The sequence below is a fragment of the uncultured Paracoccus sp. genome, assembly GCF_945915435.1.
Taxonomy (GTDB): domain Bacteria; phylum Pseudomonadota; class Alphaproteobacteria; order Rhodobacterales; family Rhodobacteraceae; genus Paracoccus.
The window spans coordinates 1-54,011 of the sequence record NZ_CAMEFG010000025.1 but is presented as its reverse complement, the minus strand read 5'-3'; the positions used below and the strand labels follow the sequence as shown (position 1 = coordinate 54,011).

Annotated in this window: 50 protein-coding genes and 1 tRNA gene; 12 read left to right on the top strand and 39 right to left on the bottom strand. The window is 66.0% G+C overall.

From position 1 onward, the window contains the following. Nucleotides 1–1,996, top strand: a 1,996-nt coding sequence (locus tag Q0O97_RS10115) for an FAD-dependent oxidoreductase (RefSeq protein ID WP_294928295.1), incomplete at its 5' end; no start/stop codon positions are given. A gap of 93 nt (nucleotides 1,997–2,089) precedes the next feature. Beyond that, a complete protein-coding gene (gene uvrB / locus Q0O97_RS10110) occupies nucleotides 2,090–4,276 on the top strand; it encodes an excinuclease ABC subunit UvrB (protein WP_294928292.1) in 2,187 nt (728 codons plus the stop codon). A 144-nt stretch (nucleotides 4,277–4,420) separates the two neighbouring features. Here uvrB and Q0O97_RS10105 read toward each other — a convergent pair whose 3' ends face one another. From Q0O97_RS10105 to Q0O97_RS10085, 5 genes are all read right to left on the bottom strand, one after another. After that, nucleotides 4,421–4,711 (bottom strand): I78 family peptidase inhibitor, encoded by a 291-nt coding sequence (locus Q0O97_RS10105; protein ID WP_294928289.1) that lies wholly within the window; start codon nucleotides 4,709–4,711, stop codon nucleotides 4,421–4,423. Between the two features lie 77 nt (nucleotides 4,712–4,788). Beyond that, entirely contained in the window at nucleotides 4,789–5,424 is a 636-nt protein-coding gene (parA, locus tag Q0O97_RS10100; protein WP_294928286.1) for a ParA family partition ATPase, read from the bottom strand. A 74-nt stretch (nucleotides 5,425–5,498) separates the two neighbouring features. Then, nucleotides 5,499–5,930 carry a nuclear transport factor 2 family protein gene (locus Q0O97_RS10095; protein ID WP_294928283.1) on the bottom strand — a complete coding sequence of 144 codons (432 nt, stop codon included), beginning with the start codon at nucleotides 5,928–5,930 and terminating at the stop codon, nucleotides 5,499–5,501. After that, entirely contained in the window at nucleotides 5,930–6,361 is a 432-nt protein-coding gene (locus tag Q0O97_RS10090; protein ID WP_294928281.1) for a hypothetical protein, read from the bottom strand. Before Q0O97_RS10090 ends, Q0O97_RS10095 begins: the two co-directional genes overlap by 1 nt. Further along, nucleotides 6,354–6,965 carry a DUF5671 domain-containing protein gene (locus Q0O97_RS10085; protein WP_294928279.1) on the bottom strand — a complete coding sequence of 204 codons (612 nt, stop codon included), beginning with the start codon at nucleotides 6,963–6,965 and terminating at the stop codon, nucleotides 6,354–6,356. The genes Q0O97_RS10090 and Q0O97_RS10085 overlap by 8 nt, the downstream gene beginning before the upstream one ends. 193 nt (nucleotides 6,966–7,158) lie before the next feature. Here Q0O97_RS10085 and Q0O97_RS10080 point away from each other — a divergent pair. Next, nucleotides 7,159–7,233: transfer RNA gene (locus Q0O97_RS10080), tRNA-Gly, on the top strand. A 53-nt stretch (nucleotides 7,234–7,286) separates the two neighbouring features. Here the strand turns inward: Q0O97_RS10080 and Q0O97_RS10075 are convergent. The 3 genes from Q0O97_RS10075 to glmU all read right to left on the bottom strand — a co-directional run bounded on the left by Q0O97_RS10075 (nucleotide 7,287) and on the right by glmU (nucleotide 11,211). Then, nucleotides 7,287–7,970, bottom strand: coding sequence for a gamma-glutamylcyclotransferase (locus tag Q0O97_RS10075; protein ID WP_294928277.1), 684 nt, complete (start codon nucleotides 7,968–7,970; stop codon nucleotides 7,287–7,289). 76 nt (nucleotides 7,971–8,046) lie between these two features. Next, nucleotides 8,047–9,867, bottom strand: a complete 1,821-nt coding sequence (glmS, locus tag Q0O97_RS10070) for a glutamine--fructose-6-phosphate transaminase (isomerizing) (protein ID WP_294928274.1) — start codon at nucleotides 9,865–9,867, stop codon at nucleotides 8,047–8,049. Further along, on the bottom strand, nucleotides 9,868–11,211 hold the full coding sequence (gene glmU / locus Q0O97_RS10065; RefSeq protein WP_294928271.1) for a bifunctional UDP-N-acetylglucosamine diphosphorylase/glucosamine-1-phosphate N-acetyltransferase GlmU: 1,344 nt from the start codon (nucleotides 11,209–11,211) through the stop codon (nucleotides 9,868–9,870). A gap of 112 nt (nucleotides 11,212–11,323) precedes the next feature. Between glmU and Q0O97_RS10060 the strand changes: the two genes are divergently transcribed. Next, nucleotides 11,324–12,007 (top strand): HAD hydrolase-like protein, encoded by a 684-nt coding sequence (locus tag Q0O97_RS10060; RefSeq protein WP_294928268.1) that lies wholly within the window; start codon nucleotides 11,324–11,326, stop codon nucleotides 12,005–12,007. Between the two features lie 203 nt (nucleotides 12,008–12,210). Here the strand turns inward: Q0O97_RS10060 and bfr are convergent, their stop codons facing one another. Together bfr and Q0O97_RS10050 are read right to left on the bottom strand one after the other, a co-directional pair. Continuing rightward, complete coding sequence (gene bfr, locus Q0O97_RS10055; protein ID WP_294928265.1) at nucleotides 12,211–12,696, bottom strand: bacterioferritin; 486 nt, start codon at nucleotides 12,694–12,696, stop codon at nucleotides 12,211–12,213. Beyond that, the gene (locus Q0O97_RS10050; RefSeq protein WP_294928262.1) at nucleotides 12,644–12,934 is read right to left on the bottom strand and encodes a (2Fe-2S)-binding protein; all 291 of its coding nucleotides are present in this window, start codon (nucleotides 12,932–12,934) and stop codon (nucleotides 12,644–12,646) included. Before Q0O97_RS10050 ends, bfr begins: the two co-directional genes overlap by 53 nt. 119 nt (nucleotides 12,935–13,053) lie before the next feature. Between Q0O97_RS10050 and queA the strand changes: the two genes are divergently transcribed. Genes queA through lpdA form a run of 4 tightly spaced genes read left to right on the top strand, consistent with a single transcriptional unit; the run spans nucleotide 13,054 to nucleotide 17,429 of the window. Beyond that, on the top strand, nucleotides 13,054–14,103 hold the full coding sequence (gene queA / locus Q0O97_RS10045) for a tRNA preQ1(34) S-adenosylmethionine ribosyltransferase-isomerase QueA (RefSeq protein ID WP_294928259.1): 1,050 nt from the start codon (nucleotides 13,054–13,056) through the stop codon (nucleotides 14,101–14,103). Nucleotides 14,104–14,112: 9 nt separating this feature from the next. After that, nucleotides 14,113–15,369: an MFS transporter gene (locus tag Q0O97_RS10040; protein WP_294928255.1), complete on the top strand. Its 1,257-nt coding sequence runs from the start codon at nucleotides 14,113–14,115 to the stop codon at nucleotides 15,367–15,369. Nucleotides 15,370–15,422: 53 nt separating this feature from the next. Further along, nucleotides 15,423–15,992: a DUF924 family protein gene (locus Q0O97_RS10035; RefSeq protein ID WP_294928252.1), complete on the top strand. Its 570-nt coding sequence runs from the start codon at nucleotides 15,423–15,425 to the stop codon at nucleotides 15,990–15,992. 45 nt (nucleotides 15,993–16,037) lie between these two features. After that, nucleotides 16,038–17,429, top strand: a complete 1,392-nt coding sequence (gene lpdA / locus Q0O97_RS10030) for a dihydrolipoyl dehydrogenase (protein WP_294928249.1) — start codon at nucleotides 16,038–16,040, stop codon at nucleotides 17,427–17,429. Nucleotides 17,430–17,529: 100 nt separating this feature from the next. Here the strand turns inward: lpdA and Q0O97_RS10025 are convergent, their stop codons facing one another. The 11 genes from Q0O97_RS10025 to guaB form a co-directional block, all read right to left on the bottom strand. After that, complete coding sequence (locus Q0O97_RS10025) at nucleotides 17,530–18,696, bottom strand: M20 aminoacylase family protein (protein WP_294928246.1); 1,167 nt, start codon at nucleotides 18,694–18,696, stop codon at nucleotides 17,530–17,532. Nucleotides 18,697–18,766: 70 nt separating this feature from the next. After that, nucleotides 18,767–20,113, bottom strand: coding sequence for an FAD-binding oxidoreductase (locus Q0O97_RS10020; RefSeq protein ID WP_294928243.1), 1,347 nt, complete (start codon nucleotides 20,111–20,113; stop codon nucleotides 18,767–18,769). A 99-nt stretch (nucleotides 20,114–20,212) separates the two neighbouring features. Further along, nucleotides 20,213–20,881, bottom strand: coding sequence for a thiamine diphosphokinase (locus Q0O97_RS10015; RefSeq protein WP_294928240.1), 669 nt, complete (start codon nucleotides 20,879–20,881; stop codon nucleotides 20,213–20,215). Next, the gene (locus Q0O97_RS10010) at nucleotides 20,878–21,090 is read right to left on the bottom strand and encodes a DUF2842 domain-containing protein (RefSeq protein ID WP_294928237.1); all 213 of its coding nucleotides are present in this window, start codon (nucleotides 21,088–21,090) and stop codon (nucleotides 20,878–20,880) included. The genes Q0O97_RS10015 and Q0O97_RS10010 overlap by 4 nt, the downstream gene beginning before the upstream one ends. Beyond that, nucleotides 21,090–22,382 carry an adenylosuccinate synthase gene (locus Q0O97_RS10005; protein ID WP_294928234.1) on the bottom strand — a complete coding sequence of 431 codons (1,293 nt, stop codon included), beginning with the start codon at nucleotides 22,380–22,382 and terminating at the stop codon, nucleotides 21,090–21,092. The genes Q0O97_RS10010 and Q0O97_RS10005 overlap by 1 nt, the downstream gene beginning before the upstream one ends. A gap of 223 nt (nucleotides 22,383–22,605) precedes the next feature. After that, the gene (gene alaS / locus Q0O97_RS10000) at nucleotides 22,606–25,260 is read right to left on the bottom strand and encodes an alanine--tRNA ligase (protein ID WP_294928231.1); all 2,655 of its coding nucleotides are present in this window, start codon (nucleotides 25,258–25,260) and stop codon (nucleotides 22,606–22,608) included. A gap of 134 nt (nucleotides 25,261–25,394) precedes the next feature. Further along, a complete protein-coding gene (gene recA / locus Q0O97_RS09995) occupies nucleotides 25,395–26,465 on the bottom strand; it encodes a recombinase RecA (protein WP_294928228.1) in 1,071 nt (356 codons plus the stop codon). A gap of 126 nt (nucleotides 26,466–26,591) precedes the next feature. Further along, nucleotides 26,592–28,637 carry an ATP-binding protein gene (locus Q0O97_RS09990; protein WP_294928225.1) on the bottom strand — a complete coding sequence of 682 codons (2,046 nt, stop codon included), beginning with the start codon at nucleotides 28,635–28,637 and terminating at the stop codon, nucleotides 26,592–26,594. 84 nt (nucleotides 28,638–28,721) lie between these two features. Continuing rightward, nucleotides 28,722–29,873: an RsmB/NOP family class I SAM-dependent RNA methyltransferase gene (locus Q0O97_RS09985; protein ID WP_294928223.1), complete on the bottom strand. Its 1,152-nt coding sequence runs from the start codon at nucleotides 29,871–29,873 to the stop codon at nucleotides 28,722–28,724. A gap of 70 nt (nucleotides 29,874–29,943) precedes the next feature. Beyond that, the gene (locus Q0O97_RS09980) at nucleotides 29,944–30,738 is read right to left on the bottom strand and encodes a hypothetical protein (RefSeq protein ID WP_294928221.1); all 795 of its coding nucleotides are present in this window, start codon (nucleotides 30,736–30,738) and stop codon (nucleotides 29,944–29,946) included. Between the two features lie 70 nt (nucleotides 30,739–30,808). Continuing rightward, entirely contained in the window at nucleotides 30,809–32,257 is a 1,449-nt protein-coding gene (gene guaB / locus Q0O97_RS09975; protein WP_294928218.1) for an IMP dehydrogenase, read from the bottom strand. Between the two features lie 253 nt (nucleotides 32,258–32,510). Here guaB and Q0O97_RS09970 point away from each other — a divergent pair, with 253 nt between their 5' ends. Beyond that, on the top strand, nucleotides 32,511–33,683 hold the full coding sequence (locus Q0O97_RS09970) for an outer membrane protein transport protein (protein WP_294928215.1): 1,173 nt from the start codon (nucleotides 32,511–32,513) through the stop codon (nucleotides 33,681–33,683). An 88-nt stretch (nucleotides 33,684–33,771) separates the two neighbouring features. Here the strand turns inward: Q0O97_RS09970 and murD are convergent, their stop codons facing one another. The 9 genes from murD to Q0O97_RS09925 form a co-directional block, all read right to left on the bottom strand. After that, on the bottom strand, nucleotides 33,772–35,187 hold the full coding sequence (gene murD, locus Q0O97_RS09965) for a UDP-N-acetylmuramoyl-L-alanine--D-glutamate ligase (RefSeq protein WP_294928212.1): 1,416 nt from the start codon (nucleotides 35,185–35,187) through the stop codon (nucleotides 33,772–33,774). A gap of 73 nt (nucleotides 35,188–35,260) precedes the next feature. Then, nucleotides 35,261–36,343 (bottom strand): phospho-N-acetylmuramoyl-pentapeptide-transferase, encoded by a 1,083-nt coding sequence (gene mraY / locus Q0O97_RS09960; protein ID WP_294928209.1) that lies wholly within the window; start codon nucleotides 36,341–36,343, stop codon nucleotides 35,261–35,263. A gap of 2 nt (nucleotides 36,344–36,345) precedes the next feature. Next, nucleotides 36,346–37,731 carry a UDP-N-acetylmuramoyl-tripeptide--D-alanyl-D-alanine ligase gene (gene murF, locus Q0O97_RS09955; protein WP_294928206.1) on the bottom strand — a complete coding sequence of 462 codons (1,386 nt, stop codon included), beginning with the start codon at nucleotides 37,729–37,731 and terminating at the stop codon, nucleotides 36,346–36,348. After that, nucleotides 37,728–39,212 carry a UDP-N-acetylmuramoyl-L-alanyl-D-glutamate--2,6-diaminopimelate ligase gene (locus Q0O97_RS09950; protein ID WP_294928202.1) on the bottom strand — a complete coding sequence of 495 codons (1,485 nt, stop codon included), beginning with the start codon at nucleotides 39,210–39,212 and terminating at the stop codon, nucleotides 37,728–37,730. The genes murF and Q0O97_RS09950 overlap by 4 nt, the downstream gene beginning before the upstream one ends. Before the next feature lie 15 nt (nucleotides 39,213–39,227). Next, nucleotides 39,228–41,033, bottom strand: a complete 1,806-nt coding sequence (locus Q0O97_RS09945) for a penicillin-binding protein 2 (RefSeq protein ID WP_294928199.1) — start codon at nucleotides 41,031–41,033, stop codon at nucleotides 39,228–39,230. Next, on the bottom strand, nucleotides 41,030–41,368 hold the full coding sequence (locus Q0O97_RS09940) for a cell division protein FtsL (protein WP_294928301.1): 339 nt from the start codon (nucleotides 41,366–41,368) through the stop codon (nucleotides 41,030–41,032). The genes Q0O97_RS09945 and Q0O97_RS09940 overlap by 4 nt, the downstream gene beginning before the upstream one ends. Then, nucleotides 41,368–42,339, bottom strand: coding sequence for a 16S rRNA (cytosine(1402)-N(4))-methyltransferase RsmH (rsmH, locus tag Q0O97_RS09935; RefSeq protein WP_294928196.1), 972 nt, complete (start codon nucleotides 42,337–42,339; stop codon nucleotides 41,368–41,370). Before rsmH ends, Q0O97_RS09940 begins: the two co-directional genes overlap by 1 nt. Next, on the bottom strand, nucleotides 42,339–42,845 hold the full coding sequence (gene mraZ / locus Q0O97_RS09930; RefSeq protein ID WP_294928193.1) for a division/cell wall cluster transcriptional repressor MraZ: 507 nt from the start codon (nucleotides 42,843–42,845) through the stop codon (nucleotides 42,339–42,341). The genes rsmH and mraZ overlap by 1 nt, the downstream gene beginning before the upstream one ends. A gap of 684 nt (nucleotides 42,846–43,529) precedes the next feature. Then, a complete protein-coding gene (locus Q0O97_RS09925; RefSeq protein ID WP_294928190.1) occupies nucleotides 43,530–44,636 on the bottom strand; it encodes an Mrp/NBP35 family ATP-binding protein in 1,107 nt (368 codons plus the stop codon). Between the two features lie 205 nt (nucleotides 44,637–44,841). Here Q0O97_RS09925 and Q0O97_RS09920 point away from each other — a divergent pair, with 205 nt between their 5' ends. Further along, nucleotides 44,842–45,192, top strand: a complete 351-nt coding sequence (locus Q0O97_RS09920) for a DUF1127 domain-containing protein (protein WP_294928187.1) — start codon at nucleotides 44,842–44,844, stop codon at nucleotides 45,190–45,192. A 374-nt stretch (nucleotides 45,193–45,566) separates the two neighbouring features. Then, entirely contained in the window at nucleotides 45,567–46,337 is a 771-nt protein-coding gene (rlmJ, locus tag Q0O97_RS09915) for a 23S rRNA (adenine(2030)-N(6))-methyltransferase RlmJ (RefSeq protein ID WP_294928184.1), read from the top strand. 92 nt (nucleotides 46,338–46,429) lie between these two features. Here the strand turns inward: rlmJ and Q0O97_RS09910 are convergent, their stop codons facing one another. Genes Q0O97_RS09910 through gatC form a run of 4 tightly spaced genes read right to left on the bottom strand, consistent with a single transcriptional unit; the run spans nucleotide 46,430 to nucleotide 49,361 of the window. Beyond that, nucleotides 46,430–47,059, bottom strand: coding sequence for an N-acetylmuramoyl-L-alanine amidase (locus Q0O97_RS09910; protein ID WP_294928298.1), 630 nt, complete (start codon nucleotides 47,057–47,059; stop codon nucleotides 46,430–46,432). Further along, nucleotides 47,059–47,562: a hypothetical protein gene (locus tag Q0O97_RS09905; RefSeq protein WP_294928181.1), complete on the bottom strand. Its 504-nt coding sequence runs from the start codon at nucleotides 47,560–47,562 to the stop codon at nucleotides 47,059–47,061. The genes Q0O97_RS09910 and Q0O97_RS09905 overlap by 1 nt, the downstream gene beginning before the upstream one ends. A gap of 33 nt (nucleotides 47,563–47,595) precedes the next feature. Continuing rightward, nucleotides 47,596–49,077, bottom strand: a complete 1,482-nt coding sequence (gatA, locus tag Q0O97_RS09900) for an Asp-tRNA(Asn)/Glu-tRNA(Gln) amidotransferase subunit GatA (protein WP_294928178.1) — start codon at nucleotides 49,075–49,077, stop codon at nucleotides 47,596–47,598. Further along, on the bottom strand, nucleotides 49,074–49,361 hold the full coding sequence (gene gatC / locus Q0O97_RS09895; protein ID WP_294928175.1) for an Asp-tRNA(Asn)/Glu-tRNA(Gln) amidotransferase subunit GatC: 288 nt from the start codon (nucleotides 49,359–49,361) through the stop codon (nucleotides 49,074–49,076). The genes gatA and gatC overlap by 4 nt, the downstream gene beginning before the upstream one ends. A gap of 235 nt (nucleotides 49,362–49,596) precedes the next feature. On the opposite strand from gatC, the gene Q0O97_RS09890 reads away from it, so the two are divergent. Next, nucleotides 49,597–50,292 (top strand): metal-dependent hydrolase, encoded by a 696-nt coding sequence (locus Q0O97_RS09890; protein ID WP_294928172.1) that lies wholly within the window; start codon nucleotides 49,597–49,599, stop codon nucleotides 50,290–50,292. Between the two features lie 60 nt (nucleotides 50,293–50,352). Here the strand turns inward: Q0O97_RS09890 and Q0O97_RS09885 are convergent, their stop codons facing one another. From Q0O97_RS09885 to Q0O97_RS09865, 5 genes are all read right to left on the bottom strand, one after another. Beyond that, nucleotides 50,353–51,132 carry a succinate dehydrogenase iron-sulfur subunit gene (locus Q0O97_RS09885; RefSeq protein WP_294928169.1) on the bottom strand — a complete coding sequence of 260 codons (780 nt, stop codon included), beginning with the start codon at nucleotides 51,130–51,132 and terminating at the stop codon, nucleotides 50,353–50,355. Between the two features lie 18 nt (nucleotides 51,133–51,150). Further along, nucleotides 51,151–51,834 carry a hypothetical protein gene (locus tag Q0O97_RS09880; RefSeq protein WP_294928165.1) on the bottom strand — a complete coding sequence of 228 codons (684 nt, stop codon included), beginning with the start codon at nucleotides 51,832–51,834 and terminating at the stop codon, nucleotides 51,151–51,153. A gap of 41 nt (nucleotides 51,835–51,875) precedes the next feature. Further along, the gene (locus tag Q0O97_RS09875; protein ID WP_294928162.1) at nucleotides 51,876–52,220 is read right to left on the bottom strand and encodes a hypothetical protein; all 345 of its coding nucleotides are present in this window, start codon (nucleotides 52,218–52,220) and stop codon (nucleotides 51,876–51,878) included. A 1-nt stretch (nucleotide 52,221) separates the two neighbouring features. After that, nucleotides 52,222–52,584: a hypothetical protein gene (locus Q0O97_RS09870; protein WP_294928159.1), complete on the bottom strand. Its 363-nt coding sequence runs from the start codon at nucleotides 52,582–52,584 to the stop codon at nucleotides 52,222–52,224. Beyond that, on the bottom strand, nucleotides 52,584–54,011 hold a 1,428-nt coding region (locus Q0O97_RS09865; protein ID WP_294928156.1), incomplete at its 5' end, for an FAD-binding protein. The genes Q0O97_RS09870 and Q0O97_RS09865, both read right to left, overlap by 1 nt.

Below are 54,011 nucleotides of genomic sequence, written 5' to 3'. Positions count from 1 at the left end.
GGGCGTCGTCACCCCGCGCGGGACCATCATGGCCGACCTGGTGATCGTCTGCGCGGGCCTGTGGGGGCGGCTGATCGCGGAAATGGCGGGCGAGGACCTGCCGGTCTTCCCGGTCGATCACCCGCTGACCTTCTTCGGCCCCTATGACGAATTCGCGGATACCGGCAAGGATATCGGCTATCCGCTGCTGCGCGACCAGGGCAACTCGGCCTATATGCGCGACACGGGCGACCCGAAAACCACCGAGGGCGGCCAGATCGAATGGGGCTATTACTACGAATCGGACCCGCGCCTGTGCCATCCGCGCGATATCCTGGAAAAGGAATATGCGCGCCTGTCGCCCTCGCAGCGCGACCTGGAACTGGAGGACGTGCTGTCGCCGCTGGAGCGCGCCATCGAGCTGACCCCGATCCTGGGCGAGTTGGGCTATAACGAAAGCCACTCATTCAACGGGCTGTTGCAGACCACCACCGATGGCGGGCCGTCGATCGGCGAAAGCCAGAAGGTGCGCGGGCTGTGGTATGCGGTGGCGATCTGGGTCAAGGACGCGCCCGGCATGGCGAAACTGGTCGCCGACTGGATCACCGACGGGCGCACCGGCATCGACCATGCCAGCATCGACTATTCGCGCTTCAACCCCTTTGCCTTGCAGGAGAAATTTATCGAGGAACGCTGCATCGAGACGGCGTCCAAGATCTACAACCCGCCCGTTCACCCGCGCGAGCCTTTCGCCGGCGGGCGCGGCATCCGCCGCTCGCCCTTCCACGCGCGCGAGGTGGAACTGGGCGGCCATTTCATGGAACTGGGCGGCTGGGAACGCGCTCATGGCTATGCCGCCAACGAGCATCTGCTGGAAAAATACGCGGACCAGGTGCCGATCCGGGAACATGAATGGGACAACCGCCATTTCTGGCGCGTCTCGAATGCCGAGCAGCTTGAGATGAGCGCCGATTGCGGCATCATCAACCTGTCGCATTTCCACATGACCGACATTTCCGGCCCCGACCATGTCGCGCTGCTGGAATGGCTGTGTGCCGCGAAGATCGGCGGCGACGCCAATATCGGCAAGGGGATCTACACGCATTTCCTGGACGACGAAGGCAATGTTCGCGCCGATTTCACCATCTTCCGGCTGGCCGACCGCTGCCGTCTGGTTAACGGCGCCGATGCCGGGCCGCGCGACCTGAACTATATGCGCCGCGTGGCGCAGGACCGCGGGCTGGACGTCACCATCGCCGACGTGACCGAGGATTTCACCACCATCGGCATCTGGGGCCCGAACGCGCGGACAAAGCTGCAAGAGGTGGTCGAGGATCCGGCGGCGCTGGAAAAGGACGCCTTCCCCTTCGCCGCCATCCGACAGGTCCGCATCGCGGGCCGGGACGTAAGCGCCTTCCGCATCTCTTATGTCGGTGAACAGGGGTGGGAATTGCACATGGCTTACGCGGACGGGCTGGCGGTCTGGGACGCCTTGCGGTCCACCGGCGTGATCGCGGTGGGGGTGGAAACCTACGCCAACTCGCGTCGGCTGGAAAAAAGCCTGCGCTTGCAGAACGCCGACCTGCGCACGGAATACAACCTGCTGGAGGCCGACCTGGCCCGTCCCAAGGTCAAGGAGGCCGATTTCCGCGGCAAGGCGAAGCACCTGGAATATCGCGCCCGCGCGCATCAGCCCGCGATGCTCTGCACGCTGGTGATGACCGACAATATCGACAGCAGCGGCATTGCCCGCTACCCGGTCGGCATCCTGCCGGTGCTGGACCCGGATACCGGCGAAGTGCTGGTGGACGAGTTGGGCCGGCGCTCATACACCAGTTCCATCGCCTATGGCCCGACCATCGGGCGCAATATCGCGCTGGCCTATCTACCCTGGTCGTATGCCCGCGAAGGCCGCAAGCTGGTGCTGGAATACATGGGCGAAACCTTCCCGGCCGAGGTCGCGGCGGTCGGCTACAAGCCGCTTTACGACCCGGAAAACCTCAAGCCCAGAAGCTGAGCGGCCAAACGCCGCCTTTTTCGCGCATCCGTCCCCTGCCCCCTTGCATCTGGGCCGCAAGACGCCAGATTGGGCGGGAACAAAGGGGTAACGATGGGCCATAACAATACCAGCGCGCCGGTGGCGCGCTTTCCCGAAGTCACCCGCCCCAAGCTTGAGGGCGGCAAGCGTTTCGTCATGCACAGCGAATTCCAGCCCGCAGGCGACCAGCCCACGGCCATCGCGGAACTGGCGCAGGGCGTGGGTGAGGGCGAACGCGACCAGGTCCTGCTGGGCGCGACCGGCACCGGCAAGACCTATACGATGGCCAAGGTGATCGAACAGACGCAGCGCCCCGCCATCATCCTTGCCCCCAACAAGACGCTGGCCGCGCAATTATACGGCGAGTTCAAGGGCTTCTTCCCCGAAAACGCCGTCGAATATTTCGTCAGCTATTACGACTATTACCAGCCCGAGGCCTATGTCGCGCGCTCGGATACCTATATCGAGAAGGAATCCCAGATCAACGAGGCCATCGACCGGATGCGCCACTCGGCCACCCGCGCGCTTCTGGAACGCGACGACGTGATCATCGTGGCCTCGGTGTCGTGCATCTATGGCATCGGCTCGGTCGAGACCTATTCGGCGATGACCCAGGACATGGTGGTGGGCCAGCTTTACGACCAGCGCGAATTCATCGCCGAACTGGTCGCGCAGCAATACCGCCGTCTGGACGCCAGCTTTCAGCGCGGCGGCTTTCGCGTGCGCGGCGATCTGATCGAGGTCTGGCCCGCCCACCTGGAAGACCGGGCATGGCGCTTCGATTTCTTCGGCAACGAATTGGAATCGATCACGGAATTCGACCCGCTGACCGGCGCCAAGACCGACGGTTTCAAGCAGATCCGCATCTATGCCAACAGCCATTACGTCACCCCGCGCCCGACGCTGCAACAGGCGATCAAGGGTATCCGCAAGGAACTGGCCGAACGGCTGAGGCAGTTCAACGACGAAGGCAAGCTGCTGGAGGCGCAGCGGCTGGAACAGCGCACCAATTTCGATCTGGAGATGCTGGAGGCCACCGGCGTCTGCAACGGGATCGAGAACTATTCCCGCTATCTGACCGGCCGCGCGCCGGGCGAACCGCCCCCCACGCTGTTCGAGTTCATCCCCGACAATGCCATCGTTTTCGCCGACGAATCCCACGTCAGCGTGCCGCAGATCGGCGGCATGTATCGCGGCGACTACCGGCGCAAGTTCACGCTGGCCGAACACGGCTTCCGCCTGCCAAGCTGCATGGACAACCGCCCGCTCAAGTTCGAGGAATGGGACGCCATGCGCCCGCAATCGGTCTTTGTATCGGCCACCCCCGCGCGGTGGGAAATGGACCAGACCGGCGGCGTCTTTACCGAACAGGTGATCCGCCCCACCGGCCTTCTGGACCCCGAGGTCGAAATCCGCCCCGTGGAAATGCAGGTGGACGATCTGCTGGACGAGGTGCGCAAGGTCTCTGCCGCCGGGATGCGCACGCTGGTCACGACGCTGACCAAGCGCATGGCCGAGGACCTGACCGAATACCTGCACGAACAGGGCATCCGCGTCCGCTACATGCACAGCGACATCGACACGATCGAACGCATTGAAATCCTGCGTGATTTGCGCCTTGGCGCCTTCGACGTGCTGGTCGGCATCAACCTGCTGCGCGAGGGGCTGGACATTCCCGAATGCGGGCTGGTCGCCATTCTGGACGCGGATAAAGAGGGCTTCCTGCGCAGCGAGACCAGTCTGATCCAGACCATCGGGCGGGCCGCGCGCAACGCCGATGGCCGCGTCATCATGTATGCCGACAAGATCACCGGCAGCATGGAGCGCGCGCTGGCCGAAACCAACCGCCGCCGCGAAAAGCAGATGGCCTATAACGACGCGCATGGCATCACCCCCCAGACCGTGCGCAAGAATGTGGACGACGTGCTGGCGGGACTGTGGCAGGGCGATACCGACCAGTCGCGGATCACGGCCAAGGTGGACAAGCCGCTGGTCGGCGCGAACCTTGCCGCGCATCTGGATGCGCTGCGCGCGCAGATGCGCAAGGCGGCAGAGAACCTGGAATTCGAGGAAGCCGCCCGCCTGCGCGACGAGGTCAAGCGGCTGGAGGCGGTCGAACTGACCGTCGCCGACGATCCGCTGGCCCGTCAGGCGGCGGTCGAGGCGGCGGCAGAGGAAGCGGTCGCGGCCTCGGGCCGCTCGACCGCGGGCCGGGCCGGGCAGCGCGGCGGCAACAAGCGGTCGCGCCGCCGCGGCTGACGGCAGCCGGGGCAAGGGCCGGTCTCGCATCGGAAACCGTGCGACATCCCGCCCCAGCAGCGAAGTGTTTCGCGATTGCGGGCATTTCGGACCACCCGCCTTGCCGGAAACGCAAGGGGGCGGTCATGCCCCCGGCGGGCCGGATCAGCTACAGGTGACCGAAAGCAACTTGCCGGTGTTGTCCACCTCGAAGGTCAGGCGATCCTGCATCATCTCCATCGTCATCGGCTCTCCGCTGCGGTGGATGCGATGGGCCTGCCCTTCGGGGATCGAGAGAGTGGGCGATTGCTCACCCACCAGATGGGTGTAACGCGCGGCACCGCAGGGATCGTCGGTCGCCACGATGACCTCATCGCCCTGCGAGGCACCATCCTCGGTGCAGGCGATCAGGGCAAGGGGGGCGGCCAGTGCGATAAGGGACCGGGAAAGTTTCATGTTTTCGACTCCTTCGTTCCGGCCCAAAACGTGCGCCTTGAACGAAGGTTCCCCGAACGCGCCGGGGCCGGGCCGGGTCAGCGGAAAGCCGCCAGAACCTCATCCACGAGCGCCGCGATCTCGGCCCGCGCGCTGGCGTTTCGGGCGCTTTCGCCCGCGCCGCGCCCCTGGCCCAGCGACTCGGCATAGGCGACGCGGTTGGCCAGTTGCGCCTCGGCCACGGCAGCGCCCAGTTCCGCCGCGCTTTGGGCGACCTCGGCACCCAGGCGGGTGTTGGAACGGGTGCGGTTCAGCACGATCAGCGCCTCGGCCTTTTCGCGGCGCGCAAGGTCCAGCACGCCCTCGGTCGCCCACAGGTCGACATGGCTGGTCGCCACCGGCACCACCACCAGATCGGCCACGCGCAGCGCGGGCCGCAGGTCGCTGTCGATCTTGGGCGGCGTGTCGATGATGACGAAATCGAAGCGCCGCTTGAGCTTTTCCGATTCGTAGCTGGCCCCCCATGCGGATGAGGTCGAGAACTCCAGCCCCTCATCCTCGCCCACGCAGCCAAGCCGTTCCATGAACCAGCGGCCCAGGCTGCCCTGCGGATCGGTATCGACAAGGGCGATGCTGTGACCCCTGCCCCGCAATTCGACCGCCAGATTCGCCGCCAGCGTGGTCTTGCCCGACCCGCCCTTTTGCTGGGCAACCGTGATGATGCGTCCCGCCATGCCGTCCCCCTTTTTCAGCGCAAGATTATGGCAATTCTCGCGGAATGCACGGGGTTTTTCGCAGATGCAGCAAATCAGATGATCCCGTGTTCATGCAAAAGCGCCTGTTCATCGCCCGAGACCCAGCCGAAGACCCTGGCCTGCCCGTCCAGCACCTGCACCAGATAGTGAACCTCGAAATCCACCGCCGTCTCGGGCAGGTCCTCGCGCGCATAGGTCGCGGTCCAGCCGACATGGGCCAGGCAATGGCAGTCGTCGATGGGGACGGTGCCGATAGCGCGGATGCGCATGTCCCGCGTGCCGATGGCCCGGTAATGCGCGTAACCCTGGGTCATGGCCCGGATCAGCCCTTCGTCGTTCTTGCCGGCCATGACGCCCCGGGGCGAGGCCGCGATGAACTCGGGCGCGTAAAGCGCGGCCAGTTCGCCGGGGTCCAGATCGCCCGCAAGGGATTGGCGGAAAAAGGCCGCGTAGCGCGCGAACAGCCTGTCCACCGCGTCCTTCATCAGGCAGCCCCCGCCCGATAGATGCGGTATTCGCGGCAACCTTGCCCGGCGTCACTGCCATCGTTCACGGGACCCAGCCCCAACCCGGAACGGTCGGGCGGATTGCGCGCCTCGAACCCGGCGCAAAGGCGGATGGTCTGGTCGTCCACGACGTGATAGCCATAGGGCTGGCCGGTGAAGGGATCGCTCAGCCGCGGCGTGTCGCGGCAGCCCGGCGCGGGCGCGGGCGTTTCGGGCAGCGGTCCGGTGTCGTCGCCCACCATGCAGGACAGATGTGCGCTGATCGCCCGGAAATCGGCAAGCCGCTGGCGGTCGCGATATTCCTTGCGGGCCTCGACCGGGCCACCGGTCATGGCGATGGCAGCGGCGACCACCACCCCCGCCAGCCCCGCGATCGACCATGCCGCGATTGTCTTGAGCCGGTCAGGCATCGTCCATCTCATCCCGGTAATAGGCCAGAACCAATGCGCTCATCACCGCCACCAGAAGGGCCTTGAGAATGAAGCGCAAAGTCAGTTCGCCATTGAGCAGCGCAAAGATCGTCACCGCCAGGTCCCCCAGCAGGAAAAGCGCCGCCACCAGCAGCGACGCCGCCGCCAGCCACCTGCGCACCAGCGAACGCCCCGAGGGGCGGTCCCTGGCATCGATCCGTTCCACGCGATGGTTCAACAGCAGGAAAAGCGGCACGAAGGTCAGCAACGTCGCCACCGCCATCCTGACACCGCCGGCATGGATATTGCCGCCGCCATCGGGCAAGGCGCGGTCGATCAGCGTAAAGCCCAACTGGCAAATGCAGAAGCTGATCACCGCCAGCGAAACGAAAAGCAGGCCGAACAGCAGCGCCTCGCGCGCGGAAAGATAAGGCCGGGGGCGCGGCACCGGCGGCAGGCCGGGGACATGCGCCCAAGCGGCCAGCGCCTGCGCGGTTTCGCTGTCGCGCCAGCCCGCCTGACGCAGCGCGTCGCGGATCGAATCGCTGCCGTGGCCCGCCGCGCGGGCGTCATGGACGAATTGGGTAAGCTGATCCGTTTTCACGTCCTTATCCTTGCCGCCGCCCAAGGGGACGACGCCCGGCGGGCAATGTCAATCGCGCAGGCGCGGGGCGGACGGAAGCCTGGCCGCCGGTCCCGCCGATTTTTTGCGGTTTGTGCAAATTCCCTCTTGCACGCCCCGGCGCAGTTTCATAAACACCCCTCACCGATGGCCAGCGAGGCCATCGGGATGGAGTGCGGGCGTAGCTCAGGGGTAGAGCATAACCTTGCCAAGGTTAGGGTCGTGAGTTCGAATCTCATCGCCCGCTCCAAAAAAATCAAGCGATATTCGGAAGATATGCGGCGAAGCCGTGCGGCAGGCAACCTATCCGGCTGCCGCCTCGATTTCCTGCGCGACCAGTTGCTGAAGCCGCCAGATGTAATCGTCGTGGATGCCGTGTTCCTCCAGCCCCAGCACCGTGCGCAGCAGATATTCTGCACCCGATCCGGCGGCCCCCGCCGCGCGGGCCAGCCGACGCGCCTGTTCCTCGACCGTCAGATCGGCAACCGTGGTGCCCACGGGATCGGCGTAGAAGGTCAGCACCTCTTCCCTGCCCCGGTCGGTCTCGGCCTCGATCCAGCGGGCATTGCCGGTCAATTCATGCGCGACCAACTCGCGGCGCAGGATGGCGCGCATCGACTCGGCCTCGGTCCCGTCGGCGATTTCCAGAACCAGCCCCTCGCAACTGCCGCCACTGGCCAGGGCAAGCATCAGGCCGGGCCGGTCGGGCGAGCCGCGGAAATGATCCAGCGAGATCGAGAAACTGCGATGCCACCCGACCGCCCGCGCCCGGCACCGCGCCTGAACCGCAAAGCCGGGATTCCAGATGAGCGAGCCATAGGCGAAGATCCGCAGCGGACGCGGGCGGCCTTGCGTCAGCCTGTCGGCCAGTTCGTCCAGGTCGGCGTCATCCAGCATCCGCCAACGCGGATCATGCAGCGGCCCCTCGACCGCGCTTATGCGCGCGACATGGTCATGGGACAGCACGATCTGGCAACGGGAAGGCATCAGGTCCTCTTTCGCGAAGGATCGGGGCAGATTACCGCCCGGGGGCGAAAATCTGAAGCCCCATAAGCGCGGACCGCTATTCGACCGTCACCGACTTCGCCAGATTGCGGGGTTGATCGACATCGGTGCCTTTGGCGACGGCAGTATAATAGGCCAGGTATTGCATCGGCACCGCGTAAAGGATGGGCAGGAAGATCGAGCCCGATGCCGCGGGCAGCGCAAGCGTGCCGTGACAGCCTTCGCCCGCCTGGCGCACCCCCTCGGCGTCCGAGATCAGCAGGACCTGGCCGTGGCGCGCCATGACCTCCTGCATGTTCGAGACGGTCTTGTCGAACAATTCGTCGCGCGGGGCCAGCACGACCACGGGCACGTTGCGGTCGATCAGGGCGATGGGGCCGTGCTTCAACTCGCCCGAGGCATAGCCCTCGGCGTGGATATAGCTGAGTTCCTTCAGCTTCAGCGCCCCCTCCAGCGCGACGGGGTAAAGCGGGCCGCGGCCCAGATACAGGACGTCCTGCGCCTCGGCCAGCCAGGCGGCGAGACGCTGGCATTCATCGGCAAGGCCAAGCGCCTGGTTGACCAGCCCCGGCATGGCGCGCAATTCCGCGATCAGCCGGGCGCGGCCCGCGTCGTCGATCCGCCCCCGGTCGTGGGCGGCCTTGATCGCCAGCACGGCCAGCACCGCAAGCTGGCAGGTGAACGCCTTGGACGAGGCCACCCCGACCTCGACCCCCGCCAGCGTCGGCAGGGCGATATCGGCATCCCGCGCAATGGCCGAGGTGCCGACATTGACCACGCCGATCGTCCTGGCAACCTTGCCGCGCAGATGATGCAGCGCCGCCAGCGTGTCGGCGGTCTCGCCCGACTGGCTGACGCAAAGCGCCCAGCCGGACGGGTCCAGCGGCGGCTCGCGATAGCGGAACTCGCTGGCGATATCGAGATCGCAAGGCAGGCCCGCCAGGCGCTCGAACCAGTATTTGGCGACATGGGCGGCATAAAAGGCGGTGCCGCAGGCCACCAGCGTCAGGCGGCTGGCCTGGCTGAAATCCAGCCCCTCGGGCAGGATGATGCGGTCGTCTTGCAGGTAGTGGTTCAGCGCATCGCCAAGGACCACGGGCTGCTCGGCGATTTCCTTGGCCATGAAATGGCGGTGCCCGGCCTTGTCGATGGCGGCAGAGCCTGCGTCGATGGTCGCCACCTCGCGCAGGGCGGGACGGCCCGCCGCGTCGATGATCTGCGCACCCGCGCGGGTCAGCACAGCGATGTCGCCGTCCTCGAGATAGGTGATGCGGTCGGTGAAGGGCGCCAGCGCGATGGCGTCCGAGCCGATGAACATCTCGCCCTCGCCATGACCGACGGCAAGGGGGCTGCCCTTGCGGGCGGCGATCAGCAGATCGGGCTGGCCGTCGAACAGGAAGCCCAGGGCGAAGGCGCCATGCAGCCGGGCGACGGTGGTGCGCACGGATTCGGCCGGGGACATGCCCTGCGCCATGTAATGGGCGACCAGCATGGCGACGACCTCGGTATCGGTGTCGGATTCGGGATTGAGACCCGTTGCCACCATCTCGCCCCGCAATTCGCGGAAGTTCTCGATAATGCCGTTGTGGACGACCGCAACGGGGCCGCGCAGATGGGGGTGGGCGTTGTTTTCGGTCGCCGCGCCGTGGGTGGCCCAGCGGGTATGGCCGATGCCCGCGTGACCGGCCAGCGGCTGGTGGACCAGCTTGTCGGACAGGTTCACCAGCTTGCCCACCGCGCGGCGGCGGTCCAGCCGCCCCTGCGCGTCGATACTGGCCACGCCCGCGCTGTCATAGCCGCGATATTCCAGCCGCTTGAGCGCCTCGACCAGTTGCGGCGAGACCTCGTGATTGCCCAGAATTCCGATGATGCCGCACATCTAGCCGTTCCCCTTTCTTGCCCGCAGGGCCTCCATCAACCGCGTGGCGAGACCCGGCTTGTTGACCTGAACCGCCCGGCCCACCGCCAGCGCATCGTCCGGCACGTCCTGCGTGATGACCGAACCGGATCCGGTCAGCGCCCTGTCCCCCACGCGCACCGGCGCAACCAGCATCGTGTCCGAGCCGATGAAGGCATTGGCCCCGATGACCGTGCGGTGCTTGCCGACGCCATCGTAATTGCAGGTCACGGTGCCCGCGCCGATATTCGTGGCCTCGCCCACCTCGGCATCACCCAGATAGGTCAGGTGGCCGACCTTGACCCCGTCGTGCAGGACGGCGTTCTTGATCTCGACGAAATTGCCGACATGGACATCGCCGCCCAGTTCGGCGCCGGGACGCAGCCGGGCAAAGGGACCGACACTCGCCCCCGCGCTGACGTGGCAGCCTTCCAGATGGCAGAAGGGCAGGATCTCGGCCCCGCTCTCGATCGTGACGCCGGGGCCGAAGACGACGTTCTGCCCGATCACGGCATCGCGTCCGATGGCCGTGTCCAGCGCGAACCAGACGGTCGCCGGGTCCGACAGGGTGATGCCGTTTTCCAGCGCGGCGGCGCGGGCGCGGGACTGGAAGGCAGCCTCGGCCGCCGCCAGTTCGGCGCGGGTGTTGATGCCAAGCGTCTCGGATTCGTCGCAGGTGACGACATCGACCCGGCGGCCCGCCTGCCGGGCCAGCGCGACGATATCGGTCAGATAGTATTCGCCCGCCGCATTGTCGTTGCCCAGGCCCCTCACCAGTTCGGCCAAGAGCGCGGCATCCGCCGAGACCACGCCGGAATTGCACAGCGTGATGGCGCGGGTGGCGGGATCGGCGTCCTTGTATTCCACGATCCGCTCCAGCCCCTGCGGGCCGGTCACCAGACGCCCGTAGCGGCCCGGATCGGCGGCCTCGAAGCCCAGGACGGCGACATCGGCTGGATGGCCGGCCAGTTCGGCCAGCGTCTCGGGGCGGATGAAGGGCGTGTCGCCGTAAAGCACGACCACCCTGCCCGCAAAACCCTCCAGCAGCGGCAGGGCCTGCGCGACGGCATGGCCGGTGCCAAGCTGTTCGGCTTGCAGGACGGTCTGCGCCTCGGGGTCCAGACGCGCCAGCGCCTTGCCCACGCGGCCGGCACCGTGGCCGGTGACGGCGATCACCCGCTCAGGCTCCAGCGCGCGGCCCGCCGCCAGCGCATGGGCCATCAGCGGCGCGCCGGCAAGGCGGTGCAGCACCTTGGGCAGGTCGGATTGCATGCGGCTGCCCTGCCCGGCAGCCAGGACGATCAACGCAACGGGTTTCTTCGGCATGGCTGTCTCGAAAAAAAGGGCCTGTTCACTTATATTGCGGGCCGTTCTACCTATGGCGGCGCGCCGGGCCAAGGGGCCGCGGGATCAAAGTTCTTGACGAAAGGTTACAGCAATGGCGGGAACGGTGGTGTTCGACCTCGACGGAACGCTGGCCGATACTTCGGCGGACCTGATCGCAGCGGCAAACGCATGTTTCGCGGCGCGCGGCATGGGCGCGCTGCTGGACCCGGTGGGCGATGCGCTGGTGGCCTTTCACGGCGGGCGGGCGATGCTGCGCGCGGGCTATGGGCGGATCCCCGCCGACATGATCCTGCCGCCGGGCGCCGAGGACGAGGATTTCCCTCGCCTGCTGGACCACTACGGCAGCAACATCGCGCGGCACACGCGGCTTTATCCGGGGGTCGAGGCTGCGCTGGACAGGCTGGCGCAGGCGGGCCACCGTCTGGTCGTCTGCACCAACAAGCCCGAGGCGCTGGCCCAGACCCTGCTGCGCGAGCTTGGCATCCGCGACTGCTTTGCCGCGCTGGTGGGCGCCGATACGCTGCCGGTGCGCAAGCCCGACCCCCGCCCCTATGTCGCCGCGGTCGAGGGCGCGGGCGGCCATGTCGCGCAGTCCTTCCTGGTCGGCGATACCGAAACCGACCGCAGGACCGCCGCCGCCGTGGGCGTGCGGGTCGCGCTGGTGTCCTTCGGTCCCGAGGGCGAGGCCCTGTCGCGGCTGGCCCCCGACGCGATGCTGGACCATTTCGACGCGCTGCCCGCGCTGGCGGCGGACTGGCTTGGGCAGCAGGCGTAAAAAAAAACGCCCGCGTCAACGAATTATAAAGGATTTGCTGCCAATCTGCACCTGTCGGGCGGGATATGCCCCCGTTCCGCCCGTCTCTGCCCCCGCGTCCCGGCTGGTTCCCCCTTCCAGCCGGGACGGTTCGGGGCAAATGAAAAGGCGCAGCCCCTGCAAGCGGGGACTGCGCAAAGATCAGCCGCCTTGCGGTCGGCAGGCTATTCGGCCTGGCTTGCGGGTTTTGCGTTCAGCAGGCCGTATTGCTGCGCGCCGATGGTGTCATGCAGCTCAAGCTGGGTTTCAAGGAAGTCGATATGGCCTTCCTCATCGGCGATAAGATCCTCGAACAGCGCCTTGCTGACGTAATCGCCCACCTTTTCGCAGTGATCGCGCGCCTCGATGTAAAGGGTGCGGGCATCATGTTCGCCCGCCAGATCCGCCTCGAGCGTTTCCTTGAGGTTCTGCCCGATGCGCAGCGGGTCCAGCTTTTGCAGATTCGGATGGCCTTCCAGAAAGATGATGCGCTGGATCAGCCGGTCGGCGTGATGCATTTCCTCGATGGATTCGGCGCGGGACTTGTCGGCGACATGGCCGTAACCCCAATCTTCCTGAAGGCGGTAATGCAGCCAATACTGGCTGACGGCGGTCAGTTCAGACCGCAGCGCTGCGTTCAGGTATTCGATAACCTTTGCGTCGCCCTTCATGAACGGTTCCTTTGTTTCTGGTGCGCAATCCGCGCAGGTTCGCGGGAACCCCCAGATTATCGCTGCTGCGCATGGTGTCCAGAAACAAAGGCATGCAACCGCCGCAATCGGCGCGCTTGCCAAGGGCGTGGTAGATCTTGCCGGGCGTGATGATCGTCTCGGGGTCGGCGGAACGCATCCAGTCGATGGCCGCCCGGATTTCGGTATCGGTGATCTGAGTGCAATGACAGACGATCATGGCGTTCCCCCTGCTTGCAGATGACTTAGTGAAAAGATCGGGATTCGTAAAGACCCAGTGTTTCACTCTGCCAAATATGTGATCTTGCAACTTCGCCTGCGCCGACCGACAACCCGGACATGAAGCTGGACGATTTCGACTTTGACCTGCCCGAAGGGCTGATCGCGACGCGGCCCGCGCGGCCGCGCAGTTCCGCGCGCCTGCTGGTCAGCGACGGCGGGCGGCTGTCGGACCGCCATGTCCGCGACCTGCCGCAGATCCTGCGGCCCGGCGATCTGCTGGTGCTGAACGACACACGCGTCATCCCCGCCCGCCTGGCCGGGCAGCGCCACCGCCGGACCCCGCAGGGCGAGGCCGTGGCGAAGGTCGAGGTCACCTTGCTGGAACCCCGCCCCGACGGCTGCTGGCGCGCGCTGGCCAAGCCCCTGCGCAAGCTGAAACCCGGCGAGGCGATTCGCTTCTCGGACCGGCTCTGGGCCACGGTCACGCAGATCCTGGAGGGCGAACTTGAACTGCGGCTGGAAACCTCGGGCGATTCGATCGAGGATGAACTGGCCCGCACCGGCGCGATGCCCCTGCCCCCCTATATCGCCGCGTTGCGCGCGCCCGACGCGCAGGACCGCACCGATTACCAGACCGTCTGGGCGAAACGCTCGGGCGCGGTGGCCGCGCCGACCGCCAGCCTGCATTTCGACCAGCAGGTGCTGGACGCGCTGCACCAAAGAGGGGTCGAGTTCGTCCATGTCACACTGCATGTCGGCGCGGGCACCTTCCTGCCGGTCAAGGTCCGGGACGTCACCACCCACAAGATGCATGCCGAATGGGGCGAGGTCACGGCGCAGGCCGCCGCCACCATCAATGCCGCCAGGGCCGCCGGCCGCCGCGTGATCCCGGTCGGCACCACCGCGCTGCGGCTGATCGAATCCGCGGCGGACGAAACCGGCCATGTGCGGGAATTTTCCGGCGTTACCGAAATCTTCATATATCCCGGTTATCGTTTCCGGGTGACCGATGCGCTGATGACCAATTTCCACCTGCCCAAATCGACCCTGCTGATGCTGGTCAGCGCCCTTCTGGGCCAGGACCGCGTGCGCGACGCCTATCGACACGCCGTCGATTCGGGCTATCGTTTCTTCAGCTATGGCGATGCGTCGCTGTTGATACCTTAAGGCCCCGCCATGCTCACGATCCTGCGCACGACCTGGCCGCTTCTGCTTGGCATCATGTTGCTGATGGTCGGCAACGGCATGCAGGGCACCCTGCTGGGTATCCGCGGCAGTATCGAGGGCATCCCGACCGCCGAGATGTCCTATGTCATGGCCGCCTATTTCGCGGGCTTCCTGCTGGGCAGCCGCACCGTGCCGGACCTGATCCAGCGGGTCGGCCACGTCCGCGTCTTTGCCGCCCTGGCCTCGGTGATCTCGGCGGTGCTGATCCTTTATGCGACCGTGCCGCACTGGATGTTCTGGGCGTTGCTGCGCTTTACCATCGGCTATTGCTTCTCCGGCGTCTACATCACCGCCGAAAGCTGGCTGAACGCAGGCTCGACGAACGAAAACCGCGGCCAGGCGCTGTCGCTTTACATGATCATGCAGATGCTGGGCATCATCTGCGCGCAAATGCTGCTGAACGTCGCCGATCCGGCGGGCTACATGCTGTTCGTCATCCCCTCGGTGCTGGTGTCGATGGCCTTCCTGCCGATCCTGCTGTCGCAGCAGCCCGCGCCGCAATTCGCCTCGATCCAGCGGATGACCTTCGGGCGGCTCTTGCGCATCTCTCCGCTTGGCTGCGTGGGCATCTTCCTGATCGGGGGCGTGTTTTCCGCGATCTTCGGCATGGCCTCGGTCTGGGGCGGGGTCGCGGGGCTTTCCGTGCGCGAGATCTCGGCCTTCGTCGCCGCGATCTATATCGGCGGGCTGCTGCTGCAATATCCGCTGGGATGGCTGTCCGACCGGGGCGACCGGCGCAAGATGGTGCTGGTGCTTGCCGCATGGGGCGCGGTCTGCGCGGGGCTGACGATCCTGCTGCAACCCGGCATCTGGGGCCTCTTGCTGGCCGCCGCCTGCGTGGGCGGGGTCGCCAACCCGATCTATTCGCTGCTGCTGGCCTATACGAACGACTATCTCGACCAGAAGGACATGGCGGCGGCCTCGGCGGGGTTGCTTTTCATCAACGGACTTGGCTCGATGGCCGGGCCGCTAATCACGGGCGGGCTGATGACGCTGGCCGGGCCGGACGGGTTCTGGCTGTTCATCGGGCTGCTGCTTTTCGCGCTGGCCTGTTATGCGGGCTGGCGCATGACCAAGCGCGCGATCCCCGCCCATGATCAAAGCTTCGTCGTCCTGTCGCCCGCCGCCACCACCATCGCGGTCGAGGCGGCACTGGATTCCGCAAGCTCGGACGACCCCCCGGACCCCGGCCCGCCTTCCCCTTGAACCTGCGCCGCTGCAATGCCAGCATCAGCGCAGGGAAGAAATGGGAGGCCGCGATGACCCCGCAAGAAATAAACCGCTTCTGGCTGGAAGAGGTCGGCGAGGCGGGCTGGTATATCCAGTCCGACGCCCTGGACCGGCAGGTCCGCGACCGCTTCATGGCGCTGTGGCAGGACGCCGAAAACGCCACCCGCCCCTGGCTGGACGGGGCCGAGGGCGCGCTGGCCGCATTGATCCTGACCGACCAGTTCCCGCGCAACATGTTCCGCGGCGATCCGCGGTCCTTCGCCACCGACGCGCTGGCCCGGCGCATCGCGGATCGGGCCATCGCCCAGGGCTACGACATGGCCACGCCGGAACCGCAGCGCCAGTTCTTCTACATGCCCTTCGAGCATTCCGAGGACCTCGCCGACCAGGACCGCGCCGTCGCGCTGTTTGCGCGCAACATGCCGGGCGAGAACCTGCGCCACGCCAGGCTGCATCGCGACACCATCGCCGAATTCGGGCGCTTTCCCTGGCGCAACCAGGCGCTTGGCCGCGAAAGCACCCCCGCCGAACAGGCCCTGCTGGATGCAGGCGGCTATGGGGCGCTGGTGCAGGGAACCGTCTCGCTTGATGCGCGCTGAAAAATGGTTTAACGCTCAACTATCTTTTTGAAAGGGAAATGGCGCATGGCTCAGACATTCGACATGGTGGTGATCGGCTCCGGCCCCGGCGGCTACGTCTGCGCCATCCGGGGGGCGCAACTGGGGCTGAAAGTCGCCTGTATCGAGCGCGAGCATCTGGGCGGCATCTGCCTCAACTGGGGCTGCATCCCGACCAAGGCGCTGCTGCGTTCCGCCGAGGTGTTCCACCTGATGCACCGCGCCAAGGAGTTCGGGCTGTCCGCCGACAGGATCGGCTATGACCTGAATGCGGTGGTCGAACGCTCTCGCGGGGTGTCGAAACAGCTCGCCGGCGGCGTCGGCCACCTGCTGAAAAAGAACAAGGTCACCACCATCATGGGCGAGGCGACCCTGACCGGCCCTGGCAAGATCAGCGTCAAGACCGACAAGGGGACCGAGGAAATCACCGGCAAATCCGTCGTCCTGGCCACCGGCGCCCGCGCCCGCGAACTGCCGGGGCTGGAACCCGACGGCAAGCTGGTCTGGAACTACAAACACGCGCTGAAACCCCCGCATATGCCGAAAAAGCTGCTGGTCATCGGCTCGGGCGCGATCGGCATCGAATTCGCCAGCTTCTTCAACACGCTCGGCGCCGATACAACGGTGGTCGAGGTGATGGACCGCGTCCTGCCGGTCGAGGATGCCGAGATCTCGGCGCTTGCGAAAAAGCAATTCGTCAAGCAAGGCATGAAGATCATGGAAAAGGCAACGGTCAAGAAGCTCGACCGCGCCGGAAACAAGGTCACCGCCCATATCGAAACCGGCGGCAAGACCCAGACGCATGAATTCGACACCGTGATCTCGGCGGTCGGCATCGTCGGCAACGTGGAAAACCTCGGCCTCGAAAAACTGGGCGTCAAGATTGACCGCACCCATGTCGTCACCGACGAATATTGCCGCACCGGCGTTGAAGGGCTCTATGCCATCGGCGACGTGGCGGGCGCGCCCTGGCTTGCCCACAAGGCCAGCCACGAAGGCGTCATGGTCGCAGAACTGATCGCGGGCGGAAAACCCCACCCGATCAAGCCCAACTCGGTCGCAGGCTGCACCTATTGCCACCCACAGGTCGCATCTGTCGGCCTGACCGAGGAAAAGGCCAAGGCGGCAGGATACGACATCAAGATCGGGCGCTTCCCCTTCATCGGTAACGGCAAGGCCATCGCGCTCGGCGAACCCGAAGGGCTGATCAAGACCATCTTCGACGCCAAGACGGGCGAACTTCTTGGCGCCCATATGGTCGGGGCCGAGGTGACCGAACTGATCCAGGGCTATGTCATCGGCCGCACGCTTGAAACCACCGAGGTCGAGTTGATGGAAACCATCTTCCCCCACCCCACCCTGTCCGAGATGATGCACGAAGCCACCCTCTCGGCCTATGGTCGGGCGATCCACTTCTGACCAAGGGGGGCGAAAACGCCCCCTTTCTTCATCATGAAAATACCCATGCGACGCCGCCGCCCGGTGGTGAGCAGGCCATCATCGGCCTGCCCACGACGCATCACGCCATCGGCATGCGCGCCTCGGCCATGCCCGCCAGCCAGCTCGATCCTGCCGGAATCGCCTCGTCGTTGAAATCATAGGCGGGGTGATGCAGCGCGGCGCTGTCGCCATTGCCCAGGAAAATATAGGCTCCGGGCCGTTCGTTCAGCATATAGCTGAAATCCTCGCCGGCCATGATCGGCGTCATGTTCATTTCCACCCCGCCCGCAACCGCACGCGCGACATCTGCCGCATGATCGGTCGCCTCGGCGTGGTTGACGGTAACGGGATAACCGCGCTGATAATCGACCTCGGCCCGCGCACCGAAAGCCGCCGCGACATTGATGGCCACCTGGGTGATCCGCTCTTCCAACAAGTCGCGCACATCGTTTTCAAGGCTGCGCGCGGTGCCGCGCAAAACGACCTTTTCAGGCAAGACGTTATAGGCCTGCGAATCGGTCGCGATCACGCAAACCGACACCACCCCGCTTTTCAGCGGATCGACATTGCGCGCCGCGATCGATTGCAAGGCCACGACCACCTGGGCCGCAACCAGCGCGGTGTCCACCGTGGTATGCGGTGCCGCCGCGTGACCGCCCTTTCCGGTCAGGACAATCTCGAACTGGTCCGCCGCAGCCATCACCGGCCCCTTGCGGATCGCGAATTGCCCGACCTCGATACCGGGCATATTGTGCAGTCCATAAAATTCCTGGATGCCCCAGCGCGTAACCAGCCCGTCGTCCAACATGGCCTTGCCACCCGCCCCGCCTTCCTCGGCGGGCTGAAAGATCACGATGGCGGTCCCGTCGAAATTGCGCGTCTCGGCCAGGTATTTCGCCGCACCCAGCAGCATCGACGTATGCCCGTCATGGCCGCAGGCATGCATCTTCCCCGGCACCTCCGAGGCATATTCGGCCCCGGTAACCTCCTGGATCGGCAGCGCATCCATATCCGCGCGCAGTCCGATCACCCGACCCGAACCATTCTTGCGCCCGCGGATGACACCGACCACACCGCTGCGGCCCACGCCCTGGACAACCTCATCCACGCCGAATTCATGCAGCAGCGCAGCCACGCGGGCCGAGGTGCGCGGCAGGTCATACATCAATTCGGGGTAGCGATGGAAATTGCGCCTCCAGCCGGAAATTTCGGGCAATAGTTCGGCGAATCGGTTCTTTACAGGCATGTTTCAGGCTCCTTCCCTGGCAGGTTGCGCGGTTTCGGCAGCGGGCGCAACCTGCACTCATGGTAGAAAATCAAAGGCTTGGGCCAAGTTCCAATGCCGTGCCGTCGGTAAAACGGCCAAAGCGGAACCGCGCCAGATCATGCCCCGGCGGTTGCCCCCGGATCAGATCGGCCATGACCCGGCCCACCCCCGGCCCGATACCGAAACCATGTCCCGAAAGGCCGGTCGCGACAAAGAAGCCACGGATCGGCGTCTCGTCCAGAACCGGCACCTCATCAGGCATGACGTCGATCATCCCGGCCCAGGCCCGACGCAGGCGGGGATGGCCGATCTGGGGAAAGGCGGTCTCGAAATCCTGCTGCAATCGCTTCAGCCGGGCCTGATTCGGCGGCGGATCCAGAACGCGGACCCTTTCAAAGGGCGTCACGTCACCCGCCCGCCACCGGCGCCGGGTCAGCCAGCCGTCGGGATAGTGCCGCGGCCCGACAGGGCGGATCCGCGTATGCGCCTGTTCGCGGCGCAGTTGCGGCAGATAGGTGCGAAAATATCGAAAGGCATCCGGGCCGATCCAGAAATCATGCCCCACGCCGGGCGCAAGGGTATAGCCCTTGTCCAGCCGCCTGCGCAGGGCGAAACCGCTGTCGACAATCGCCCCTTCATGAAATGCGGGCAAGGGCACGGTCGCCGCAACGGTTCCCCGCACGGCAAGCTGGGGAATCCGCAGCCCCGCATTCCGCGCGAACAGCCCCGACCAGGCGCCCCCGGCCAGCAGGACACGCGACGCGCGGACGGGTCCCGCCTCGGTCATCACGCCGGACACCTCGCCGTTCTGGATATCCAGCACACGCACAGCGCAGTTTTCGACGATCTTCACGCCCATCCCATGCGCCAGCGAGGCAAGGGCGGGAACGGCGGTCCAAGGCTCGGCCCGCGCATCCGAAGGGGTCGCCAGCCCGCCGATCCACTCGGCGGAATTGGGCAATATCGCCTGCAATTCCGCCTGCGACACCATGCGGCTGTCCAACCCATGCGCGCGGGCATGTTGCAGCCAATCCTCGTAACGGGCCAGTGACGCACCGTCCTTGGCCAGATAGGTGACACCGGTGCGCCGCAGGCCGACCTGATCCCCCAGCCTGTCCTGAAACGCCTGCCAATGACGCAACGATTCGATCATGATCGGCAATTCCGCCGGATCGCGGCCCTGCTGGCGCACCCATCCCCAGTTGCGGGAACTCTGCTCGGCCGCGATCCGCCCCTTTTCGCAGATCAGCACCTGCATACCCTGCCGCGCCAGGAAAAGCGCGGTCGCAACGCCCGCGATCCCCCCGCCGATGATGACGACGTCGCAGGCGCCAGGCAGCGGATCGGCGAAGCTGACCGGATCATCGGCCCGAATCGGCGCGCCCGGCAGGGTCATGGCATGGCCCCGCAGCAGATTCTGGCAGGCAAATTCGTGTTCATGACAGTCCTTTTGAGAACACTGAAAGGCTACCCGCTGCGCAAGGCTTTGCAACCATCAAGCGTCGCGTAATTGAAACAAAAGCTGCGTAAATATTCTGTCCAGTGCCTGGCGAGGCAGAATGACGATCATCGGCCCCTCGATCCGAAGCCCGACCGGACCGCTGACCCGGTTCGAGATGCCGTTGAATCCCGCCGGCGCAAAGGTGATTCCGTCGATCGGCCAATGCAGGCCGGTGCTGACGCCCCTGGCCTCACCCATCGGGAAGAGCGACAAGCGCAAGCCGGCCGGCAGATCCAGATCCAGGTTTTCGGGGGCACGAAAGGCGATATCCTCTGCCCCCAGAATGATCGTGGGCGGGCTGGCTTTGCGGCTGATCGTGGCAAAGGCCGCCAGGGTATGGTCAAGCCGCGCCCCGGTAAAGCCCACCGCGATCAGCAAGGGTGCATCGATCAGGCGCAGGCATTTGTCGAAATCGGAACTATCCTGTTCGACGATACGGAACAGGCGGTCCGAAGGTATGGCCCGGCGCGCCTTTTCCGAAATGCTGTCGAGATCGCCGATCACCACCTCGGGCAGAAATCCGGCAGCCAGCACATGCTCGGCCCCGCTATCGGCGGCCACGACATGGGGCGCGTGGAGGCGCGCCTGCCGCAGGTCGTCGGCACCGACTTCGCCACCGCCGACCAGCGTGACGGGCGCGGAAAATGCCGGAAGGCCCGTCATTCCTCGCGGCCGACACCGCGAAAGACGCGGCGGAACGGCAGCACCCAGATGATGCCCAGCGCGACGTAAAGCGCGAACTCGACCAGGACGGGCAAACGGCCCCAGGTGTCATAGATCCAGTTCGACAGAAACCACGCCACACCCAGGTAGACGGGCAACCCGACCAGCAGGATCACGATTGCCCAGCGTTTTCGCGTCTTCAGTTCCATCAGTCGGCGAACGGGTCGGTGACCAGGATCGTGTCGTCCCGTTCGGGGCTGGTGGACAGCAGGGCGACAGGGCACTGAATCAATTCTTCGATGCGCCGAACGTATTTGATCGCGGCGGCGGGCAGTTCGGCCCAACTACGCGCCCCTTGTGTCGATTCGGTCCAGCCCTCCATTTCCTCGTAGATCGGCCTGACACGAGCCTGCAACGCGGCGGCGGTGGGCAGGTAATCGTATCGCTTGCCGTCGATTTCATAGCCGACGCAGATTTTCAGCGTCTCGAACCCGTCCAGAACGTCCAGCTTGGTCAGGGCGATCCCGTCCACGCCCGAAATGGCGCAGGTCTGGCGCACCAGAACGGCATCGAACCACCCGCAACGGCGCTTGCGCCCCGTGACGGTGCCGAATTCCCGGCCACGCTCACCCAGCCTCTGCCCATCGGCATCGTCCAGTTCGGTCGGGAAGGGACCCGAGCCGACGCGCGTCGTATAGGCCTTCACGATCCCCAGCACGAAACCGATGGCCGACGGCCCGACGCCCGTTCCCGTGGCCGCCATACCCGACATGGTGGTCGAACTGGTGACATAAGGATAGGTGCCGAAGTCGATATCCAGCAAGCTGCCCTGCGCACCCTCGAACAGGATACGCTTGCCCGATTTCCGGGCATCGTTCATCACCTTCCAGACCGGCTGGGCAAAGGCCAGCAGCTTGGGCGCGACCTCAAGCAGCCGGGCGCGCAATTCGGTCCGGTCGACCGCCGCGGCCCCCAGGCCCTGCCGCAACGGATCGTGATGGGCCAGCAGGCGATCAAGCCTCGCGTCCAGGGTCTCCTCATCCGCCAGGTCGGCGACGCGGATGGTGCGGCGGCCGACCTTGTCCTCGTAGGCGGGACCGATGCCGCGTCCCGTCGTGCCGATCTTCGAGGCCCCTGCGGCCTCTTCCCGCAGCTTGTCCAGGTCCTGATGCAGCGGCAGGATCAGCGGCGTGTTTTCGGCAATCATCAGGTTGTCGGGACCGATGGTCACGCCCTGCGCGGCCAGCCGGTCGATCTCGGCAAAAAGCGCCCAGGGGTCCAAGACGACGCCATTGCCGATGACCGCCGTCTTGCCCTTGCGCACGATCCCCGAGGGCAACAGGGACAGTTTATAGACCTGATTGCCGATGACCAGCGTATGCCCGGCGTTATGCCCGCCCTGAAAACGCGCGATGACATCGGCACGTTCCGAGAGCCAGTCGACGATCTTGCCCTTGCCTTCGTCGCCCCATTGCGCGCCGACAACAACCACATTGGCCATATTCCACCCCTTTCAGGTCACCGATGCCGCGCACGGGTATAATAGCCAAACCCCTTGCGTAAAAGCCCAATCGCCCGCCATTTCACGACCCTGCGCATCCGTCAGTGCATCATCGGCCATCCTTTCCCACGGTTTCCACCGCCCGCTGAGGGAAGATATAGCTCGGGAATCACAACATCGGGTTAACGCAGCGCCATTTTTCGCGGGAAAATCGAGGTCTGGTTCAGCCCAGATCCCCGATCAGTTTCTCGACAGCCGCGACAGCAGCATCGGCGGCGCCCAAGCCGGGCGCCCCACCCTGCGCGCGATCCGGCCGGCCGCCACCGCCCTTGCCACCAAGCGCAACGGTCGCCGCCTGGACCAGTTGGACCGCCGAAAGCCTGTCGGTCAGATCCGGCGTCACCCCTGCCCCAACGGTCGCCTTGCCATCGGCATCGGCCAAAACCAGCACGGCACCGCTGCCAAGCCGGGTCTTGATTTCATCGACAAGCGGACCGATCTCTTTGCCGCCGACGCCCTCGACCTGGCGGACAATCAGGCTGATTCCATTGATCTCAATGGACTTTTCATCGCCGCTACCCATCGCCATCTGGCGTTTGAGCTGCGCGATCTCATTGCCCAGCGCCTTGCGTTCATCGACCAGCGCGCGCACCTTGTTGACGACATCGCCCGCCTGCGCCTTCAACAGGCCCGCGATCTCTTGCAACTCGGTATCGACGCGGCGCAACTCCTCCATCGCGGCCTGGCCGGTCAGCGCCTCGATCCGGCGGATCCCGGCGGCCGAGGCAGTTTCGGCGGTCAGCGCGAACATCCCGATATCGCCGGTGCGTGCGACATGGGTGCCGCCGCAAAGCTCGATCGAATAGGTCCGACCATTCGTCCCCTTGCCCGAACCGGGCAGTTCGCCCATCGAGACGACGCGCACCTCATCCCCGTATTTCTCGCCAAACAGGGCCTGCGCACCAATATCCCGCGCATCGTCCGGCGTCATGATCCGCGTTTCCACAGCCGAGTTCTGGCGGATGAAGTCATTCACCGTCCGCTCGACCTGCGCGATTTCATCCGCGGTCAGGGCCTTGGCATGGCTGAAATCGAACCGCAGCCGGTGCGGCGCGTTCAGGCTGCCGCGCTGCGCGACATGTTCGCCCAGAATGCCACGCAAGGCCTCGTGCAGCAGATGCGTGGCCGAATGATTCGCCCGAATCGCGCCGCGCCGGTCGTGATCAACCGACAGGACGGCGCCCTGCCCGCAGGAAATTTCGCCCAGCGTCACCTCGGCGACATGCAAAAACAGCCCCGCGACCTTTCTGGTATCGGTGACGCGCGCAGCGCCGGTTTCGGTCTTGATCAGGCCGGTATCGCCAACCTGGCCGCCCGATTCCGCATAGAACGGCGATTGGTTGACGATGATCTGGACGCAATCGCCCTGCCTTGCAGTATCGTCCGCCGCACCGTCCTTGACCAGGGCCAGGATCTGGCCTTCCGCCTCTTCGGTGTCATAGCCAAGAAATTCGGTCGCGCCGTGCCGGTCGGCCAGATCGAACCAGATCGCAGCATCCTTCGTCTCACCCGAGCCGGCCCAGGCGGCGCGCGCCTTTGCCTTCTGCTCGGCCATCGCGCTGTCGAAGCCCGCGATATCGACCCCGCGGCCCTTTTCCCGCAGCGCATCCTGCGTCAGGTCCAGCGGGAAACCATAGGTATCGTAAAGCTTGAAAGCGGCCTCGCCCGGCAGGTTGGCGCCCTCGGGCAGCTTTTCCAGCTCATCGTCCAGCAGGCGCAGGCCACGGTCGAGCGTCTGGCGGAAGCGGGTTTCCTCATGCTTCAGCGTCTCTTCGATCATCGGCTGTGCGCGGCCCAGTTCGGGATAGGCGGCGCCCATTTCGCGCACCAGGGCGGACACCAGCCGGAACATCACCGGGTCCTTGGCCCCCAGCATATGCGCATGGCGCATGGCACGGCGCATGATCCGCCGCAGGACATAGCCCCGGCCTTCGTTCGAGGGCATCACACCGTCCGCGATCAGGAACGAGGTCGAGCGCAGATGATCGGCAATCACGCGGTGGTGGATGCGGCCCGGCCCGTCGGGATCGGAACTGGTCGCATGGGCGCTGGCCTCGATGAGGCTGCGCATCAGGTCGGTGTCATAGTTGTCGTGCTTGCCCTGCAACAGGGCGCCGATACGTTCCAGCCCCATGCCGGTATCGATGGATTGCGCCGCCAGATCGCGGCGCGTGCCGTCCTCGAACTGTTCGAACTGCATGAAGACGAGGTTCCAGATCTCGATGAAACGGTCGCCGTCCTCATCCGCCGAACCCGGAGGGCCGCCCCAGATATGATCGCCGTGATCATAGAAGATCTCGGTGCAGGGACCGCATGGCCCGGTCGGACCCATCTGCCAGAAATTGTCGCTGGTCGCGATGCGGATGATGCGGTCGTCGCCAAGTCCCGCGACCTTCTTCCAGATATCGGCGGCTTCGTCGTCGGTGTGATAGACCGTGACCAGCAGCTTGTCCCTGGGAATGCCGAAGTCCTTGGTCAGAAGCTCCCACGCATAGGGGATGGCCTCGGACTTGAAATAATCGCCGAAACTGAAATTCCCCAGCATTTCAAAGAAGGTATGGTGGCGCGCGGTATAGCCGACATTGTCCAGGTCATTGTGCTTGCCGCCTGCCCGAACGCATTTCTGCGCGGTCGTCGCGCGGGTATAATCGCGGTGTTCGACCCCGGTGAACAGGTTCTTGAACTGAACCATGCCCGAATTCGTGAACATCAGGGTCGGATCGTTGCGCGGGACCAGGGGGCTGGATTCGACAACGCGGTGATCGTTGCGCTGGAAGAAATCCAGGAAAGTGGAACGAATTTCGTTCAAGCTAGGCATGTCTGGCGACCCCGCTCATGGCCATCAACGGCATGATTATGATTTGCAGGGAAACTCCTTATCCGCCCCGCCCGCCTTCGTAAAGCCGCAACCGCGCGGTTTCGCCGCCGCGCGGTCGTGCCATGCCTCATGCGCTATTCGTCCAGCAACTCGTCGCCGCCCCCTTCGGATGCCCCGAAATCGAGACCGTGGCTGGCACGGATCTTGTCCTCGATCGCATAGGCGACGTCGGGATGGTCGCGCAGGAATTGCTTGGCATTCTCACGCCCCTGGCCGATGCGCTCGTCGCCATGAGAATACCACGAGCCGGATTTCTCCACCACGCCGGCCTTGACGCCCAGATCGATCAATTCGCCCATTTTCGAGATGCCCTCGCCATACATGATGTCGAATTCGACCTGGCGGAACGGGGGGGCGACCTTGTTCTTGACGACCTTCACGCGGGTCGCGTTGCCGACGACCTCGTCACGGTCCTTGATCGCTCCGGTGCGGCGGATGTCCAGCCGCACCGAGGCATAGAATTTCAGCGCGTTGCCGCCGGAAGTGGTTTCCGGGCTGCCGAACATGACCCCGATCTTCATGCGGATCTGGTTGATGAAGATCACCATGCAATTGCTGCGCCCGATGCTGGCGGTCAGCTTGCGCATCGCCTGGCTCATCAGCCGGGCCTGCGCGCCGACCTGGGCATCACCCATGTCGCCCTCGATCTCGGACTTGGGCGTCAGCGCGGCGACCGAATCGACGACGACGATGCTGACCGCGCCCGACCGCACCAGCGTGTCCACGATCTCAAGCGCCTGCTCGCCGGTGTCGGGCTGGCTGATCAGCAATTCGTCAAGATTGACGCCCAGCTTGCGGGCATATTGGGGATCCAGCGCATGTTCGGCGTCCACAAAGGCGCAAACCCCGCCTTTTTTCTGTTCTTCCGCAATTACATGCAGGGTCAGCGTCGTCTTGCCCGAGCTTTCGGGACCATAGATCTCGATGATCCGCCCCTTGGGCAGGCCGCCGATCCCCAGCGCGATATCCAGCCCCAGCGACCCGGTCGAGGTCGCCTCGATCTCGGCCACCGGATTGTCGGCGCCCAGTTTCATGATCGAGCCTTTGCCGAATTGGCGCTCGATCTGTGCGAGTGCGCTGTCCAGCGCCTTTTGCTTGTCTGCTGTTCTCTTGTCGGTCATGTCGAAAAGCGTCGCCCCTGCCATCTGTCTTGCACCTTATTTCATACCCCCGCCGAGGGGGCAATCAGAGTTAGCGTTGAATGTTCTTATAATGTTCCATTGCGCGGCTGTCCATTGGATTGCTGCTGAATGCATGGGATTTCCTTTCCGTTACCGTCCGCCCGATCCCGGCTTCCTTCGTTCAAGCTGCCTGCCCACCATCGCCGTCAACTCGCTAAGCGAAAAGGGCTTGGCCAGGAACTCGGCGCCTTCGATCGGCGTGGTGCCATCGGCAAACAGATCCTCGGCATAGCCCGACATGAAGATGACCCCCGTGGCGGGCCGGTCGCGCAACGCGGCGCGCACCCAGCTAGGCCCGTCCAGACCCGGCATCACGACATCGGTGACGAAGACATCGACCTTCAATCGCTGGTCGGAAAGCAGTTCCAGCGCATCCTCGGCATTGGCGGTTTCGATGACGTGACAACCCTGAAGCTGCAAGGCCCGGCTGGCAAATGCGCGGACGGGAGCCTCGTCCTCGACCAGCAGGATCGTCGGTGCCTGCTCTTGCTCGGCGATGACGGAGTGGCGCATCGGCGCGGGCGCGGCCGTTTCCTCCGCATCCGCGACCTGCCCGACATGGGCGGGAAAATACAGGCTGAAGCGGCTGCCCTCGTCGATCACGCTGTCGCAAAAGATATACCCACCGGTCTGCTTGACGATGCCATAGGCGGTCGAAAGGCCAAGGCCCGTCCCCTCGCCCGTGCGCTTGGTCGAAAAGAACGGCTCGAAGATCTTGGCGACGACCTCGGGCGGGATGCCACAGCCCTCGTCCTGCACCTCGACGCAGACATAGTCGCCGACCGGCATCCGCGGCTTTCGCGCCGCTTCCGCATTCGCGATCCGCATGTTGCGCGTCGAGATCGCGATATCGCCACCGTCCGGCATCGCGTCGCGGGCATTGACGACCAGGTTGATGATGACCTGCTCAAGCTGGCGCCGGTCCGCCCGGATCATGTGCAGGTTCGGGTCGTGGTGAAAGGTCAGCACGATCCGCTCACCCACCAGCCGGTTGAGCAGATGCGTCAGATCGGCAAGGGTTTCGCGCAGGTCCAGCATCTGCAATTTCAGCGTCTGCTTGCGGGAATAGGCCAGCAACTGGCTGACAAGCGCGGCGGCGCGATTGGTGTTCTGGCTGATCTGCACCAGATCCGCATAATCGGGATCGCCCTTGTCGTGGCGCAGCATCAGCAGGTCGCAATGCCCGCTGATCGCGGTCAGCAGGTTGTTGAAATCATGCGCAACGCCGCCTGCCAACTGCCCGATCGCCTGCATCTTCTGGCTTTGGACGAATTGCGCCTCGAGCCGCTTCAGCGCATTCGCGTCGGAAAGGACGGCGATGACGCTGTCGGGTCCGTTTTTCCGCACCACGACCTGAACGAAATTCTCGGTCGCCGATCCCCTGGTCCGCAGGACCTCGGACCCCGAGGCGAGGCGCCCGGCCGAGATATCGTCGATCCAGTCGCTCAGCGACCTGCCCGGCCCCTCGAAAAGGCTGGCCAGGGGCTTGCCCTCGACCGGCTGGCCCAGCATCTCGACCGCGGCGGCATTGGCGGTGACGATACGCGACGCCCCATCCAGGATCAGGACGGCGACGGGCAGCGCCTCGCATTGCAGGTTTTGCGATTCGGGTATGGGCGCAGATATTTCCGGTTCGGTATCCTGAACCGGGGCCTGCCAAAGCTGGACGGTCGCGCCGGGGCGCCGGGACAGTTGGAACGTGCCGACCCGCTCAATCTCGGCGACCGGATTGGTCCCACGCGCAAGCTGGCTGCACAGGCTCCGCCATCGGCCATCGGCATCGGCATGGCTGCGCGCCAGCACATCCTGGATCCGGCGCCCGACCAGCTCGCCCGCATCAAGGGGGACGTGATCGTTCTGGGCGAGAATCGTCCCCTCTGCCGAAACGGCGAAGGCTGCAACGTCAAGCGCCGCCATCTGCGCCCCGATCCTTTTCAGGTCCCGCCTTTGCCGCAGCCCCCGCCGCACCGCCTCGGCCGCCGCCATTCCGGCCACGAGGTAAAGCGCGACCGCGACTGTTGCCAGCACCAGCAGCGCCCGGCCACGCGGGCTGTCGGGCGCCAGCGCCAGATACAGCGCGCCCAGCACGATCGGCAGCACCAGGAACGGAATGAGCCGCAGGGCCGAATCCGGCATATTCCTGATCGCCCTGACCATCTGCGCATACCTCTTGACCAAGCTTTCCAGGACGGGCTTACACGCCGATCCCTTAACATCCGGTTAATTCCGGCGAAGCAATGACAGATAAAAGCCGTCCGAGGCGTTCCAGGGACCGAAACTCTGCTCTTCAACCAATTCGAACGCGGGGTTGCGGTGCAGGAAAGCGGCAATCTGATCGGCATTTTCCGCTTGCAGGACCGAGCAGGTCATATAGGCCAGATGTCCGCCCGTGCAGGTAAGTTCACTTGCCTTGTCAATGATCTGCGCCTGAATCTTCGACAACTCCCGCAAACCGTCCGCAGTCAGGCGCCATTTCGCATCGGGCGTCCGGCGCCAGGTCCCCGAACCGGAACAGGGCACATCGGCCACGACCAGCCCGAAGGTGCCGGAAACCTTGCCGGGACGGGCGATATCCACCCTTGCACCGGCGCGCGCCGCACGGGCAGGCAGGTCGGCCATGCGCGACATGTCGCTGTCATGGGCCACGATCGGCCCCGCCCCACGCGCGGCCAGCGCCAGCGCCTTGCCGCCGCCACCCGCACAAAAGTCCAGCACGCTGCCCTGAACCGGCAGCGCCGCGCAGGCCAGTTGCGCCGAGAGGTCCTGCAGTTCCACGTCCCCCTCGCGATAGCTGGCCGAGGCAGCGACGCGGCGCGCGCCCTCGACCACCCGCAGGGCCGAGGGCAATTGCGGCGCAGGCAGGGCGACGATCCCGTCCTGTGCCAGCAGACGCAGGGCCTTGTCCGGCGTGGTGCGGGCCGTATTCACGCGCAGCCAGACAGGCGCGCGTTCGCGCATCTGCCGGGCCGTCGGATCGGCGCGCTCGCCCAGGGAGTCGCGCCAGAGAGGGATGAGCCAGTCGGGCAGGTCCATCGCCTCGGACGGCGACGGCGGGTTGCCCGACTGCTTTTCATCATCCGTCAGAACGGCAGGGGCGTGGCCCTGTCCGGTAAAGACCTGCGCCGGGTCCTGCCCGGTTTCGCGGCACATGCCCAGCATCAGCGCACGGCCATCCAGGCCACCGCCAAGCGCGGCGCGGGATCGCAGCTTGCGCAGGCTGTCATAGACCAGGTCGCGCACCGCGGCACGGTCGCCGGAACCGGCATAGCGGCTGGCGCGTGCCCAGCGGATCAGGGCAGGCTCGGCCGGGTCGCCGGCAAGGATGCGGTCAAGGATCTCGGACGCGGCGGCGACGCGGGCGGCGGGGGTCATGGCGGGTGCTTCTTCAACTGGGACAAGGGCCAGAAAAGCGCGGGCCGACCGAAAGTCAATCCCGCCACCGCTAGGGTCCGCGCCAGAGCGACCCGGCAGGCGCACCACCCACGGGTCCCGCCGTGCGGGCCGCGATCACCGGGCCGGGCGCGGCGGCGATCCGCCCGCGCGCACCGCCAAGCACCGCCAGCGAGCCGCCCTGCCCCTGCGGCGCCGTCCCAACGGGCGCGCCCAGCAGCGTCACCCGTTCGCGCAAGGCAGCCGCCCGCCGGGTGCCCGAGGGCAGCGCGGCGAAGCTGTTATAGGTTTCCGGCGAATCCGCCATGCCCTGAAAGCCCCGGTCGCGCAGCATCGCGCGCAGGGTGTCGAAACGCGCCAGGTAGCGATCGGCATGGACCGGCGTGCGCGAATGAAACGCCCCGGCGGCACGGCGCCAATCCCCGGTCTCAAGATAAAGCTCGCCGACGAAACGCGCCGCATAGCGGGCATTTTCCAGCGGATCGAACATATGCGTGACCGAGCGGAAATGTTCCCCGTGCCAGCGGTAATTGATCTGGAAGCACCCGATATCGACATTGGGCCGCCCCTGCGCGACCCGCCCCTGCACGAAGTCGATGGCGCTGTCCGGATCGTCGAACCAATGGCCCGCGCCTTCGGCATTCGCGCTCCAAGCCCAGGGGCGGACGATACCGTCCACGCGCCGCCCGGTTTCGGTCAGCGTCAGCGCGGCCAATATGTCGAAGGGCACCCCGGTTTCCGCCGCCGCCTGCCGCGCCGCCATTTCGCACACCTGCGCGGGCTGGCTGGCCCAGGGCCGCGCAGGCAGGGCCGTCATCAGGCAAAGGCAAAGCAGAAAGGCGCGCATTTCGGGCCACAAGCAGAATCATCCCGCAACCCTTCTACGCCCCTTTCCCTTAATTTTCGGCTAACGGCTCCTAGCCATGCCGGTAATTCGGCGCCTCTCGCGTGATCTGGACGTCGTGGACATGGCTTTCCTTCAGCCCCGCGCCGGTGATGCGGACGAATTCGCAATTCCTGCGCATCTCTTCGACCGTGGCGCAGCCGGTATAGCCCATTGCCGCCCGCAGCCCGCCGACCAGTTGGTGCAGGACCGCCGAGGCCGAGCCTTTGTAGGGCACCTGCCCCTCGATCCCCTCGGGGACCAGCTTGTCGGATGCGGCGTCCTTCTGGAAATAGCGGTCGGCCGAGCCGCGCGCCATCGCGCCAAGGCTGCCCATCCCGCGATAGGACTTGAACGAACGGCCCTGATACAGGATCACCTCGCCCGGCGATTCATCGGTGCCGGCGATGGCGCTGCCGACCATCGCACAGCTTGCGCCCGCCGCGATGGCCTTGGCGAAATCGCCCGAATACTTGATGCCGCCATCGGCGATCACGGGCACCTCGCCCGCGCCCGACACCGCGTCCATGATCGCGGTCAGTTGCGGCACGCCCACGCCCGCCACGATCCGCGTCGTGCAGATCGAGCCGGGACCGATCCCCACCTTGATCGCATCCGCCCCGGCATCGACCAGCGCCCGCGCGCCCGCCGCCGTGGCGACATTGCCGGCGACGACCTCTACGCCCGGCGCGGCCTCTTTCAGCCGCCGGACCGAGCGGGCAACGCCTTCGGAATGGCCATGCGCGGTGTCGATCACGACCAGGTCGGCGCCCGCATCGACCAGCGCAAGGCTGCGCTCGAACCCCTCGTCGCCCACGGTCGAGGCGGCGGCCACGCGCAGCCGCCCCAGGTCGTCCTTGCAGGCGATGGGGTTGAGGACGGACATCTTGGTGTCCTTCAGCGTCAGCAGGCCGGTCAGCTTGCCCTGGTCGTCGGTGATCAGCAGTTTCTCGATCCGGCGGGCCTTCATCAGGCTGATCGCCTCGGCCCGGTCGGCAGGCTCGTGCAGGATGGCGAGGTTTTCCGAGGTCATCATCACGCTGACCGGGGTGCGGTCGTCGCTGGCAAAGCGCATGTCGCGGTTGGTCACGATCCCCACGACGCGGTCCCGGTCGTCCACCACCGGAAAGCCCGAGACGCTGTAGCGTTCCTGAAGCGCCTTGGCATCGGCCAGCGTCTGGTCGGCGCGCAGAGTAACGGGGTTGTAGACGATGCCGGATTCGAAACGCTTGACGCGGCGGACCTCGTCAGCCTGCTGGTCGGGCGTCAGGTTGCGGTGGATCACGCCGATTCCGCCCGCCTGCGCCAGCGCGATCGCCATGCGGCTTTCGGTGACCGTGTCCATCGCCGAGGAAAGCAGCGGGATGTTCATCCTGATCCGGCGCGTGACATATGTGGCCACATCCGCCGTCGAGGGCATCACCGAGGACGCCGCGGGAACAAGAAGAACGTCGTCGAAGGTCAGCGCCTCACGAATCTGCATGGATCCATCCTATCAGGGGTTCGTTTGGCAGTTTCCCATTCCACGCGCGCGCACAAATGTCCAGTGCCAGGCGCGCATGGCCGCCATCTTTCGGCAACCCGCAAAGTTGCGCCAGCGCAACGAAACGCGCCCTTTGCGGTGCCAAATCCATCCATACGCCACGTCACGGCAACGGCGCGATTGACCGGCGATCAACTCTGGATCACGCTTTATTCAGGCGTCCCGCAACGGACGAAGCAGGGAGGTAGGAAAAATGAAAACAGCATTGACCGCCATCGGCACGCTCGCGCTTGGCGCCAGCCAGGCCCTCGCAGGCGGGATCGAGCGCGCGCCGCAATCGCTTGCCATCCTGTTCGAGGAAGGCAATTACGCCGAGCTGAGCTTTGGCGGCGCATCGCCCAAGATCGAGGGGCGCGACATCATGGGCGTTGCGACCGGGGACGTCGCATCGGGCTATGGCTTCTTCGGGCTGGCCTACAAGCACCAGTTCAACGACAACCTTTCGGGCGCGTTCATCGTCGAGCAGCCCTTTGGCGCGGATATCCGATACCCGGACGGCCCCCCTGCCGGCAGCGGCTCGCCCGTGGTGGGGGGCACGCTGGTCAGCATCGATTCCGTCAGCTACACGGCGCTGCTGCGCTACAAGTTCGAGAACAATTTCTCGGTCCACGGCGGATTGCGCGGCTCGCGCGCCAGCGGCAACGTGTCCCTGCGCGGTGCGGGCTATGCAAATTCCGCCGGATACGACCTGGACATCGACGGCACCTGGGGGCTGGGCTGGGTCGCCGGCGTCGCCTATGAGATCCCCGATATCGCGGCGCGCGTCTCGCTGACCTACAACTCGCCCATCGACCACGACTTCGGCATGACCGAAAGCGGCGGGCTGCTGGCGGCGACGGGGCAAGGCACCGTCCACGGCAAGCACGAGGTCCGCACCCCCCGAAGCTGGACGCTGGAAGGCCAGACCGGGGTGGCCGAGGATACGCTGGTCTTCGGCTCGATCCGCTGGGTCAAGTGGTCCGAATTCGTGGTCGAGAACGCGCATTTCCCGATCAACCCCGACCGTTTCCCCGTTCCGCCCGGAACCGATGTGCCGCTGGTCGAGTTGCAGGACACCACGACCTATACCCTCGGCGTCGGCCGCAAGTTCACGGAAAACTGGTCGGGTTCGGCATCCTTCGTCTATGAACCCAGCGAGGGGCGGCATTCCTCGCCGCTTGCCCCGCATAACGGACGCAAGGGGGTCACGCTGGCCGCGATCTATACCCGCGACAACATGAAGATCACCACCGGCATCAACTACAGCAAGCTGGGCGATGCGCGCCTGGGGGTCGGCCAGCGCGGCGACGACAACAAGAACCATGTCGGCGACATGGACAAGGGCTATGTCTGGGGTGTGGGCGTGCGCGTCGGCTATTCCTTCTGATCCTTGCGGATAGGGCCAAGGCCCCGGCAGGTCCGGGGCCTTTTCATTTGCGCGCTTCCCGCCTGCCGGAAGCGCCGCATGGGTATTTTCATGATGAAGAAGAGCTGGCGCCGAGCGCAAGGACCAGCGCGGTGAAATCTTCGCCGCGTTTTTCGAAATCGGGATATTGGTCGAAACTGGCGGCGGCGGGGGCAAGCAGGACGGTTTCGCCCGGCTGCGCCTCGGCATGGGCGCGGGCGACGGCCTGATCCATCGTCTCGACCACTTCATGGGGGGTCTGGCCCATCTGCAGGGCGAAGTCGCGGGCCGAATGGCCGATCAGATAGGCTTTGACGACGCGGTCCAGATGCGGCTGCAATGCGGCGATCCCGCCTTCCTTGCCCATGCCGCCCGCGATCCAGCGGATGCGCTGGAAGGCTTGCAGCGCCTTGGCCGCACTGTCGGTATTGGTGGCCTTGCTGTCGTTGACCCAGCGCACACCCCCGATCTCGGCCACGGTCTGGCTGCGATGCGGCAGTCCGGCGAAGCTGTGGAAGGCATCCTCGATCTGGCGCGGGGCAAGGCCCACGGCGCGGCAGGCGGCATAGGCGGCGCAGGCGTTCTGATGGTTGTGTTCGCCCGGCAGGCCGATGACGGCGCGCAGGTCGATGGATGCCACCTGCCGTCCCTTGCGATATTCCGCGAGGTATCCCTTGCGCGCAAAGACCGACCAGCCGAACCGTTCCAGCTTTTGCCCCGCCGAGATGCGGATCACCCGGTCGTCCTGCGGCCCGAAGGAAAGCTGGCCTGCCAGATAGCGCCCCTCGGTCTCGTCCACGCCGATGATGGCGCGGTCGGGCCCGCCCTCGGCGAACAGCCTGCGCTTGGCCGCGAAATAGCCGCCCATGCCCCCGTGCCGGTCCAGGTGGTCGGGCGAGAGATTGGTGAACACCGCCACATCCGGCGTCAGCGAGCGGGCGAGGTCGGTCTGGTAGCTGGACAGTTCCAGCACGATCACCTCGGCATCAGCGGGCGGTTCCAGCGACAGGACGCCGGTGCCGATGTTGCCGCCCATCTGGGTGGGGCGGCCCGCCTGTTCCAGGATATGGTGGATCAGCGCCGTCACCGTCGATTTTCCGTTCGAGCCGGTCACCGCGATCACGCGCGGCACCGTGTCGAACCGCCCCCAGTCCATCGTGGCAAAGCTGCGGAAGAACAGGCCGATGTCGTTGTCGACCGGCACGCCCAGATCGAGGGCCATCGCGATGGCAGGGTGGGGCTGCGGAAAAAGATGGGGGATGCCGGGGCTGGTGATGAGAGCAGAGATGCCTTCCCACGACTGGGGCCGGGTCAGGTCGCGCAACTCGATCCCCTCGGCCTCGGCCCGCGCGCGGGTGTCGGCGCCGTCGTCCCAGGCGACGACCCGCGCGCCGCCTTCGCGCAACGCGGCAACCGTCGCCCGGCCCGAGCGGCCAAGGCCGAGAACGGCGATGATCTGGTTTTCGACGCCCTGGACGGGGATCATGATTGCACCTGATGCTGGCCTTTGTCGGGCATTGGATAGGACAGAAAAAGACCCCCGAAAAGGGGGTCTGCGCTTACCTGATCTTCAGCGTCGCCAGCCCGATCAGCGCCAGGATCAGCGCGATGATCCAGAAGCGGATGACGATCTGGGCCTCGCCCCAACCCTTCTTCTCGAAATGGTGGTGGATCGGGGCCATCAGGAAGACACGCTTGCCGGTGCGCTTGAAATAGAGGACCTGGATGATGACGGACAGTGCCTCGACGACGAAAAGCCCGCCGACGATGGCCAGCACGATCTCGTGCTTGGTCGCGACCGCAATGGCACCCAGCGCGCCGCCAAGGGCAAGGCTGCCGGTATCGCCCATGAAGACCGCCGCCGGGGGCGCGTTATACCACAGAAAGCCCAGACCTCCGCCGATCAGGGCGGCGACGAAGACGGCAAGTTCGCCCGTGCCGGGGGTGAAATGGACGCCGAGGTAATTGGCGAAATTCGCGTTGCCGACCATATAGGCGATCACCGCGAAGGTCGCCGCCGCGATCATCACGGGCATGATCGCCAGCCCGTCCAGCCCGTCGGTCAGGTTCACCGCATTGGCCGCCCCCACGATCACCACCATGCCGAAGGGGATGTAGAACCAGCCCAGGTTGATCAGCACATCCTTGAGGAAGGGCACCGCAAGCTGGCCGGTCAGCGCGGCGGGATGCATGACATAGGCCGCCGCCGCCGCCAGAATGGCGATGACGATCCCGATCAGCATCCGCACCCGGCCCGACAGGCCCGCGTGATGCTGCTTGGTGACCTTGGCGTAGTCGTCGGCGAAACCGACCGCAGCGAAGCCCAGCGTGACCAGCAGCACCATCCAGACATAGCCGTTGTCCAGCCGCGCCCAGAGAAGCGTGCCCACGGTCAGCGCCGCAAGGATCAGCAGGCCGCCCATCGTCGGTGTGCCGGCCTTGACGAAATGGTTCTGCGGGCCGTCGTCGCGGATCGGCTGGCCGCGCTTTTGCTTGCGCCGCAGCAGGTCGATCATCGGACGGCCAAAGATGAAACCGAAGATCAGGGCGGTGAAGAACGCCCCTCCGGCGCGAAAGGTGATGTATCGAAACAGGTTGAAGACGTCGCCGCCGTCGGACAGGCTGGTCAGCCAGTAAAGCATCGTTAATCCCTTTCGCCAGGCGCGTTGCTTTGCCGCAGCCTTTTCAGCGCGTCAACCACCGTCGAGACGCGCGAGGATTTCGAGCCCTTGACCAGCACGATATCGCCGGTCGCGGCCAGTTCATCCGCCCGCGCGGCCAGCGTGGCGGCGTCCTCGGCCCAGATGCCGCGCTTGGTTTCGGGCAGCGCGTCGAACAGCGCCCGCATGCGCGGCCCCGCTGCGTGGATCACGTCGACCAGGGCGATGGCATCGTCGCGCGCCATGTCGCGGTGCATCGCGATTTCATCCGGGCCAAGTTCCAGCATGTCGCCAAGGATGGCGACGCGGCGCCCGCCCTGCATCCGTGCCAGCGTCGCCAACCCCGCAGAAAGCGAGGTCGGGTTCGAGTTATAGGCGTCGTCGATCAACCGCAGCCCGCCCAGTTCCTCGACCGCACCGCGACCCTTGGGGGGCAGCCAATCGCCAAGCGCTACGGCGGCGGCCACGGTGTCTCCCCCGGCGGCGGCAATCGCCGCCAGCACGGCGACCGAGTTCATCGCGAAATGCGTTCCCGTGCTTTTCAACGTGTAATCAATATCCTGGCCAAGAATCCTCGCGCGGATTCGAGTGTCCGGCCCCTGCGTCTGCGCGTCGACCAGCCGCGCCATCCCGTGCTGGCCAAAGCCGATGACGATGGCCCCGGCGTGGTCGGCGCAGTCGCGCAGGATGGGGGTGACGGCAAGGTCCTCGGGCAGGATGGCGGTGCCTGCGGGTTCCAGCCCCCGAAAGACCGCGCCCTTTTCGCGCGCGATGCCCTCGATGGCGCCAAAGGCTTCCAGGTGAGCGGCCGCGACGGTGGTGATCAGGGCGACATGGGGGCGGGCCATGCGGGCGAGCGGCTCGATCTCGCCTGGGTGGTTCATGCCGATCTCGATGATGGCGAAATCGGTGTCCGCCGGCATCCGCGCCAGCGTCAGGGGGACGCCCCAATGGTTGTTGTAGCTGGCCTCGGCGGCGTGGATGCGGCCCTGCCCGGCCAGCGCGACACGGGCCATTTCCTTGGTCGAGGTCTTGCCCACCGACCCCGTGATGGCAATGACCTTGCCCGCCATCCGCGCGCGCCCTGCGCGGCCAAGCGATTCCAGCGCGGCCAGCACGTCGGGGACGACCAGCAGCGGCGCATCGGGGGCCACACCTTCGGGGATGCGGCTGACCAGCGCCGCAGCGGCGCCCTTTTCCGGCGCCTGCGCGACGAAATCATGGCCGTCGCGGACATCCTTCAGCGCGACGAACAGGTCGCCGGGGCCGATCGTGCGGGTGTCGATGGAAACGCCCGAAACGGTGAAATCCCGCGTCGCCCGCCCGCCCGTCGCAAGGGCGGCATCAGCCGAGGTCCACAGCACGCTCATATCCGCCCATCCAGCGCGGCGACCGCAACGGATGCCTGTTCCGCGTCGTCGAAGGGGTAGACGTCGCTGCCCACGATCTGCCCGGTCTCGTGCCCTTTACCCGCGATCAGCAGCGCATCGCCCGGTTGCAGGGCATCGACGCCGCGCAGGATCGCCTCGGCCCGGTCGCCGACCTCGATGGCCTCGGGACCCGCGCCGGCCATGATCTCGGCCCGGATCGCCGCCGGGTCCTCGGTCCGGGGGTTATCGTCGGTGACATAGACCAGATCGGCATGGGCCGCGGCGGCCTCGCCCATCAGGGGGCGCTTCAGCCGGTCGCGGTCGCCGCCCGCGCCAAAGACGACGACGATGCGGCCCATCACATGCGGGCGCAGGCTTTGCAGCGCCGAGGCCAGCGCGCCCGGCTTGTGGCTGTAATCGACAAAGACCGCCGCGCCGTTTTCGCGGATCGCGGCCAGCTCCATCCGCCCGCGCACGGTGGTCAGTTGCGGCAGCGTCGGGATCAGGTCGGCAGGGTCCTCGCCCGAGGCCATCGCCAGCCCCATCGCCGCCAGCACGTTTTCCGCCTGAAAGCCGCCGATCAGCGACAGCCGCACCAGATGCGCCTGCCCGCGCAGCGAAAAGCGCAGGTCCTGCCCGGTGGCGTCGTAACGCTGGCCAAGGATGCGCAGGTCGGCCCCTTCGTCGCGGCCAATGGTCAGCAGGTCCAGCCCTTGCGCGCGCGCGATCCCGGCCATCTGGCGCCCGCGCGGGTCGTCGACGTTGATGACCGCGCCCGCGCCTTCGTCCAGAATATGATTGAACAACAATGCCTTTGCATCGAAATATTCATCGAAATTCTTGTGATAGTCCAGGTGGTCCTGGCTGAAGTTCGTGAACGCCCCGGCCATCACCCGCACCCCGTCCAGCCGGCGCTGGTCCAGCCCGTGCGAGGATGCCTCGATCGCCGCATGGGTGACGCCCGCGGCGGCAGCCTCGGCCAGCACGCGGTGCAGGGTGATCGGCTCGGGCGTGGTATGGGCCAGCCTGGCCTGATAATCGCCCTGCACGCCCATCGTGCCCAGGCTGATCGCCTTCAGGCCCCGCTGCTGCCAGATCTGGCGGGTGAAATTCGCGACCGAGGTCTTGCCCGAAGTCCCCGTCACCGCGACCAGCTTTTCGGGCTGCGCCCCGAACCAAAGCGCCGCGGCGGCGGCAAGAGCGGCACGGGGGTCCTCGACCACGACCAGCGCGGTATCCGCGCCCGCCAGCGCATCGCCGGCCAGCGCCGCGCCCGCGCGGTCGGTCAGCACCGCCGCCGCACCCTGGCGCAGCGCATATTGGATGAACTGCCCCCCATGCGCGACCGAGCCGGGCAGCGCGGCGAACAGATGGCCGGGCCGCACCTCTCGCGAATCCACCGCCAGTCCGGTGATGGCCGGATCGCGCGCCTTGTCGCCCCTCAGCCCCAGCAGGGACAACCGTTTCGCCTGATCAGTCACAAGACCTCCGCTAGCCTAGTTCGAGACGAGCCTTACCGCGTCGCCGTGACGCGGTTCAATGACGGGCAGTTCCTGCTCGGTCTGCGGACGCAGGCCCAGCAGGGGGGCGATACGGCGGATCAGCTCGGCAGCCACGGGAACGGTGGTGGTGCCCGCGGTCCGCGTCTCGACCCCGTTCACGTTGCGCGCCGTCGGTTCGTCCAGCGTCACGACCAGCACATATTTCGGATCGCTGGCCGGAAAGACGGATGCGAAGGTCGTCACGTTCTTCTTGTCGTAATAGCCGCCGCCCGGACGGGGCTTGTCGGCGGTGCCGGTCTTGCCCGCGATCTCGTAGCCCTCGACATTGGCGGTGCGGGCGGTGCCGTTGGTCACGACCTGCCGCAAGAGCGCGACCGAGGTATCGGCGGCGCGCTGCGAGATCACGCGCTCGCCCGCCGCACGGTTGCGGCCATGCACCAGCGTCGGGCGCACCCGGATGCCGTCATTGGCCAGCGTCGCATAGGCGCTGGCAAGGTGCAGCGGGCTGGCGGCAAGGCCGTGGCCAAAGGACACGGTCGCGGCGGTCACGGCGGGCCAGCGTTGCGGAACCAGCGGACGTCCGGTCGGGGCCTCGGTCATCTCCAGGGGCGTCGCCTCGAAGAAGCCCAGGTCTTGCAGGAATTGCCGCTGCCGCTCGACCCCCACCATCTGCGCGATCCTGACCGTGCCCACGTTCGAGGACTTGACGATGATATCGGCCACCGACATCTGCCGCCCGTAGTTGTAGAAATCGCGGATGCGGTATTTCCCGATCGTCATGGGCGAGACGGTGTTGATCTGCGTGGCCGGGTTCACCAGCCCCTGGTCGATCGCCTGCGCCACCGGAAAGATCTTGAAGGTCGAGCCAAGCTCGTACTGCCCCTGCACCGCGCGGTTGAACAGCGGGCTGTCGGACGGATCGCCCGTCAGCAGCGGGCGCGGGCGGTCGTTGGGGTCGAAATCGGGCAGGCTGGCCATGGCCAGAACCTCGCCGGTCGCGACCTCCATCAGGATGCTGGTAGCGCCCTTGGCGTTCATCACGCTCATGCCGTTGGCCAGCACTTCCTCCATCGCCGACTGGATGGTCAGGTCGATGGACAGGCGCAGCGGCGCGCCGTCGTTCGCGGGGTCGCGCAGCCAGGAATCGAATGCCTTTTCGACGCCCGCCATGCCCAGCACCTCGGCGCTGCTGACGCCCTCCTGGCCAAAGCGGGTGCCGCCCAGGATATGGCTGGCGACGCGGCCATTGGGGTAAAGCCGCATCTCGCGCGGGCCGAACAGCAGGCCCGGCTCGCCGATGTCATGGACGGCCTGCATCTGTTCGGGGCTGATCTTCTTGCGCACCCACAGGAAGGTGCGCTTGCCGGTGAAGTCGCGCAGCATCCGGTCTTCGTCCAGGTCGGGGAAGATGCGCGCCAGTTCATGCGCTGCGCGTTCGGGTTCGACCATCTGGTGGGGATGGGCGTAAAGCGAATGGGTCAGCAGGTTCGTCGCCAGCACCCGCCCGTGCCGGTCGGTGATGTCGGCGCGCTGCGAAATGATCTGCGCGCCCGAGGATTGCACGCGCGGCTCGCTCGGCTGGCCCGAGGCCAGCGCGCCCATCCGCAGCCCGACCGTGGCGAAGGCGATCATGAACAGCGCGGCGGTCATCTTCAGCCGGCTTTCGGCGCGCTTGCGGGCACGGTCCTGAATCTGGGCGTGGCGGGCCGCGCGGTTCTCGGCCTCGATGGCGTCGGGGTTTTCGCCCTTGTCGCGGGCGCGAAGGATACGGGCCAGGGGGCGCAGGGGGGTGCGGATCATGGCTGGGGCTCCTCGGTCGGGGCGTCGTCGGGTTCAGGTTCGGGTTCCGGCTCGGGATAGGCGACATGGCCGATATCGACGAACTGGCCCGAGTTCAGCGGCACCAGCAGAAGCCGGTCGAAGTTCAGATCGACCAGTTCCTTCAGTCGCTCGGGACGGTTCAGATAAGCCCATTCAGCGCGCAGGTCGCTCAGTTCCTCGCGCAGGCCCGCGATCTGGCGCTGGACCTGCGCCATCTCGTTGATGGCGGATTGGGTGCGGTAATTCTCGCGGTAGGCCCAGAAGGCCAGGCCCATCACGCAAAGCGCCGTCGCAAGGTAAAGGACCGACCGCATCACGCACCCCCCGGCAGGACCGGAAGGCCCAGCATCGCCGGATCGACGCGCCCCGCCGGGGCGTCGCTGCGCACCGCCACCCGCAGCAGGGCCGAGCGCGCGCGGGGGTTCGCCGCCATCTCGTCCGCATCCGGGCCGATGGCGCGGCGGAAGGGCAGCGAGAAGGCGGGCGCCCCGGTTTCGGGCGCGGGCGCATGGCGGCTGCCGCCCCCGGCGCTGCCGGAACGATGCTGCATGAAACGCTTGACGATGCGGTCCTCAAGCGAATGGAAGCTGACCACCGCCAGCCTGCCACCGGGACGCAAGGCGCGCTCGGCCGCCGCAAGCCCGGCGACAAGCTGGCCGAATTCGTCGTTGACCCAGATACGGATGGCCTGAAAGCTGCGGGTCGCCGGATGGCTCTGGCCCGGCTTGGGACGCGGCAGGCAGGCAGCCACGATCTCGGCCAGTTGGGCGGTGCGGGTCAGGGGGCGGGCCTTCACGATGGCCCGCGCGATGCGGCGCGAGGCGCGTTCCTCGCCGAAATGATAAAGCACGTTCGCGATGGTGGTCTCATCGGCGCCGTTCAGCAGATCGGCGGCGCTTGGCCCGTCGCCGCCCATGCGCATGTCCAGCGGGCCGTCGCGCAGAAAGGAAAAGCCGCGTTCTGGCTGGTCAAGCTGCATCGAACTGACCCCAAGGTCCAGCACAACCCCATCGACAGGCCCGCCCGCGATCCGGTCGAGATCGGCAAAGACCCCCTGCTCCAGCCGCAGCCGGTCGCCGTATTCGCCCATCCAGCCCCGCGCCAGCGCCAGCACCGTGGGGTCGCGGTCGATCCCGATCACCGCTTGCGCCCCGGCCTCCAGCAGCCCGCGCGCATAGCCGCCCGCGCCGAAGGTGCCATCGACCCACAGCCCTTCCACCGGCGCGACCGCGCGCAGCAATGGCCCCAGCAGGACCGGGACATGAGGCGCGGCAGAGCTCTGCATCACGCCCCCTCGGCGCCCGAGGGCGTCAGCAGGGAAAGGGGATCCGCGCCCGGCTCGAACTCGGGGACGCGGGATTCAAGCTCGCGCTCTTCCTCGCGGTAGCTTTGGGGCGACCAGACCTTGAGGTAATCGCCCGCCGCGATGAAGAAGGCGCTGTCGCTCAGCCCGATCTTCTCGCGCAGCTTCTGGGGCAGGACCAGGCGGCCGTCGCCGTCGATCTCGGCTTCCTCGGCATGGCCGTGATAGATGTTTTCCAAGAGGTTGCGGGCGGCGCTGCCGCGCGGCAGGGCGGCGATCTGGTCGTCGATTTCCTCGATCGCCTGCATGGTGAAAAGCTGGATATGCTTCCAGCTTGCGGTGCCGAAGACGATGACCATCTGCGGGCGCTTGCCGGTTTCCCATTCGGGGTCGCAGGATTCGAAGACGCGGCGGAACTTGGCCGGGATCGAGACGCGACCCTTGGCGTCCACCTTGACTTCTTCCGATCCTCTGAACCTGCGCGCCACCGGCCCGCACTCCTTCCACTGTCCCACGCCTTTCCGGTCGCCCGGAAAAACAAAGGGCGGATCGGGCTGCTGCCACTGCCCGATCCGCCGCCCTCGTTCCCATTACTGGGCCCCGAAGTTTCGGGGATCGCCCGGCTTGTCACGCCACCTGGGGGAGGTGCTGCTCGCGCGGCGCCGGGTCGTTGTCTGGATACGGGTGCCTGTATGAAGCCTGCTTGTCGCCTCGGGGTTCTTTTGCGCCCCTTGTGTCCCGTCTCCGTGAGTCAGGGATGGCATGGGATTTTACGGGAAGCAATGGGTTTGTTCGGTCCGCATTGCTGGCCGTGGCCCGCACATCACAGGAACAGGCCGGGAACATTGTCACACTGCCGTGATAGAGGGCAGACATATAGCTTAGGCTTGCAAGAAAAATACCATATATGGTGCTAATTGCCCTGTGACAAATAAATCCCATGCTTTCCCAAAAAACCCCTGCCCGATGCGGAAACTCGCCGAACCGCTCTGTTCAAACGGCAAGTTTTCGGCCAAGGACGCCCGGAATCACGCCGAATCACGCGCGAGTGATTCGAGATGCCTCCGCCCGATCCCGTGAATTCCCAGCCAGCACGCCCGCCCGGAATCGAAAGCCCCGGAACGCAGCAAGCGATCCGGGGCGCGCGCGCATGTCGCAATACCGGGCCGGGGTCAGGCCATGCCGCCGCCGATCAGCCGCTCGGCCAGGCGGGCATAGGCATCCGCGACGGCACCCTCGCCCGCCGCGATGGGCCGGCCCGCGTCGCCGGCAAGGCGGACCTCCAGTTCCAGCGGCAACTCGCCCAGGAAAGGCAGGCCAAGCGCCTCGGCCTCGGCGGCGACACCGCCATGACCGAACAGATGCGCCTCGTGCCCGCAGTTGGGGCAGCGATAAAAGGACATGTTCTCGATCAGCCCCAGGACCGGGGTGCGCAGCTTGTTGAACATGTCGATGGCCCGGCGCGCGTCCAGCAGCGCCACGTCCTGCGGGGTCGAGACGATGACCGCCCCGCTGACCTGCGCCTTCTGGCACAGCGAAAGCTGAACGTCGCCCGTCCCCGGCGGCAGATCGACCAGCAGAACGTCCAGTTCGCCCCAGTTCACTTGGGTCAGCATCTGCTGCAAGGCGCCCATCAGCATGGGGCCGCGCCAGACGACTGCCTCGCCGTCCTTCATCATCAGGCCAAGCGACATCACGGTGACGCCATGCGCATGAAGCGGCTCGATGGTCTGCCCGTCGCTGCTGGGACGGTCGGTCACGCCCAGCATGCGCGGCTGCGAAGGGCCGTAGATATCGGCGTCCAGCACCCCGACCTTGCGCCCCTTCCTCGCCAGCGCCACGGCAAGGTTCGAGGTCACGGTCGATTTCCCCACCCCGCCCTTGCCGGACCCGATGGCGACGATGCGCGCGACGCCCCGGACCGGTTCGGGTCCCTGCTGCGGCGTCGGATGGCGCCCGATTTGCAGGTTGGGCGGCTGCCCCTGCCCCGATGCGCGCGCGACATCGCCCTGCGGCGCGGGCGCGCGGCCCCCAGCGGGCGCGGTCATCACGATCGAGACCTTCGCGACCCCCGGCAGCGCCAGCAGGCGGCGCTCGGCCTCGGCCTCGGCATCGCGCATCTGCGCGGCCATCCGGGCATCGGCGACCTCGATCACGAAACGGATGTTGCCGTCGTCCACCACCAGGGCGCGAATCAGGTCGGCGGCCACCAGGTTCCCACCGCCGGGAATCGGCACCTCGGACAGGACCGAAAGAACTTCGTCGCGAGAAATCGCCATGTCACCCCCAGGATTTCTTGTGTGATACGGCACAATGACAGGCCCGGCACCGGCCCGCAAGTCGGCCATGCGGGACCGGCCGCGTGATCGGAACCACGGGACCCGGCCCTTGCAAACGCTGCCTGACGCTGCGTCGCGGCATGAGCGGCGACACGGAATTCTCACAGGAATGTCAAAGGTTAACGGGCCGTCAAAAGGATGAGCCATGCGGTTTCTGCATAGCAGAATCGCTAATCCAGCCATTGTGCAGGTGCAGAAAATATCCCATCTTGTCCCCAAGGCCGAAACAGGAAGAACCTGTCAGGCAGAACGAAAGCGAAGATGGGCGAAGGAAATGGCCGTTCTTGATCTGGATCATGGCAGCGTCAAATCCCCGGCAAGCCGGGGCGGCAAGTCGCTGCTGCGCTCGATCGCGAACTATTTCGAGCGTCGCGCCGTTTATAACGAGACGCTGCGCGAACTGAGCATGAAGACCGATCGCGAACTGGGCGATCTGGGCATTCGCCGACTGGACATGGAACGCATCGCACGCGAGGCGGCCGCCATCGGCAGGTAAGACGGAATACCCGACCCACTCCTCCTCCCTTGGGTCCGGGTTCAGGCGGCATCCCACTCCCTCCTCCCAGGGATGCCGCCATCAGATCGGACGAAGCCCGCTCCTCCCCCAGGGCTTCGACTAAGGCGGTGGCACCCGCTCCTCCTCCCCGGGTGCCACCGCAAAATCCCGCGCTTTGGGCGGGAACGGAATACGACGGCCCATCTCCTCCTCCCAGGGTCGGTCGTTAGCGGTGATGGCACCCTCCTCCCAGCCGTTACCGCACCTATACGCGGCCCCTCCTCCTCCCTGGGCCAGCGTTGTGCGGCGGCGCCCCTCCTCCTCCCTGGGCGCCGCCGCTTTTCTTTTTGGACAAACAGGGTTAACTGGCGCGCATGTTGTCCTATCAGCACGCCTATCACGCCGGGAACCTGGCCGACCTGCACAAGCACGCGCTGCTGGCGTCGATGCTGGCCTATATGGTGCAAAAGCCCAAACCGCTAAGCTATATGGAAACCCATGCGGGTCGCGCGCTCTACGACCTGTCCGACCCCGCCGCCATACGGACGGGCGAGGCCGAGGCAGGCATCAACCGCGCCCTGAGGGAAGGCTGGTTACCCCCCGATCACCCCCTGGCCGCAGCATTGGCGGCCACGCGCGCGCAACATGGGGATGCAGCCTATCCCGGCTCTCCGCTGATCGCGCGGCATTTCCTGCGCCCCGACGACCGCATGGACCTGGCCGAGTTGCACCCCGCCGAGGCCGAGGCGCTGGCCGCCGTCATGGTCGGCGCGCAGGTTCACCGGCAGGACGGCCTTGTCATGGCCAACGCGCTTTGCCCGCCCGTGCCGCGCCGGGGCCTGCTGCTGGTCGATCCCAGCTATGAGGTGAAATCGGACTATCGGGCCATCCCCGCCTTCATCCGCAAGATCGCGCGCAAGTGGAATGTCGGCACCATCGCCCTGTGGTATCCGCTGCTGAGCGACGCGCGGCACATGGCGATGGCGGATGAGGTCGCGGGGATGGGCGCGTTGCGCCACGAGGTCCGCTTTCCCGCGCTGAGACCGGGGCATAACATGGTAGGATCGGGCATGATCGTCGTGAACCCGCCCTTTGGGCTGGAGGACGAGGCGGCGCGTCTGACCGCGATCCTTGCCGCGATCTGAGGGATTGGCGGGCCGAGAGATTGGCGGGGCCGCGCGTGGTTGCGCGGTCGGGGTTTGGGTATTTGGGTGATGAAGAAAGCGGGCCGGATCGCCTATCCGGGCACGGCTGCGGCGATCCGGCGGTCGAGTTCGCATTCGGGACCACTGGCCCAGGGGCGGAAGCGCAGGCGGAAGGCGTCGAGCCGGGCCTGCGGGTCGCATTCGGGATAACCGATGGCGGTCAGGCTTTGGGCAAGCGGCAGGTCGGGACCGGGGGCCGCCGGCCAGACCGAGAGGCCCATGCGGGCAAGCCGTTGCCAGTCGAAGCGCGGGCCGGGATCGGTCTTGCGGCCCGGCGCCATGTCCGAATGGCCGATGACGCCCCTGGCCGGGATCGGCCAGCGGGAAAGGACCTGGGCCAGCAGCTTTTCGAGTCCGCGCATCTGCCTTGCCGGAAAGGGGCGGTCGCCGGGATTGACGATCTCGATCCCGATGGAACGCGAATTGACATCGCCCCTGCCCCGCCACGCCCCTGCCCCGGCGTGCCATGCCCGGCGTTCCTCGGGGACGAGGCATTCGGGCGTGCCGTCTTCGTAGAGCAGCCAATGTGCCGAGACCTGCGATTGCGGATCGCAGAGGCGGGCGCGGGCCGAGGCTGCGTCCTTCATGCCGGTATAGTGCAGCACGACCAGTTCGGGCCGGCCGCCGTCGCGTCTTTCGCCGTGGTTGGGCGAGGGTGCGATCACCCTTGCTGCTGGCGATAGGGGCGCGGGTCCCATCCGCAGACGAAGCCGTCTCCGTCGGGGTCCATGCCGTGGGCGTCGACGATCGGTCCGCCTGCCGACAGGAACGCGGCCTGTGCGGCGGCGGCATCGCGGTAGCTGCGGCAGGCGCGTTCGGCGGTGGCGGCGGATGGCGCGTTGCGCGGATAGACGGCGGTGCCGGGTTCGTGGCGTTCACCCTGGGCGAATCGGGCCAGGTCCGGGTTGCGCGCCGCGACCTGCCGTTGGACGGGGGCGGCGGCGGCACGGGGCTGGCCGCCTGCGATGACGTCGGGGGTCGGCGCCTCGGCGGGAAGCTGGACGGGAATCACCTTAGGCGCCTGACCTTGCCCGGTCAGCGCGTTTTCGCGGGCACGAAGATATTCGCCATAGGGACCCGAACTCATGACGTAATTCGGGTTCCAGCCCGCATTCTCATTGCAGGCAGCCAAGACCAGCAGCCCGAGAATCGCCAGTTTGCGCATGTCCCAAGTCCCTTCGTTTCTACGGTTTCCAGCCTACCACCAGCGTGCGGGCTTCGCCACAAAGCCCGCCGCATTTTCCAGCACCTGCGCGGTATTCAGCAACTCGTCCTCGGCCCAGGGGCGTCCGATCAGTTGCATGCCAAGCGGCAGGCCCTGCCCGTCCAGCCCGACCGGAACCGAGATGGCGGGCAGTCCCGCCAGGTTGACCGGCACCGTGAAGACATCGTTGAGATACATCTGGATCGGATCGTCCTCGGCCATCTCGCCCAGGCCGAAGGCGGCCGAGGGGGTGGCGGGGGTCAGGATCGCGTCGATGCCATCGGCATAGACCCGGTCGAAATCGCGCTTGATCAGGGCGCGCACCTTGCGGGCGCGGTTGTAATAGGCGTCATAGAAGCCCGCCGACAGGACATAGGTGCCGATCATCACGCGGCGCTGGACCTCGTCGCCGAAACCTTCGGCGCGGGTCTTTTCATACATCTCGACCACGCCGTCGCCCGCATCCAGCCGGGCGCGGTGGCCATAGCGCACCCCGTCATAGCGCGCGAGGTTCGAGGATGCCTCGGCCGGGCCGATGACGTAATAGGCGGGCAGCGCGTATTTCGTGTGCGGCAGGCTGATGTCGACGATCTCGGCGCCCGCGTCCTTCATCGCCTCGATCGATTTCTGCCAGAGCGCGTCGATCTGCGGCGGCATGCCCTCGGCCCGGTATTCGCGGGGAACGCCGATCTTGCGGCCCCGGATATCGCCGGTCAGCGCGGCTTCGTAATCCGGCACGGGCCGGTCGGCGCTGGTGGAGTCCTTGTCATCGACCGAGGCCATCGCGCCCAGCATGATCGCCGCATCGCGCACCGTCTTGGTCATTGGTCCCGCCTGGTCGAGCGAGCTGGCATAGGCGATCACGCCCCAGCGGCTGACGCGGCCATAGGTCGGCTTCAGCCCCACCGTGCCGGTATAGGACGCGGGCTGACGGATCGAGCCGCCCGTATCCGTCCCCGTCGCCGCAAGGCACAGGTCCGCCGCGACCGCCGCCGAGGAACCGCCGGACGATCCGCCCGGCGTCAGCCGCCGGTCATCGACCTTCCACGGGTTCACCGCATCGCCATAGGCGCTGGTTTCGTTGGACGAACCCATCGCGAATTCGTCCATGTTCAGCTTGCCCAGCATGACCGCGCCCGCATCCCACAGGTTTTGCGTCACGGTCGATTCGTATTCGGGGCGGAAGCCTTCCAGGATCCGGCTGGCGGCCTGGGTCGGCACGCCCTTGACGCAGAACAGGTCCTTGATGCCCACCGGGATGCCGCACATCGCAGGCGCATCGCCCCCGGCAAGGCGCTTGTCGGCGCGCGCGGCCATGTCCCGCGCGATCTCGGGCGTTTGGTGAACGAAGGCGTTCAACGCGCCCGCGCCCTCGATGGCGCCAAGGCAGGCTTCGGTCAGCTCACTCGCCGTCACCTCGCGGGCGCGCAGCCGGTCGCGGGCCTCGGCGATGGTCAGTTTGTTCAGTTCGCTCATTCCACCACCTTCGGGACTGCGAAAAAGCCCTCGCGCGCGTTGGGGGCGTTGGACAGGATCCTGTCCTGCATGCCGCCGTCGGTCACGACATCCTTGCGCCGTTTCAGCCGCATCGGCTCGACCCCGGTCATGGGTTCGACGCCTTCGACATCGACTTCGTTCAACTGTTCCATGAAATGCAGGATGCCGGTCAGCCGTTCCGCAAGCGCGGGCAGTTGGGCATCATCGACCGCAATCCTTGCAAGATGCGCGACCTTGCGGGCATCGTCCTGATTGATCGACATGGGAATTCCTTTCGCTTGGCGCCGGTTTACCTGCCACCGGGAACCGGGGCAAGCACTTGCTGGTTCATGTCCGCGAAGGATTGACGCGCGCGCCCCGACAAAGCAGGTTGCGCGCGATGTCCATGCCCCCGCCATCCCGCCGGGCGCCGTTCCAGGTGCCCGGCCCATCGTGACAGCGTTTCGGGGCTGACACATTTCCATGACAAGACAATCCGACGAACAGAAGGAGCGCATGATGAAACTGACATGGCTTGGCCATTCCGGCTTTCGACTTGAAATCGAACAGGCCGTGATCCTGATCGACCCCTGGCTGTCGGGAAACCCCATGTTCCCCGAAAACCGCCGGGACGAGGCGGTCCTGGGCGCGACGCATATCCTGCTGACCCACGGCCACGGCGACCATACCGGCGACGCGCTGGCCATCGCCCGTGAAAAGGCGATCCCGGTCGTCGGCATCTACGACCTGGTGAACTTCTGGCAATCGAAGCACGGGATCGAGGGCATCGGCTTCAACAAGGGCGGCACGGTCGATCTGGGCGGCGCGAAGGTGACGATGGTCAACGCCTCGCATTCCTCGTCCATCGACAGCGCCGAGGGACCTGTCTACGCCGGGCACGAATCGGGCTACATGATCGCGGGAAGCGGCCATGTGATCTATGTTTCGGGCGATACCGACATCATGGCGGACATGCAGTGGATGGGCGAATATCACAAGCCCGACATCGGCATCCTGTCCGCAGGCGGCCATTTCACGATGGATATGGAACGCGCCGCATGGGCCGCGCGGAAATATTTCAACTTCCGCACCATCATCCCCTGCCATTACCGCACCTTCCCGCTGCTGGCGCAGGACGCCGAGCCGCTGAAGGCCAATGTTCCCCCCGGCGTGCGCGTGCTGGAGCCCGAGGTGCTTGAGCCTATCGACCTGTAAGCAAACGAAAGCGCGGCAGGGTTTCACCCGCCGCGCTTCCTTCCCGATGTTCCGCCGCCCTTACAGGCGTTCGACCATCATATGCTTGATCGAGGCAATCGCCTTGGCCGGGTTCAGCCCCTTGGGGCAGGTGTTGGTGCAGTTCATGATGGTGTGGCAGCGATACAGCTTGAAGGGGTCCTCCAGCTCATCCAGACGCTCGCCGGTGGCCTCGTCGCGGCTGTCGATGATCCAGCGATAGGCATGCAGCAATGCCGCCGGGCCAAGATAGCGGTCGCCGTTCCACCAATAGCTGGGGCAGGAAGTCGAGCAGCAGGCGCACATCACGCATTCATAAAGCCCGTCCAGCTTCTTGCGATCCTCGATCGACTGGCGCCATTCCTTGTCGGGCGCCGGGGTCTCGGTTTCCAGATAGGGGTGGATCGAGGCATGTTGCGCATAGAAATGCGTCAGGTCCGGGATCAGGTCCTTGACCACCGGCATATGCGGCAGCGGATAGATGTTGACCTCGGCCCCCTTCACCTCGTCGATGCCGAAGATGCAGGCCAGCCGGTTGCCGCCGTCGATGTTCATCGCGCAGGAACCGCAGATGCCTTCGCGGCAGGAACGGCGGAAGGTCAGGGTCGGGTCGATCTCGTTCTTGATCTTGATCAGCGCGTCCAGCACCATCGGCCCGCAGGTGTCGAGGTCGATGAAATAGCTGTCCACCCGCGGGTTTTCACCCGTGTCGGGGTCCCAGCGATAGATGTTGAACTTGCGGACGTTCTTCGCGCCCTCGGGCCTGGGCCAGGTCTTGCCGACCCGGATGCGAGAGTTTTTCGGAAGGTTGAACTGGACCATTGGGTGATCTCCTGGTGGTCAGAACGCGGTCGCGTGATATTCGTCGAAACGGCGGTTCGCATGCGGCCAGTCATGGGCGAAGGCATGCAGATGCGCCATATGTTCGGGGCGGCGCGCCCGCGCCACCGTCACAAACAGCGAAGATTTCCGCAGGTTGTGCGGCAGGTCGTTGGTCAGCCATTCGGCGGGGCGCGGCAGCACCCAGGGCAGGATGGCGTTACGGTGCAGCCAATGGCCATAGGCATAGTCGCAGGCGCCCGCGAAAGGCTCGATCTCGGACAGGGGTGCGATGGCGTCGCCGCGCGCACAAAGCGTGCCGGTGCCGATGACCGAAACCCCGCGGACCTCGGAAAGCTCTTGCCGGAACAGGAAGTTGTGCCAGACGGGCCGCGCGGTCCCATCCGTTGCCCAGGCATTGCCCTGATAGCCGAAGACATGGCCCTGAAACCCCATCGGCCCGATCAGGTCCAGCGTGCGGGCAACGTAATCGGGCGGATAGCCGATGTCGTCGTCGATGGCAAAGACGATATCCTCGGGCGCGGGCTGGAACCAGAACTTGCCCGCATCCTTGACGTCGCGGTCGGGAACCACTGCCGTCACCTTGCCGCTTTTGCGCAGGAAGCCGGGAATGTCCTCATAGCCATTCAGCACGACGAAAAGGTGATCGACCTGCGGCAGGATCGCCTCGACGAGCCGGCGCATGATCCTGCGGCGCGGCGGAAATGTGGCAAGATGGGCGCGAATCATGTCCTGCCCGCGCCCAGTTGTTCGAAGAAGGGCGTGATCGGCGCCTGGCCTGCACGGCGCATGACGCAATCGTTATAGCTGCCCTCGGGGTTGCGGCGCGTCAGGGGGGCCTCGGTCGAGATGCCGACCGAGCCGAAACCCCTGCGCCAGCTTCCGGTGCCGACCCCGACGCCGACACTGACGCGCGGGCTGCTGTTGCGGCCCGCGTCGTTCAGCGCAAGCTGCGCGCAGATCCGCTGCGCATCCTCGACCGGGATCGGGGCCTGCTGCTGCGGGGCACAGGCCGCCAATCCCAGCATTGCCGGAAGGAGCGCGATGCCGATGACCCCACCCCGTCCCATCTTACGCCGTCGCCCGTGCCGAGGCGGCTGCCCGTGCGATGCATTCCGACGTCGCCGGACGTCCGACAATGGCCGCGACGGAATCGCCGACATTCCCGCCCGAGGCGGTCTGACGCCCGATATCGGCCAGTTCGGCGGCACTGGCGTTGTTGATGACGCAATCGGTATAGGGCGCGACATTGGCGCCCGGCAGGCGGCGCGCCATTTCCTGGTTGACCGCCGTGCGTGCGGCGGTGCGGGCGGCGGCGTCGGGCGACGGCATCGTGGGCAATGCGACCGGCGGCAGGGCCGCCTGATCGGGGTTTTGCACGACGCAGCCCGACAGGGCCAGCGCAGAGGCGGTAAGAACAACGGCAAGACGCATCAGTAAACCCTCGCTTTGGGAGCAATCTTCTTAAGGTCGATCCCGCCTTCCTCTTGCCCGGTCAGAGGTTCGAGATGGACGGGCCTGTAGGCCAGTTTAACCTTGTTCCCCTCGACCCATGCAAGCGAATGCTTGCGCCAGTTGGCGTCATCCCGCTCGGGATAGTCCTCGTGGGCATGGGCGCCGCGGCTTTCCTTGCGCGCCTCGGCGGCGACGATGGTGGTCAGCGCGTTCGGCATGAGGTTGGTCAGCTCCAGCGTTTCCATCAGGTCGCTGTTCCAGATCAGGCTGCGGTCGGTGACGTGCAGATCGTCCAGCTTGGCGGCGATGGCCTCCATCTTGACGACGCCTTCGGCCAGCGTCTTGTCGGTGCGGAAAACGGCGGCGTCGGCCTGCATGGTGCGCTGCATTTCCAGCCGCAATTCGGCCGTGGGGGTGCCGCCATCGGCATGGCGCAGCCTGTCGAAGCGGTCCAGCGCCTTGTCCACCTGTTCCTTGTTGGTCGAGGGGATGGCGGCATCGCGGTCGATCACCTGCCCCGCGCGGATCGCGGCGGCGCGGCCGAACACCACCAGGTCGATCAGGCTGTTCGAGCCAAGCCGGTTCGCGCCGTGAACGCTGGCGCAACCCGCCTCGCCCACCGCCATCAGGCCGGGGAAGGTGGCGTCGGGCGCGTCGGCGGTCGGGTTCAGCACCTCGCCCCAGTAGTTCGTGGGAATGCCGCCCATGTTGTAATGGACGGTCGGCAGGATCGGAATCGGTTCGCGCGTCACGTCCACGCCCGCGAAGATCCTGGCCGATTCGCTGATGCCGGGCAGGCGCTCGGCCAGGCTTTCGGGCGGCAGGTGCATCAGGTTCAGATGCATGTGATCCTTGTCAGGACCCACGCCGCGGCCCTCGCGGATCTCGATGGTGATGCAGCGCGAAACCACGTCGCGGGACGCCAGATCCTTGTAGGTCGGCGCATAACGCTCCATGAAGCGTTCGCCCTCGCTGTTGGTCAGATAGCCGCCCTCGCCCCGCGCGCCTTCGGTGATCAGGCAGCCCGAGCCATAGATGCCGGTCGGGTGGAACTGCACGAATTCCATGTCCTGCAAGGGCAGGCCCGCGCGCGCGACCATGCCGCCGCCGTCGCCGGTGCAGCTATGGGCCGAGGTCGCGCTGAAATAGGCGCGGCCATAGCCGCCGGTCGCCAGCACCACCATCTTGGCGTTGAAGACGTGGATGGTGCCGTCGTCCAGCTTCCAGCAGACGACGCCGGTGCAGGCCCCATCGGTGATGATCAGGTCAAGCGCGAAATATTCGACGAAGAACTCGGCCTTTTCCTTGAGGCTTTGCCCGTAGAGCGTGTGCAGGATCGCATGGCCGGTGCGGTCGGCGGCGGCGCAGGTGCGCTGCACCGGGGGGCCTTCGCCGAATTCGGTCGT

What these genes read in the sequence shown, in the direction of transcription:
- lpdA (WP_294928249.1), top strand. Translation starts at nt 16,038, where the DNA reads ATGGCTCAGACATTCGACATGGTGGTGATCGGCTCCGGCCCCGGCGGC.
- recA (WP_294928228.1), bottom strand. Translation starts at nt 26,465, where the DNA reads ATGGCAGGGGCGACGCTTTTCGACATGACCGACAAGAGAACAGCAGAC.
- mraY (WP_294928209.1), bottom strand. Translation starts at nt 36,343, where the DNA reads ATGCTTTACTGGCTGACCAGCCTGTCCGACGGCGGCGACGTCTTCAAC.
- Q0O97_RS09945 (WP_294928199.1), bottom strand. Translation starts at nt 41,033, where the DNA reads ATGATCCGCACCCCCCTGCGCCCCCTGGCCCGTATCCTTCGCGCCCGC.
- glmS (WP_294928274.1), bottom strand. Translation starts at nt 9,867, where the DNA reads ATGTGCGGCATCATCGGAATTCTGGGCAATCACGAGGTCTCGCCGCAA.
- rsmH (WP_294928196.1), bottom strand. Translation starts at nt 42,339, where the DNA reads ATGCAGAGCTCTGCCGCGCCTCATGTCCCGGTCCTGCTGGGGCCATTG.
- gatA (WP_294928178.1), bottom strand. Translation starts at nt 49,077, where the DNA reads ATGAGCGAACTGAACAAACTGACCATCGCCGAGGCCCGCGACCGGCTG.
- Q0O97_RS09990 (WP_294928225.1), bottom strand. Translation starts at nt 28,637, where the DNA reads ATGCCGGATTCGGCCCTGCGGCTCATTCCGTTCCTGGTGCTGCCGATC.
- parA (WP_294928286.1), bottom strand. Translation starts at nt 5,424, where the DNA reads ATGGCGGGACGCATCATCACGGTTGCCCAGCAAAAGGGCGGGTCGGGC.
- Q0O97_RS10020 (WP_294928243.1), bottom strand. Translation starts at nt 20,113, where the DNA reads ATGACCCTGCCGGGCGCGCCGATTCGGGCCGATGATCCGGTCAGCTTC.
- bfr (WP_294928265.1), bottom strand. Translation starts at nt 12,696, where the DNA reads ATGAAGGGCGACGCAAAGGTTATCGAATACCTGAACGCAGCGCTGCGG.
- Q0O97_RS10090 (WP_294928281.1), bottom strand. Translation starts at nt 6,361, where the DNA reads ATGCCTGACCGGCTCAAGACAATCGCGGCATGGTCGATCGCGGGGCTG.
- Q0O97_RS09940 (WP_294928301.1), bottom strand. Translation starts at nt 41,368, where the DNA reads ATGCGGTCGGTCCTTTACCTTGCGACGGCGCTTTGCGTGATGGGCCTG.
- Q0O97_RS09885 (WP_294928169.1), bottom strand. Translation starts at nt 51,132, where the DNA reads ATGGTCCAGTTCAACCTTCCGAAAAACTCTCGCATCCGGGTCGGCAAG.
- Q0O97_RS09905 (WP_294928181.1), bottom strand. Translation starts at nt 47,562, where the DNA reads ATGCGCAAACTGGCGATTCTCGGGCTGCTGGTCTTGGCTGCCTGCAAT.
- Q0O97_RS10095 (WP_294928283.1), bottom strand. Translation starts at nt 5,930, where the DNA reads ATGAAGGACGCGGTGGACAGGCTGTTCGCGCGCTACGCGGCCTTTTTC.
- Q0O97_RS09920 (WP_294928187.1), top strand. Translation starts at nt 44,842, where the DNA reads ATGCGGTTTCTGCATAGCAGAATCGCTAATCCAGCCATTGTGCAGGTG.
- queA (WP_294928259.1), top strand. Translation starts at nt 13,054, where the DNA reads ATGAAGCTGGACGATTTCGACTTTGACCTGCCCGAAGGGCTGATCGCG.
- murD (WP_294928212.1), bottom strand. Translation starts at nt 35,187, where the DNA reads ATGATCCCCGTCCAGGGCGTCGAAAACCAGATCATCGCCGTTCTCGGC.
- Q0O97_RS09875 (WP_294928162.1), bottom strand. Translation starts at nt 52,220, where the DNA reads ATGGGACGGGGTGGGGTCATCGGCATCGCGCTCCTTCCGGCAATGCTG.
- gatC (WP_294928175.1), bottom strand. Translation starts at nt 49,361, where the DNA reads ATGTCGATCAATCAGGACGATGCCCGCAAGGTCGCGCATCTTGCAAGG.
- glmU (WP_294928271.1), bottom strand. Translation starts at nt 11,211, where the DNA reads ATGCCGAAGAAACCCGTTGCGTTGATCGTCCTGGCTGCCGGGCAGGGC.
- Q0O97_RS10005 (WP_294928234.1), bottom strand. Translation starts at nt 22,382, where the DNA reads ATGGCCAATGTGGTTGTTGTCGGCGCGCAATGGGGCGACGAAGGCAAG.
- uvrB (WP_294928292.1), top strand. Translation starts at nt 2,090, where the DNA reads ATGGGCCATAACAATACCAGCGCGCCGGTGGCGCGCTTTCCCGAAGTC.
- alaS (WP_294928231.1), bottom strand. Translation starts at nt 25,260, where the DNA reads ATGCCTAGCTTGAACGAAATTCGTTCCACTTTCCTGGATTTCTTCCAG.
- Q0O97_RS10060 (WP_294928268.1), top strand. Translation starts at nt 11,324, where the DNA reads ATGGCGGGAACGGTGGTGTTCGACCTCGACGGAACGCTGGCCGATACT.
- Q0O97_RS09985 (WP_294928223.1), bottom strand. Translation starts at nt 29,873, where the DNA reads ATGACCCCCGCCGCCCGCGTCGCCGCCGCGTCCGAGATCCTTGACCGC.
- Q0O97_RS09970 (WP_294928215.1), top strand. Translation starts at nt 32,511, where the DNA reads ATGAAAACAGCATTGACCGCCATCGGCACGCTCGCGCTTGGCGCCAGC.
- Q0O97_RS10075 (WP_294928277.1), bottom strand. Translation starts at nt 7,970, where the DNA reads ATGCCTTCCCGTTGCCAGATCGTGCTGTCCCATGACCATGTCGCGCGC.
- Q0O97_RS10025 (WP_294928246.1), bottom strand. Translation starts at nt 18,696, where the DNA reads ATGCCTGTAAAGAACCGATTCGCCGAACTATTGCCCGAAATTTCCGGC.
- Q0O97_RS09890 (WP_294928172.1), top strand. Translation starts at nt 49,597, where the DNA reads ATGAAACTGACATGGCTTGGCCATTCCGGCTTTCGACTTGAAATCGAA.
- Q0O97_RS10105 (WP_294928289.1), bottom strand. Translation starts at nt 4,711, where the DNA reads ATGAAACTTTCCCGGTCCCTTATCGCACTGGCCGCCCCCCTTGCCCTG.
- rlmJ (WP_294928184.1), top strand. Translation starts at nt 45,567, where the DNA reads ATGTTGTCCTATCAGCACGCCTATCACGCCGGGAACCTGGCCGACCTG.
- Q0O97_RS10015 (WP_294928240.1), bottom strand. Translation starts at nt 20,881, where the DNA reads ATGACGGGCCTTCCGGCATTTTCCGCGCCCGTCACGCTGGTCGGCGGT.
- murF (WP_294928206.1), bottom strand. Translation starts at nt 37,731, where the DNA reads ATGAGCGTGCTGTGGACCTCGGCTGATGCCGCCCTTGCGACGGGCGGG.
- Q0O97_RS10040 (WP_294928255.1), top strand. Translation starts at nt 14,113, where the DNA reads ATGCTCACGATCCTGCGCACGACCTGGCCGCTTCTGCTTGGCATCATG.
- Q0O97_RS09925 (WP_294928190.1), bottom strand. Translation starts at nt 44,636, where the DNA reads ATGGCGATTTCTCGCGACGAAGTTCTTTCGGTCCTGTCCGAGGTGCCG.
- Q0O97_RS09880 (WP_294928165.1), bottom strand. Translation starts at nt 51,834, where the DNA reads ATGCGCCGGCTCGTCGAGGCGATCCTGCCGCAGGTCGATCACCTTTTC.
- Q0O97_RS10010 (WP_294928237.1), bottom strand. Translation starts at nt 21,090, where the DNA reads ATGGAACTGAAGACGCGAAAACGCTGGGCAATCGTGATCCTGCTGGTC.
- Q0O97_RS10050 (WP_294928262.1), bottom strand. Translation starts at nt 12,934, where the DNA reads ATGATCGTCTGTCATTGCACTCAGATCACCGATACCGAAATCCGGGCG.
- Q0O97_RS09980 (WP_294928221.1), bottom strand. Translation starts at nt 30,738, where the DNA reads ATGCGCGCCTTTCTGCTTTGCCTTTGCCTGATGACGGCCCTGCCTGCG.
- Q0O97_RS10035 (WP_294928252.1), top strand. Translation starts at nt 15,423, where the DNA reads ATGACCCCGCAAGAAATAAACCGCTTCTGGCTGGAAGAGGTCGGCGAG.
- guaB (WP_294928218.1), bottom strand. Translation starts at nt 32,257, where the DNA reads ATGCAGATTCGTGAGGCGCTGACCTTCGACGACGTTCTTCTTGTTCCC.
- Q0O97_RS09870 (WP_294928159.1), bottom strand. Translation starts at nt 52,584, where the DNA reads ATGCGTCTTGCCGTTGTTCTTACCGCCTCTGCGCTGGCCCTGTCGGGC.